The sequence below is a fragment of the Trinickia diaoshuihuensis genome, assembly GCF_003390925.1.
Classification (GTDB): domain Bacteria; phylum Pseudomonadota; class Gammaproteobacteria; order Burkholderiales; family Burkholderiaceae; genus Trinickia; species Trinickia diaoshuihuensis.
Genome location: NZ_QUBS01000083.1, coordinates 57672 through 114949, shown reverse-complemented (window position 1 = coordinate 114949; position 57278 = coordinate 57672). Strand labels below are relative to the sequence as shown.

General features: G+C 61.9%; 55 protein-coding genes and 2 pseudogenes (2 of these 57 cut by a window edge). 22 read left to right on the top strand and 35 right to left on the bottom strand.

The genetic code is table 11. From position 1 onward, the window contains the following. From DXT59_RS21865 to DXT59_RS21850, 4 genes are all read left to right on the top strand, one after another. On the top strand, window positions 1-1435 hold the 3' portion of the coding sequence (locus DXT59_RS21865; protein WP_116139016.1) for a beta-galactosidase. The gene continues 563 nt to the left of window position 1, outside the view; only the last 1435 of its 1998 coding nucleotides appear in the window; the start codon falls outside the window, past its left edge; its stop codon occupies window positions 1433-1435. Window positions 1436-1507: 72 nt separating this feature from the next. Continuing rightward, a complete protein-coding gene (locus DXT59_RS21860) occupies window positions 1508-2764 on the top strand; it encodes an ABC transporter substrate-binding protein (RefSeq protein WP_116139014.1) in 1257 nt (418 codons plus the stop codon). Between the two features lie 130 nt (window positions 2765-2894). Then, window positions 2895-3803: a carbohydrate ABC transporter permease gene (locus DXT59_RS21855; protein WP_420823415.1), complete on the top strand. Its 909-nt coding sequence runs from the start codon at window positions 2895-2897 to the stop codon at window positions 3801-3803. A gap of 12 nt (window positions 3804-3815) precedes the next feature. After that, entirely contained in the window at window positions 3816-4667 is an 852-nt protein-coding gene (locus tag DXT59_RS21850; protein ID WP_116139010.1) for a carbohydrate ABC transporter permease, read from the top strand. Window positions 4668-4692: 25 nt separating this feature from the next. Here DXT59_RS21850 and DXT59_RS21845 read toward each other — a convergent pair whose 3' ends face one another. After that, entirely contained in the window at window positions 4693-5994 is a 1302-nt protein-coding gene (locus tag DXT59_RS21845; protein ID WP_116139008.1) for an aspartate aminotransferase family protein, read from the bottom strand. Window positions 5995-6238: 244 nt separating this feature from the next. Here DXT59_RS21845 and DXT59_RS21840 point away from each other — a divergent pair, with 244 nt between their 5' ends. Together DXT59_RS21840 and DXT59_RS21835 are read left to right on the top strand one after the other, a co-directional pair. Continuing rightward, a complete protein-coding gene (locus DXT59_RS21840) occupies window positions 6239-6712 on the top strand; it encodes a VOC family protein (RefSeq protein WP_116139099.1) in 474 nt (157 codons plus the stop codon). A 75-nt stretch (window positions 6713-6787) separates the two neighbouring features. Continuing rightward, window positions 6788-7093, top strand: a complete 306-nt coding sequence (locus DXT59_RS21835) for an NIPSNAP family protein (RefSeq protein ID WP_116139096.1) — start codon at window positions 6788-6790, stop codon at window positions 7091-7093. Between the two features lie 64 nt (window positions 7094-7157). Here DXT59_RS21835 and ppk2 read toward each other — a convergent pair whose 3' ends face one another. Further along, window positions 7158-8084: a polyphosphate kinase 2 gene (gene ppk2 / locus DXT59_RS21830; protein ID WP_116139006.1), complete on the bottom strand. Its 927-nt coding sequence runs from the start codon at window positions 8082-8084 to the stop codon at window positions 7158-7160. Between the two features lie 165 nt (window positions 8085-8249). Continuing rightward, window positions 8250-9119 (bottom strand): helix-turn-helix domain-containing protein, encoded by an 870-nt coding sequence (locus DXT59_RS21825; protein WP_116139004.1) that lies wholly within the window; start codon window positions 9117-9119, stop codon window positions 8250-8252. 187 nt (window positions 9120-9306) lie between these two features. Here DXT59_RS21825 and DXT59_RS21820 point away from each other — a divergent pair, with 187 nt between their 5' ends. Beyond that, the gene (locus DXT59_RS21820; RefSeq protein WP_116139002.1) at window positions 9307-10206 is read left to right on the top strand and encodes an NmrA family NAD(P)-binding protein; all 900 of its coding nucleotides are present in this window, start codon (window positions 9307-9309) and stop codon (window positions 10204-10206) included. A gap of 261 nt (window positions 10207-10467) precedes the next feature. Further along, complete coding sequence (locus tag DXT59_RS21815; protein ID WP_116138999.1) at window positions 10468-11628, top strand: glycoside hydrolase family 53 protein; 1161 nt, start codon at window positions 10468-10470, stop codon at window positions 11626-11628. Window positions 11629-11633: 5 nt separating this feature from the next. Here the strand turns inward: DXT59_RS21815 and DXT59_RS21810 are convergent, their stop codons facing one another. From DXT59_RS21810 to DXT59_RS21785, 6 genes are all read right to left on the bottom strand, one after another. Beyond that, window positions 11634-12905 (bottom strand): MFS transporter, encoded by a 1272-nt coding sequence (locus DXT59_RS21810; protein ID WP_116138997.1) that lies wholly within the window; start codon window positions 12903-12905, stop codon window positions 11634-11636. A 3-nt stretch (window positions 12906-12908) separates the two neighbouring features. Beyond that, window positions 12909-14876: a beta-galactosidase gene (locus tag DXT59_RS21805; protein WP_116139094.1), complete on the bottom strand. Its 1968-nt coding sequence runs from the start codon at window positions 14874-14876 to the stop codon at window positions 12909-12911. 105 nt (window positions 14877-14981) lie between these two features. Beyond that, the gene (locus DXT59_RS21800) at window positions 14982-15833 is read right to left on the bottom strand and encodes a carbohydrate ABC transporter permease (protein ID WP_116138990.1); all 852 of its coding nucleotides are present in this window, start codon (window positions 15831-15833) and stop codon (window positions 14982-14984) included. Between the two features lie 10 nt (window positions 15834-15843). Beyond that, window positions 15844-16698 (bottom strand): carbohydrate ABC transporter permease, encoded by an 855-nt coding sequence (locus DXT59_RS21795; RefSeq protein WP_420823414.1) that lies wholly within the window; start codon window positions 16696-16698, stop codon window positions 15844-15846. A 120-nt stretch (window positions 16699-16818) separates the two neighbouring features. Beyond that, the gene (locus tag DXT59_RS21790; protein WP_116138986.1) at window positions 16819-18060 is read right to left on the bottom strand and encodes an ABC transporter substrate-binding protein; all 1242 of its coding nucleotides are present in this window, start codon (window positions 18058-18060) and stop codon (window positions 16819-16821) included. A 59-nt stretch (window positions 18061-18119) separates the two neighbouring features. Next, window positions 18120-19286, bottom strand: a complete 1167-nt coding sequence (locus DXT59_RS21785; protein ID WP_116138984.1) for an ABC transporter ATP-binding protein — start codon at window positions 19284-19286, stop codon at window positions 18120-18122. Between the two features lie 252 nt (window positions 19287-19538). Between DXT59_RS21785 and DXT59_RS21775 the strand changes: the two genes are divergently transcribed. From DXT59_RS21775 to DXT59_RS21750, 6 genes are all read left to right on the top strand, one after another. Then, window positions 19539-20552: a LacI family DNA-binding transcriptional regulator gene (locus DXT59_RS21775; protein ID WP_116138980.1), complete on the top strand. Its 1014-nt coding sequence runs from the start codon at window positions 19539-19541 to the stop codon at window positions 20550-20552. Window positions 20553-20905: 353 nt separating this feature from the next. Then, window positions 20906-21877: a protoglobin domain-containing protein gene (locus tag DXT59_RS30990; protein WP_205417464.1), complete on the top strand. Its 972-nt coding sequence runs from the start codon at window positions 20906-20908 to the stop codon at window positions 21875-21877. 4 nt (window positions 21878-21881) lie between these two features. Continuing rightward, window positions 21882-22268 (top strand): STAS domain-containing protein, encoded by a 387-nt coding sequence (locus DXT59_RS21765; RefSeq protein ID WP_116138978.1) that lies wholly within the window; start codon window positions 21882-21884, stop codon window positions 22266-22268. Then, window positions 22258-22659, top strand: coding sequence for an anti-sigma regulatory factor (locus tag DXT59_RS21760; RefSeq protein ID WP_116138976.1), 402 nt, complete (start codon window positions 22258-22260; stop codon window positions 22657-22659). The genes DXT59_RS21765 and DXT59_RS21760 overlap by 11 nt, the downstream gene beginning before the upstream one ends. Then, window positions 22656-23276 carry a SpoIIE family protein phosphatase gene (locus DXT59_RS21755; protein ID WP_116138974.1) on the top strand — a complete coding sequence of 207 codons (621 nt, stop codon included), beginning with the start codon at window positions 22656-22658 and terminating at the stop codon, window positions 23274-23276. The genes DXT59_RS21760 and DXT59_RS21755 overlap by 4 nt, the downstream gene beginning before the upstream one ends. After that, complete coding sequence (locus DXT59_RS21750) at window positions 23273-24634, top strand: PAS domain-containing protein (RefSeq protein WP_116138972.1); 1362 nt, start codon at window positions 23273-23275, stop codon at window positions 24632-24634. Before DXT59_RS21755 ends, DXT59_RS21750 begins: the two co-directional genes overlap by 4 nt. Before the next feature lie 8 nt (window positions 24635-24642). Here the strand turns inward: DXT59_RS21750 and DXT59_RS21745 are convergent, their stop codons facing one another. The 13 genes and pseudogenes from DXT59_RS21745 to DXT59_RS21685 all read right to left on the bottom strand — a co-directional run bounded on the left by DXT59_RS21745 (window position 24643) and on the right by DXT59_RS21685 (window position 35061). Then, window positions 24643-25068, bottom strand: a complete 426-nt coding sequence (locus DXT59_RS21745; protein WP_116138970.1) for an anti-sigma regulatory factor — start codon at window positions 25066-25068, stop codon at window positions 24643-24645. 19 nt (window positions 25069-25087) lie between these two features. Further along, window positions 25088-26041, bottom strand: a complete 954-nt coding sequence (locus DXT59_RS21740) for a DnaJ C-terminal domain-containing protein (RefSeq protein WP_116138968.1) — start codon at window positions 26039-26041, stop codon at window positions 25088-25090. 113 nt (window positions 26042-26154) lie between these two features. Beyond that, window positions 26155-27153 carry an aldo/keto reductase gene (locus DXT59_RS21735; RefSeq protein WP_116139090.1) on the bottom strand — a complete coding sequence of 333 codons (999 nt, stop codon included), beginning with the start codon at window positions 27151-27153 and terminating at the stop codon, window positions 26155-26157. Window positions 27154-27232: 79 nt separating this feature from the next. Further along, complete coding sequence (locus DXT59_RS21730) at window positions 27233-28213, bottom strand: AraC family transcriptional regulator (protein WP_116138966.1); 981 nt, start codon at window positions 28211-28213, stop codon at window positions 27233-27235. 69 nt (window positions 28214-28282) lie between these two features. Then, window positions 28283-28477: pseudogene (locus tag DXT59_RS21725) on the bottom strand (porin); the annotation flags it as partial. Between the two features lie 24 nt (window positions 28478-28501). Next, the gene (locus tag DXT59_RS21720; RefSeq protein WP_240324619.1) at window positions 28502-28858 is read right to left on the bottom strand and encodes a hypothetical protein; all 357 of its coding nucleotides are present in this window, start codon (window positions 28856-28858) and stop codon (window positions 28502-28504) included. A gap of 183 nt (window positions 28859-29041) precedes the next feature. Continuing rightward, window positions 29042-30220, bottom strand: a complete 1179-nt coding sequence (locus DXT59_RS21715) for a chromate transporter (protein WP_116138964.1) — start codon at window positions 30218-30220, stop codon at window positions 29042-29044. Then, entirely contained in the window at window positions 30217-31194 is a 978-nt protein-coding gene (locus DXT59_RS21710) for a chromate resistance protein ChrB domain-containing protein (RefSeq protein ID WP_116138962.1), read from the bottom strand. The genes DXT59_RS21715 and DXT59_RS21710 overlap by 4 nt, the downstream gene beginning before the upstream one ends. Before the next feature lie 87 nt (window positions 31195-31281). Further along, window positions 31282-31749, bottom strand: a complete 468-nt coding sequence (locus DXT59_RS21705) for a YbaB/EbfC family DNA-binding protein (protein WP_116138961.1) — start codon at window positions 31747-31749, stop codon at window positions 31282-31284. A 73-nt stretch (window positions 31750-31822) separates the two neighbouring features. Then, window positions 31823-32392, bottom strand: a pseudogene (locus DXT59_RS21700) (S1C family serine protease); the annotation flags it as partial. Window positions 32393-32530: 138 nt separating this feature from the next. Beyond that, a complete protein-coding gene (locus DXT59_RS21695) occupies window positions 32531-33376 on the bottom strand; it encodes a peptidylprolyl isomerase (protein WP_420823413.1) in 846 nt (281 codons plus the stop codon). Window positions 33377-33688: 312 nt separating this feature from the next. After that, the gene (locus DXT59_RS21690; protein WP_162878187.1) at window positions 33689-34105 is read right to left on the bottom strand and encodes a universal stress protein; all 417 of its coding nucleotides are present in this window, start codon (window positions 34103-34105) and stop codon (window positions 33689-33691) included. Window positions 34106-34734: 629 nt separating this feature from the next. Then, the gene (locus DXT59_RS21685) at window positions 34735-35061 is read right to left on the bottom strand and encodes a carboxymuconolactone decarboxylase family protein (RefSeq protein ID WP_116138957.1); all 327 of its coding nucleotides are present in this window, start codon (window positions 35059-35061) and stop codon (window positions 34735-34737) included. A 108-nt stretch (window positions 35062-35169) separates the two neighbouring features. On the opposite strand from DXT59_RS21685, the gene DXT59_RS21680 reads away from it, so the two are divergent. Then, a complete protein-coding gene (locus DXT59_RS21680) occupies window positions 35170-36063 on the top strand; it encodes a LysR family transcriptional regulator (protein ID WP_116138955.1) in 894 nt (297 codons plus the stop codon). Between the two features lie 11 nt (window positions 36064-36074). On the opposite strand, the gene DXT59_RS21675 is transcribed toward DXT59_RS21680, so the two are convergent. After that, a complete protein-coding gene (locus DXT59_RS21675; protein WP_116138953.1) occupies window positions 36075-37028 on the bottom strand; it encodes an alpha/beta hydrolase family protein in 954 nt (317 codons plus the stop codon). A gap of 36 nt (window positions 37029-37064) precedes the next feature. Beyond that, window positions 37065-38942: a M3 family metallopeptidase gene (locus DXT59_RS21670; RefSeq protein ID WP_116138951.1), complete on the bottom strand. Its 1878-nt coding sequence runs from the start codon at window positions 38940-38942 to the stop codon at window positions 37065-37067. A gap of 239 nt (window positions 38943-39181) precedes the next feature. On the opposite strand from DXT59_RS21670, the gene ppnP reads away from it, so the two are divergent. The 3 genes from ppnP (at window position 39182) to DXT59_RS21655 (ending at window position 41356) form a co-directional block, all read left to right on the top strand. Continuing rightward, entirely contained in the window at window positions 39182-39502 is a 321-nt protein-coding gene (gene ppnP, locus DXT59_RS21665; protein ID WP_116138949.1) for a pyrimidine/purine nucleoside phosphorylase, read from the top strand. Between the two features lie 198 nt (window positions 39503-39700). Beyond that, window positions 39701-40816 (top strand): alanine dehydrogenase, encoded by a 1116-nt coding sequence (ald, locus tag DXT59_RS21660; protein WP_116138947.1) that lies wholly within the window; start codon window positions 39701-39703, stop codon window positions 40814-40816. A gap of 156 nt (window positions 40817-40972) precedes the next feature. Further along, the gene (locus DXT59_RS21655) at window positions 40973-41356 is read left to right on the top strand and encodes a hypothetical protein (RefSeq protein WP_116138945.1); all 384 of its coding nucleotides are present in this window, start codon (window positions 40973-40975) and stop codon (window positions 41354-41356) included. 16 nt (window positions 41357-41372) lie between these two features. On the opposite strand, the gene DXT59_RS21650 is transcribed toward DXT59_RS21655, so the two are convergent. After that, window positions 41373-42257, bottom strand: a complete 885-nt coding sequence (locus DXT59_RS21650; RefSeq protein WP_116138943.1) for an AraC family transcriptional regulator — start codon at window positions 42255-42257, stop codon at window positions 41373-41375. Between the two features lie 89 nt (window positions 42258-42346). Here DXT59_RS21650 and DXT59_RS21645 point away from each other — a divergent pair, with 89 nt between their 5' ends. From DXT59_RS21645 to DXT59_RS21635, 3 genes are all read left to right on the top strand, one after another. Continuing rightward, window positions 42347-42994 (top strand): VC0807 family protein, encoded by a 648-nt coding sequence (locus DXT59_RS21645; RefSeq protein ID WP_116138941.1) that lies wholly within the window; start codon window positions 42347-42349, stop codon window positions 42992-42994. Window positions 42995-43007: 13 nt separating this feature from the next. Continuing rightward, complete coding sequence (locus DXT59_RS21640; RefSeq protein WP_116138939.1) at window positions 43008-43751, top strand: ABC transporter substrate-binding protein; 744 nt, start codon at window positions 43008-43010, stop codon at window positions 43749-43751. 85 nt (window positions 43752-43836) lie between these two features. Beyond that, complete coding sequence (locus DXT59_RS21635) at window positions 43837-44616, top strand: SDR family NAD(P)-dependent oxidoreductase (RefSeq protein ID WP_116138937.1); 780 nt, start codon at window positions 43837-43839, stop codon at window positions 44614-44616. On the opposite strand, the gene DXT59_RS21630 is transcribed toward DXT59_RS21635, so the two are convergent. The 3 genes from DXT59_RS21630 to plcR form a co-directional block, all read right to left on the bottom strand. Further along, complete coding sequence (locus DXT59_RS21630) at window positions 44613-45587, bottom strand: GlxA family transcriptional regulator (RefSeq protein WP_116138935.1); 975 nt, start codon at window positions 45585-45587, stop codon at window positions 44613-44615. The two genes, DXT59_RS21635 and DXT59_RS21630, sit on opposite strands and share 4 nt — an antisense overlap. 79 nt (window positions 45588-45666) lie before the next feature. Then, window positions 45667-47046: a pectin acetylesterase-family hydrolase gene (locus DXT59_RS21625; RefSeq protein WP_116138933.1), complete on the bottom strand. Its 1380-nt coding sequence runs from the start codon at window positions 47044-47046 to the stop codon at window positions 45667-45669. Between the two features lie 63 nt (window positions 47047-47109). After that, window positions 47110-47829, bottom strand: coding sequence for a phospholipase C accessory protein PlcR (gene plcR / locus DXT59_RS21620; protein WP_116138931.1), 720 nt, complete (start codon window positions 47827-47829; stop codon window positions 47110-47112). A 164-nt stretch (window positions 47830-47993) separates the two neighbouring features. On the opposite strand from plcR, the gene DXT59_RS21615 reads away from it, so the two are divergent. Next, window positions 47994-48659 (top strand): thioesterase family protein, encoded by a 666-nt coding sequence (locus DXT59_RS21615; RefSeq protein ID WP_205417462.1) that lies wholly within the window; start codon window positions 47994-47996, stop codon window positions 48657-48659. A gap of 57 nt (window positions 48660-48716) precedes the next feature. On the opposite strand, the gene DXT59_RS21610 is transcribed toward DXT59_RS21615, so the two are convergent. The 7 genes from DXT59_RS21610 to DXT59_RS21580 all read right to left on the bottom strand — a co-directional run. Next, window positions 48717-50156 carry a virulence factor family protein gene (locus tag DXT59_RS21610; protein ID WP_116138929.1) on the bottom strand — a complete coding sequence of 480 codons (1440 nt, stop codon included), beginning with the start codon at window positions 50154-50156 and terminating at the stop codon, window positions 48717-48719. Continuing rightward, window positions 50153-52744, bottom strand: coding sequence for a bifunctional lysylphosphatidylglycerol flippase/synthetase MprF (gene mprF, locus DXT59_RS21605; RefSeq protein WP_116138927.1), 2592 nt, complete (start codon window positions 52742-52744; stop codon window positions 50153-50155). Before mprF ends, DXT59_RS21610 begins: the two co-directional genes overlap by 4 nt. A gap of 243 nt (window positions 52745-52987) precedes the next feature. Beyond that, a complete protein-coding gene (locus DXT59_RS21600) occupies window positions 52988-53173 on the bottom strand; it encodes a hypothetical protein (RefSeq protein ID WP_116139081.1) in 186 nt (61 codons plus the stop codon). A gap of 40 nt (window positions 53174-53213) precedes the next feature. Continuing rightward, window positions 53214-54518 carry an NYN domain-containing protein gene (locus DXT59_RS21595; RefSeq protein WP_116138925.1) on the bottom strand — a complete coding sequence of 435 codons (1305 nt, stop codon included), beginning with the start codon at window positions 54516-54518 and terminating at the stop codon, window positions 53214-53216. A 124-nt stretch (window positions 54519-54642) separates the two neighbouring features. Beyond that, on the bottom strand, window positions 54643-56202 hold the full coding sequence (locus DXT59_RS21590; RefSeq protein WP_116138923.1) for a SulP family inorganic anion transporter: 1560 nt from the start codon (window positions 56200-56202) through the stop codon (window positions 54643-54645). Window positions 56203-56304: 102 nt separating this feature from the next. Further along, the gene (locus DXT59_RS21585; RefSeq protein ID WP_116138921.1) at window positions 56305-56931 is read right to left on the bottom strand and encodes a carbonic anhydrase; all 627 of its coding nucleotides are present in this window, start codon (window positions 56929-56931) and stop codon (window positions 56305-56307) included. Between the two features lie 153 nt (window positions 56932-57084). After that, a protein-coding gene (locus DXT59_RS21580; protein WP_116139079.1) for an AMP nucleosidase crosses the window boundary here: on the bottom strand, window positions 57085-57278 show its 3' end. Its footprint extends 1333 nt past the window's final position; 194 of the gene's 1527 nt are visible here — the last part of the coding sequence; the start codon falls outside the window, past its right edge; it ends in the stop codon at window positions 57085-57087.

Sequence of the window (57278 nt, the reverse complement as noted above, 5' to 3'; positions counted from 1 at the left end):
CAGCTTCGAGGAAATCGACGCGCCGGTCGGCACCGTCACCGAGGCGCACCCATCGCATCGTCTCGACTATCGGCGTTTCGCCTCCGACGAAGTCGCGCGGTACAACCGCATGCAGGTGGAGATCATTCGCCGGCACTCGCCGGGACGCCCGGTTGCGCACAACTTCATGCAACTGTTCACCGAGTTCGATCACTACCAGGTGGCCGACGATCTCGACGTGGCCGCTTGGGACAGCTATCCGCTCGGCGCGCTCGAGGAGCAGTGGTACGAGCCCGAAGTGAAAGCAAAGTATTTACGCACGGGCCATCCCGATTTCGCGTCGTTCAATCACGACCTTTATCGCGGCATGTCCAAGCTGCCTTTCTGGGTCATGGAGCAGCAGCCCGGCCCCGTCAACTGGGCCAAATGGAATCCCGCTCCGTTGCCCGGGATGGTTCGGCTTTGGAGCTGGGAAGCGTTCGCTCACGGCGCGGGCTGTGTGTCGTATTTCCGTTGGCGCCAAGCGCCGTTCGCGCAAGAGCAAATGCACGCGGGATTGAATACGCCCGACAACCGGCTCGATATCGGCGGCAGCGAAGCCGAACGCGTCGCGCAAGAGCTGAGCGCGTTGTCCGGCCATGTCGATGCCGATGTCGAAGGCAAAGTACCCGCGCGCGTGGCACTGATCTTCGACTACGAAGCCAAATGGCTTTTCGAAGTGCATCCGCAAGGCATCGACTTTCACTATCCGCGGTTCGCGGTCGAATATTATTCGGCACTGCGCACGCTCGGATTCGACGTCGATATCGTCTCCCCGCACGCGCCGCTCGACGGCTACAAGCTGATCGTCATTCCGCCGTTGCCGGTCGTATCCGACGAGCTCGCCCAACGCCTGAAGGACACCCTCGCGCACGTGATCATCGGGCCGCGTACCGGATCGAAGACGGCCGAGCTGCAGATCCCGTCCAACTTGCCGCCGGGTCCTCTCGCGTCTGTCATGCCCGTGCGCGTTTGGCGCGTCGAATCGATGCGGCCGAACGTCAATCCGCGCGTCGCGTTCAGCGGCAACCTCCCGCAAGGGCATGCGCGGCATTGGCGCGACTTGATCGACGTCGACCTAGGAAAGGAAAGCCGCGAATCGATCGAAATCCGCGCGGCATTCAACGACGGCCATTCTGCCTACGTGAAATACGGTGCGATGCATTATCTGGCGAGCCTATTCGACGAGGCCTCCACGCAAGCGCTGTTCGCCCGCATCGCGCGCGAAGCCGGGCTCGAACCGGAACCGCTCGGCGATATGGTGCGCGTGAGCAGGCGCGGAGGCGTCACGTGGGTGTTCAACTACGGCGCGCAACCTCATACGCTGCCGAGCGGCATACCGGCCGACGCCTTCCTCGTCGGCTCGCACGAAATCGAGCCGCAAGGCGTGGCCGCTTATCGAACGCGGGCGCGTTGAACGTACGAGGTCGAACGCCCCATACCGGTTCCGATGCAACACCGACAACGACGTAATACATAGGAGACAGGCATGACGTACAAACCCCGCACCACGCTCGCCGCCGTCGCGCTCGCGTCGGCCCTCGCGATCGGCGCGCTTGCAAGCAGCACGGCACGCGCCGCGACGCTCGACATCAACATCGCCTTCAAGGGAGCAAGCCAGCGCGCAGTCTGGACCCAGGTGGTGGATGAATTCAGGAAAACCCACCCCGGCACCGACGTGAAGGTCGCGTTTATCGACGAGGAAGCGTACAAGGTTCAGTTGCCCGGCTGGTTGACCACGGCGCCGCCCGACATCGTGAACTGGCATGACGGAGAACGCATGGCGTATTACGCCAAGCGCGGTTTGTTCGAAGACCTGTCCGCCGATTGGACGAAGAATGGCTGGGACAACACCTATGCGTCCACGAAGGAAGCATCGTCCTATAACGGCAAGCAATACGCCGCGCCCACCGTCTACTACTCGTGGGGCATGTTCTATCGGAAGGATCTGTTTCAGAAAGTCGGGATCGCCGGCGAACCGAAAAGTTGGAACGAGTTCCTCGACGATTGCAAGAAACTGAAGTCCGCGGGCATCACGCCGATCGCCGTAGCCGGACGCGATGCTTGGACGCTGGCGGGCTGGTTCGATTATCTGGACCTGCGTCTGAATGGCAACGCCTTTCATCAGAAGTTGATGGCGGGCGAAGTTCCGTACACCGATGCCCGCGTGAAAAAGGTCTACACGACTTGGAAACAGTTGCTCGATGCGGGCTACTTCATCGAGAACTCGCTTTCGTACGATCTCGATGCCGCCCAGCCTTTCCTCTTCCAAGGCAAGGCCGCGATGATGCTGATGGGCACGTTCATCACCGGCGGTTTTACGCCGGCCGTGAAATCGCAAATGGGTTACTTCCAATTCCCGATCATCGATACCAACGTACCGACGGCCGAAGACGGTCCGGTCGAAACGCTCAACATTCCCGCGAAGGCTAAAAACAAGGCCGATGCGCGCGCGTTCCTCGCGTTCGCCGAGACGCCCAAAATCGGCGCGCAACTCGCGGTGGGACTCGGTTCGTTGTCGGCGAACAGCCAATCGCCCGAGCCCGACGATCCCATTTCGAAAATCGGTTTTCAGATCCTTTCGAACACGAAGGGCGGCATCGCTCAGTTCTACGATCGCGACATGACGAAGGAAATGGCCGATGAAGGGATGAAAGGCATGCAGCAGTTCGTGTCCGATCCGACGCAGCTCGATTCGATACTGGCCCATCTGGAGCAGGCTCGGCAGCGGATCTATAAGAAGTAAGCAATGCGCTCGCGCGCGGCGAAGCCGATCGGGCAACCCGCGCGCGGCGCGCGCGTTCGTTTAGGAGGTTGACGTGTCTCAGTTCATCACTCAGCGAGCCGATGGGTCCGCCCACCCTGGAGAAGACGGCCTGCCTCCGTCGGCGCCGGCAAGCCGGCGGAGGCCCACCACACGCCGCCGCACGTCGCCGACGGCACGGCGCCAGCGTCGCGCGGCGATGTTGTTTCTTGCTCCCGCGTGCGCGATGGTGGCCATCTACGTCATTTGGCCCGTGCTATCGACGCTGCGCCTCAGCCTTTACAACTGGGACGGCATGACCGAAGCAACCTTCGTCGGCCTCGCCAACTACGTCGAACTCTTTCACTCGCAGACGTTCTATACCGCGCTCAAAAACAACGTCATTTGGCTCGCGCTGTTTTTGCTGGCGCCGCCGATGGGGCTCGCCATCGCGCTCTACCTCAATCAAGCGGTAGCGGGCATCCGCATCGTCAAGTCGCTGTTCTTCGCGCCGTTCGTGCTGTCGGGCGTGGTGGTGGGGCTCATCTTTTCCTGGTTCTACGACCCGACGTTCGGCTTGCTGGCGCTGATCGTGGGGCACGGGATTCCGGTGCTGGGCGACCCCCACTATGCGACGCCGGGCATCATTCTCGCGGCGTTGTGGCCGCAAACCGCGTACTGCATGATTTTGTACCTCACCGGACTCACCACGCTGAGCAGCGAGCAAATCGAAGCGGCGCGCATGGAGGGCGCGAAGGGTTGGGCGCTGCTATGGCACGTCATTCTCCCGCAACTGCGGCCGACCACGTTCATGGCCGTCGTCGTCACCGTGATCGGCGCATTGCGCAGCTTCGATTTGATCTCGGTCATGACCGGCGGCGGCCCGTTCGAAAGCTCCACGGTCCTCGCTTATTACATGTACGACCAAGCGATCAAGTATTACCGGCTCGGTTATTCGGCCGCGATCGCGGTGGTGCTGTTCGCGATCATGCTGCTCTTCATCGTTTATCAACTGCGCCGGTTGCTCAGAAACGAGCGATAAGGAGTCCTGACCATGTATCCCATGCCGGTCGAGAAATGGAAACCCGCTGCACGCTGCGTGTACAAACTGTCGCTGCCGGTCGCGCTCATCGTTTGGCTGCTGCCGATGATCGCGGTGCTTGTCACATCGGTGAGATCGTCGGAGGAGCTGAGCGCCGGCAATTATTGGGGATGGCCCAAGCATTTCGCGCTCGTCGACAACTATCGCGAAGCGCTGACGGCCTCACCCATGCTGCATTACTTTTGGAACAGCGTGCAAATCACGCTGCCGGCGGTGGCGGGCGCGATCGCGCTGGCCGCCATGGCCGGATTCGCCCTTGCGATCTATCGATTTCCGGGCAATTCGACGCTATTCGCGGCGTTCGTGGCCGGCAACTTCGTACCGATTCAAGTGCTGATGATTCCGGTGCGGGATTTATCCTTGCAGCTTGGCCTGTATAACTCCGTAAGCGGGCTCATCCTCTTTCATCTCTCGTTCCAGACCGGGTTTTGCGCGCTGTTCCTCAGGAACTTCATCAAGCAACTCCCATTCGAATTGATCGAAGCCGCCCGCATCGAAGGGGCCAACGAGTGGACCGTATTCTTCAAAATCGTCTTGCCGCTCATTCGGCCGGCGCTCGCCGCGCTTTCGATTTTGGTCTTCACGTTCGTGTGGAACGACTATTTCTGGGCCCTATGTTTGACGCAAGGCGACGATGCGGCGCCGATCACCGTCGGCGTCGCGGCGCTGAAAGGTCAATGGACGACTGCCTGGAATCTCGTATCGGCCGGGTCCATCCTCGCGGCGATGCCCTCGGTCGCGATGTTCTTCGCGATGCAAAAACATTTCGTCGCGGGGCTCACGTTTGGGGCGACGAAAGGCTAAGCCGACCTTCAACCGGGGCATCGCGTCATAACGAACGCTCGATGGCCTGCGCGAGCAAGCGCAGGCCCAGGTCGATTTCGTCCTCGCTGACCGTCAACGGCGGCGCGATCCGGAAGACCCCGCCCATGCCGGGCAATTGCACGATGTTCATGCTGAGCCCGAGCTTCATGCATTCGCGCGTAATCTTTGCGCCGAGCGCGTCGGCGGGCTCCTTGGTACGCCGATCTTTGACGATCTCCATTCCCAGCAGCAGGCCCCGGCCGCGAACGTCGCCGATACAATCGAAACGCTCCATCAGATCCAACAGCCCCCGCTTCAGGCGATCGCCCATGACGTTCGCCCGCGCGACGAGGCCATCGCGATCCACCACATCGAGCACGCGCAACCCGACTGCCGCTGGCAGCGGGTCGGATACGTGCGTCGTGTAAAACAGATAGCCCAATTCATGGGCCCGTTCCTCGATTGCCGCAGAAGTAATCATGGCGGCGAGCGGCAGGCCCGCCCCCAAGGTCTTCGACAACGTCAGAATGTCGGGCGTGACACCGTCGCGCTGGCAGGCGAACAGGGTCCCCGTGCGCCCGATTCCCGTTTGCGCTTCGTCGAGGATCAGCAACATGCCCCGTTCCTCGCACTTGCGCTTGAGCGCGGCCATGTAGCCCAGCGGCAATTCGATAATGCCGCCGGAACTTAGAATCGGTTCGGCAATGAAGGCGGCCAGGTTGCCGCTGGATTGGCGATCGATCAGATCGAATGCGTAATCCAATTCCGCAAGGTAGTCGTATTGCCCCGCACGCTCGAAGCGCGGCCGATAGGTGAACGGCGCCGGGATCGCGAAGGAACCTACGGCGGCGGGGCCGACGCCTTTGCGTCCCGCGCTATATGTCGCGGAGGCCGCCGCGCCTGTCATCCCGTGCCACGATTGGGCAAAGCCGACGACCTCGTACTTGCCGGTGACGAGCTTGGCCATGCGAATGGCGGCTTCGTTCGATTCCGCGCCAGTACTCAATAACAAGGCACGGTCGAGGCCGTCGGGCGAGACCTGAGCCAGGCGTGTCGCCAGATCGACAACCGGCCGTGAGAGCATCCCGCTAAACAGGTGATCGAGCTTGCCGGCGTACTCGTTGATCACCGAGACGATATCCGGATGGCTGTGTCCGAGCACGGCGCTCATTTGCCCGGACGTGAAGTCGAGAATCGCCCGCCCGTCCGCGTCATAGACGAAGCTGCCTTGGGCGCGCTCGATGATCATCGGCTCGAAGGTGCCGCCGTATCGAACCAAGTGCTGCCTAGCGTTGTGCCAAAACGTCTCGTCGTCGTTGCGGGACATTGCGCATCTCCTGGCCGATAGCGGTAATGAATGGCAGTCTAGAGAAACGCGTCCATTCGCACAATGACTCACAAATGCGCGAGCGGCCAGAATCAAACGGTTGTTTGAATCGTCTGCCCGGATTGGTCGCGTCGCGCGGCATCGTTGGTCCGCATCAATCATGTCGATTCGAGCGGACTTCGTTCGTCGTATCGATGACGGCTTTCGCCGCGCCTTTCACCTTGTCACCATGAAGGAGTTCGCTATGTCGATTCAGAAGATCACGCCCTTTCTCTGGTATTGCACGCAAGCTGAAGAGGCTGCCGTGTTCTATTCGGGCATCTTTCCCGATTCACGCGTGGTGCGCGTGACACCCGTGCCGGGCACGGCCGCCACTAAAGTGGTCGAATTCCTGCTCTTTGGCCAGCCGTTCATCGCCATGAGCCACGAAACCGGCGAGCGGTTCAATCACTCGATATCGTTCATGGTCGGTTGCGCCGATCAACAGGAGTTAGACCGCTACTGGGATAAGCTCGTCGAAGGCGGCGGCGCTTACGACAACTGCGGTTGGCTGCGGGACCGCTTTGGCGTCTCATGGCAGATCGTGCCTGACGATCTCATTCCGATGATCTCGGATTCCGATCCGGTCAAGGCGGGGCGCGTCGCGAAGGCGATGATGCAAATGAATAAGTTCGATGTGGCCGCGTTGAAGGCGGCATATGCCGGGACTGAGGGGTGAAGGCGTTCGTTTGTGCTTTATCATCGCACGACAACCAAGGCGCAACCCGATAACGTTCACCCCTATCCCGGCACTATGATCACTTGCCACGTCCGCTACATCGTCGATCCCGGTCTCATCCATGAGTTCGAGACTTATGCGAAGATGTGGATCCCACTGGTCGAACGGTTCGGCGGAACGCACCATGGCTACTTCCTACCCGGCGAAGGCGCCAATAACGTCGCGCTAGCGCTGTTCTCGTTCCCGAGCTTGGCCGCTTACGAAAAATACCGGGCCGATTCCCAGCAAGATCCTGGCTGCCGAGCTGCGTTCGATCACGCGGCGAAAACCCGTTGCATCATCAGCTACGAACGTAGCTTCTTCCGCCCGGTACTCGCCTAACGCAGTCATTGGCTCTTGAGCGGCTCATCGGAATGCCCCTGAGCCCGCTTCCGCGCTCGTAAAGTCAATAAATCTCCGGAACAATCATCTCGGCGGGCACCGGCTGGCGAATATAGTCCTCGTTATGCACGCGTTCCGGCAGTTGGATCACCGGATGCTCGACCTCGCGATACGGCACTTGGCTCAACAAATGATGGATACAGTTCAACCGTGCCCGCTTTTTGTCGACCGCTTGCACTACCCACCACGGGGCGTCGGCATGATGCGAGCGCTGCAGCATGACCTCCTTCGCCTGCGTATAAGCCTCCCAGCGGCGCCGGCTTTCGAGGTCCATCGGGCTTAGCTTCCATTGCTTGAGCGGATCGTGGATGCGCGCCTGGAAACGAATCTCCTGCTCTTCGTCGGTAATCGAAAACCAGTATTTAAGGATCTGGATACCGCTTCTAACCAGCATCTTTTCAAACTCGGGCACCGAACGGAAGAACTCCTCATACTCGTCATCCGAGCAGAACCCCATCACGCGCTCCACCCCCGCGCGGTTGTACCAACTGCGATCGAAGAGCACCATTTCGCCGCCGGCCGGCAGATGCGTGACATAGCGCTGGAAATACCATTGAGTGCGCTCGCGGTTGCTGGGCGCCGGCAATGCGGCGACGCGGCAGACGCGCGGGTTGAGCCGCTGCGTAATTCGCTTGATCGCGCCGCCCTTGCCCGCCGCATCGCGCCCCTCGAAAATGACGACGAGCCTGTGCCCCGTTTCCACGATCCAATCCTGCAGCTTCACGAGTTCGCCTTGCAGCCGGAACAACTCTTTGAAGTAATGCCGGCGCAGCCTGCGCGCCTCGGGAGTGAAGGCGTCGGAGCCGTCCAAGATACGGTCGTCCACCTCCATTTCGAGTTCTTCGTCGTAAGCATCGACGAGATCTTCTTCGAAGCGGCGCTGCCGTTCGGCAAAGAACTGCGCATCGGATCTCGAGTCCGGCTTATCCATCGCATACCCCCTGAAGACGAAGTGGCCTGGCGGCTCGCCCGCTCAGCGGCCGCAAACTCGACCATTATCGCCGACGGGCAATGTCAGCCATATTACCGGCGCGTTGCATAGTCCGTTCCCGCCTACGTGGCGCAGGAGATCGCGCCGATAACCGCTCGAATAGGTTCAAGCGCCGCGCGGCCGCGATTTAATCAACTCGCGCGGACTCACTCCTAACAGCCGGTTCATCCAATGCGCCATATGACTTTGATGCGCGAACCCCGTCTCGAACGCGACTTGCGCGACATCGTGCGCGCCGCTCGATAGCAGCGCTTTCGCGCGCTCGACGCGGCGCTGTACGACATATCGATGGGCCGGTACGCCAAAGGTCTCGCGAAACAACGCTTTGAAATGCGGGACGCTCATATCGAGCACCGAGGCTAGATCCGCCAACGTCAAGCGCCGGTCGAGGCTACTTTCGATAAAGTCTGCCACGCGCGCGGCCGCTTTGGGCGCCAGTGCGCGGCGCTTCCCCTCCAGCGAGGGCACGCTCCCCAGCAAGCGGACGACCATCGCCGTGCAAAGACTCTCGGCAAAGAGCGAATCGGAGGCTTCCTCGGCCTGCAATTCCGCTTGCAATCCCCACGCCAGATGCTGAAATCGCGGGTCGCGCATTTGCAAGCGCATTGGAAACGCCGCGCGTGACGGCTTCAGTTCCAATTGATCGTGGATCGATGCGGCGAATGCATGGTCGATCCAGATCCGCAAGACCGTGCAATCGGAGTCATCCGACCATTGCCCATCCATGCCCGCGGGAATGACGTCGGCATCGCCATGCGTCTGAATCCTCGCGTGCCGCCGACCGTCGCAGATACAGTTGGCGCGTATCGGCTTGCCGATATGAACGCCGATTCGGTGTTGTTCCGCGGCGGGGATTCGGTGCGTGCCCGCCGAAATTGAGACGACTTCCGCTCCAAACCCTTTCCACCCGCGCCCTTTGCTCGAGAGCAAGCTGGTACGCGTACCGTCACCTAACGTCGAAGCCCGGGCGTTCATGGCATTCAATCCTTCACAGTTTGCGCAGCGTCGCTTCGATAAGTCTAGGGGATACGGAGCAATCCCTGCAACGAAGCGATCAAGCGATCAACCGTTCATCCGTTTCCGCGCTTTTCATCCTTTCCTGATCGCGCCTTACGCGACCGGACCGTAGCATGCCTTCCTACGCGTCAATGAGGAGCGATTCATGTTCGTGATCTTCGGAGCATCAGGCAAGGTGGGCAGCGCCACGGTTACGGCACTGCGCAAAGCGGGGCATCGCGTTCGCGCCGTGGTACGAAACGAACGTCAGGCCGAGCGCTTCCGAGCGATCGGGTGCGAGACCGCCTCGGCCGATCTCACCGACCTTGCGTCGGTCCGTGCCGCAATCGACGGTGCTCACACCGTCCAAATGCTATGCCCCATACCGGAGGACGACATCGACCCTGAATCGACGATGCGCAAGATGGCGGGCGTCGCTGCCGATGCGTTGCGCGCGGCGCCGGACACCCGAGTCGTGGCATTATCGGACTATGGCGCGGAACTCGATGAGGGGACTGGAATCACCATGCTGTTCCACTACTTCGAAACGCAACTGCGTCCGCTTGGCGGACGTGTGACGCTGTTGCGATCGGCCGAGCATATGCAGAACTGGGCGCGCGTGATTCCTACCGCTCTGCAACATGGCGTTCTCCCCAGCTTGCATCATCCTTTGTCAAAGTCGTTTCCGGCGGTTTCCGCGCACGATGTCGGCCTCGCCGCCACAGAGTTGTTACTGGACGACCGGCGATCGGATCGCCCTCGGATCGTCAGCATCGAAGGCCCCGAGCGAATCAATACGACCGACGTTGCACGGTTGCTGAGCGAAATCGGCAATGCAACGATCACCGCTTTTGCACTGCCTCGAAGCGAATGGACAGCCACGTTGCTGCGGGCGGGATTGACCGCAAAACATGCGCAGCTTATCGCCGATCTCTACGACGCGCATAACGCCGGAAGGATCGATATCGAAGATGCCGCGAAGAGGGAACGGCGTTTCGGCCAAACGACGCTATCCGAGGTCATCTCGTCGCTAGTCGCGGCCCATCGCACCGTTCCCCTCGCCTAGCCCTCGCGCTCTCGCTTGGTTAGGGGGCAGCGATGAAACCACATAGTGGACAAGTCCCAAAGCCTTTGGCATGGCGCGAACGGCTTTGATAGGCTTGGCGCCACTGCCTCGGCAAAGGCCCGCGTTCCACTAGACGTTTAGGATTCCTTCGTTCCAAGGGACGATCCCCGTCGGTGTTTCGCTCGGAAATTTAAGCGCTTAAATTTCTCGTCACCGCCGCTTGCCGATGCAGTCCGAAAACATCGAACAGGAGGCACTCACATGAAGAGACGGTCTGTACTGGCATGGATGGCATCGGCTACCGCGGCAAGCATGACCGCGGGATTTCCGCCATTGGCGCGCGCCGCGGATAGCGCGGCTCAACTTCGACGCGGCATACCATTCGCGATGGGCGCCGACGTATCCACGCTGCTCGAACTCGAGGACCACGGCGCCCGTTACTTCGAACATGGCGTCGCGCAGGACTGCCTGCGTATTCTCCGCGGCCACGGCGTCGATTCGATTCGCCTGAAAGTCTGGAACGATCCCGGCAATCCGAATTTCTTCCCCGCGAACCAAAGCCCCGCCGCCGGGTACAACGATGCGCAGCACGTATGCCTGCTCGCTCGCCGCGTGGCCGCCTTAGGAATGCGTGTGCTCATCGACTTTCACTACAGCGATTGGTGGGCCGATCCCGGCAAGCAGTACCCGCCGCACGCCTGGGCGGGCGCCGGCTTGGACGAGACCTGCCGCCTGCTGTCGGCTTATACCGCCGATGTCTTGCGGATGCTGCGCGCCGAAGGCGTCAGGCCCGAGTGGGTTCAGATCGGCAACGAGATCACGGGCGGCATGCTTTGGCCGCTCGGCAAATACGATCAGTGGGACAACCTGGCCGCCCTGCTCAAGGCCGGACACGACGCGGTCAAATCCGTCGACGAGCGGATCAAGGTCATGCTCCATCTCGACAGCGGCGGCAATAACGCCACGAGCCGCTGGTGGTTCGACAACGCCGTGCAGCGAGGCGTCGCGTTCGACGTCATCGGACTCTCGTACTACCCGCAGTGGCAAGGCGCGCTCGCCGATCTCGGCGCGAACATGAACGATCTGGCAACGCGCTACGGCAAGGACGTCATGGTCGTCGAGACCGCTTACCCATGGACGACGAGCGACGGCGATTCCGAACCCAATGCGATGACGAACACGGGCTCCGTGAATTTCCCGCCGACGCCCGAAGGGCAAGCCCAATTCATCGGCGCATTGGTCGATCTCGTCAAAGCCGTGCCGGACAATCGCGGCAAAGGCGTGTTCTGGTGGGAGCCCGAATGGACGCCCGTACCTGGCGTCGGCTGGAAAACCGGCGCGGGCGATCAGTGGGACAACAACACGCTATTCGACTTCCATGGGAATGCGCTCGCGTCGCTCGACGCGATGCGGCGGCGCTAACCCGCCTAGGCGCGCCGCACCGCGGCGCGCGCGTTTGCCGCTTTGTAGCGCAGGCTATCGAACGCCAGCAATGCGAAAGCGCACAGCGTAAGCACCGCGCACATCAGAAACGCCGCGCGATATCCGAACGCCCCGACGACGGTGCCCGCCAATACGCCCGAAAGAATCGATCCGACGCGCGACGCATTGAAGAACAAGGCCGTCGCGGCGCCGGTCTCGCCGGGCATCAGATCCTGGATATACGTCATGCCCAAGCAAGAGGTGATCGCGACGACGGCGGCGGATAGCACTTGCAACGGCACGATTGCCCACGGGTGCACGATCGCCGCGAGCGCGATGAAGTAGGCCGTATGCACCGCCGCCGATGCGCTGAGCCACTTGGGCTTGCGCAATCTCGACGAAATCGAACCGAGCCAAAGCATCATCGGGATTTCGAGCAACGCGCCTGTGCCGAGCGCAGCCGATACGGTCAACCGCGTACCGTGCAACGCGTGAAGCAAGTAAAGCGGCAACAGGATCATCGTCGCGTTAGCGGCGAGACCGATTAGCCCTAGCGCGATCAGGATGCGCGGGATCGCTTTGCGTGCATTCGCGGCGCGGGCTTCGTTCGATACGGGACAGCCGACCGCAGGCGGCCCGGAAGCAACCGCTCGGCCGGAATCGAGCGAAGCCGCCTTTTCCTGCAAGCCCGGTTTCGTCTCGGCAATTCGCAACGCGATCACCGCGCTTGCCGCGAAGCTTGCCGCGGCAAACGCGAAAAGTCCCTTGAATCCCGCCTGCGCCAGGATCAATGCCCCCACCGCGGGACCGAACACCCATGCGAGGGACAATAGGGTCCGCAGCGCGGCGGAAGCAAATTCATTCTGCGCGGGATCGGCGATTCGCAACGCGGCGCGGCTGAAGGCGAATATCTGCGACAACGATGCGGCGCCGGGGCCGAGCAATACCACGCCGACCGCCACGAGCGCGACATAGCCGCGCACGAACCCCAAGCTCGCATAGCCGAGCATGGCCGCGACGAGGGAAGCAATGAGCAACCCTCGGTGGCGTCCGCTCCGATCGGACCAGCGTCCCAGTACGGTACTCGCACAGACGCCGCTCGCGGAAACGAGGGTCATGAAAACGCCGAGCCGCAACGGCGACATCGCGGCCTGCTCGATCCCGAATAGCGACAGGTAGGGGGCCGTAAAGGACAACGCGACGCCCAACATCAGCGTCGCGATAGCGAGCGGCACGAAGTGTGCCGTTCGAGCGAGGTCGGTAATACGTGTGCGCACCGTTCAGTCTTCTTCGATCCAGGCAGCTACGTCGATGGGCCCAACGACCGAACTTCCCAGCAAGAATCGCGCACCACTCGGCGCAGGCACTCGCTGTTCCCGATCGCCATAATTGATCGCGAATCGCACCGCCCCGCGCCTTCGTAGCCGCAAGCCTTCGGGCAAAGGCGAAACATCGATCCCGGCGTCGCGCAGGCACTTGGCGATGGCGGCGCCGAGCAACGCGCGGTCGAAACAAGCCGCCATATAGGTTACGCGTTCGCGACGGAGCAGCGCGGGCAAACCGTCGTCGAATCGAACCAAGACTTCGGTCCCGGCACCCGGTTGCACATGCTCGCGCCATCTTACCGCCTCGCCGTCGATCCCGTCTAAGCGCAACGAGGGTTTCAGCGACGGCCGCAGCGACTCCACTTCGGCCACGCGCATCGGCAACACCGATCGAAGCTTACCGGGCGGCAAGCCATCGACGATCGCGAACGTCTCCGATTTCGACCCCGTGCGCGGCCCGAAGACCCAGTGATTGCCGCCCTGTGAGATTTGCTCGACGACGCTATCGGGAAGAATCGGCAGGGTCGGCGCCGCCACGAGCCGATACGCGCTGACATCGTCCCGCGCCGAAACGATATCGACGTCGATGCCGAAGCTCCGAAACGCGCTATACCATTCGAATACCAAGTGTTGATAGTCAAAGTCGGCGCCATGCCGCTGCGTTTCGATCACCCAATCGGCTTCGTAGTCGAACAACAGCGCAACGGGCGCACGCTCGCTTGGCATCGCGCCGTACGCCGGTGTGCCGAGGCCGCGCAACTCGGCGCCCACACGCATGACTTCTTCGCCGCCAGGCGAGAGTTCGTCGTCGGGCGCATTCAACCCCGAATGCATTTGCTCCTGCGCGAACGGGCATTGCCGCCAGCGAAAGTAGGACACGAGTTCGGCGCCATGCGCGAACGCTTCCCACGTCCACAGCCGGACCATACCGGGCTGCGGCACCGGATTCCAAGGGGCCCAATTCACGGGCCCGGCCTGTTGTTCCATGACCCACATCCGCCCCTTGCCGACCCCGCGATAGAGATCGTGGCTGAACGCCGACACATCGGGATGCCCTGTGCGCGCCCAGCAATGCTTGTCGGCTTCGGGCAGCGGCAACACTTCGGTGCGCGGCACCGGGTAGCTATCCCAAGCGGCGACATCGAGGCCATGACGGGCGAATGCATAGTGATCGAACGCGCTATAAAAACCCATGAAGTTATGCAGTATGTCCCGGCCCGGCGCATGCTTGCGGATCAAGTCGGCTTGCAATTGGTGGAAGCTCGCCACTTCACCCGATTGGAAACGCCGAAAATCGAGCACATGCGACGGGTTCGCATCGGTCGGCGTGTGCGTCGGCAGTTCGATTTCGTCGAAACCGCGGTATTCCATGCTCCAAAACACATTGCCCCAAGCAGCGTTGAGCGCATCGATCGTCTCATAGCGCGCGACTAGCCAGCGACGAAAACGCGTCAGCGCGGCGGGAGTATAGCTCGGCAACGTATTGTGACAACCGAACTCGTTATCGGTCTGCCACGCGACAACCGCGCGATGTTCGCCATAACGCCGCGTCATCGCTTCGACGATGCGCGCGCACTCCTGCCGATAGCTCGCACTCGAAATATCGTAATGACGGCGCGAGCCGAATTGCATCGCACGGCCGTCGTGCAGGACTGGAAGGATGTCGGGATGCGCATCGACGAGCCATTTCGGCGGCGAGGCCGTCGGCGTGCCCATGACCACTTCGAGCCCGTGGCGCGCGAGCGTATCCACCGCACGATCGAGCCACGCCCATTCGTATCGTCCCGGCTCGGGCTCGATGCGCGACCACGCGAACTCCGCGATCCGCACGCGCGAGATGCCCATCTGCGCCATGCGCCGCGCATCGCTTTCCCATGTGCTTTCGGGCCAGTGCTCCGGGTAATAACAAACGCCAAGCCGCATTGAATATTCCTCGATGATGTCGACGAGGGCGCGCGCATTCACAGGACGCACGCCCGCTAGTGTTTGAATGAATGGAATGGGTTGCCGATGCGCTCGGCGTTTCGATCAACCTTTCGTGGCACCAAAGGTCAGCCCCGCGACAAAATGCTTTTGCATCGCGAAGAACATCAGCACCGACGGCAGCGCGGCGAGGACGGAACCGGCCGAAACCAGATTCCACGCCGTCGTCCACTGTCCCTTGAGCGCGGCGACGCCGACCGTGATCGGTGCGGCATCGTCTCCTTGCGTGAGGCATAGCGCCCAGAAGTAGTCGTTCCAAACGAAGGTAAAGACGAGAATCGCCAACGCGGCCAGCGCCGGACGCACGAGCGGCAGCACCACGCGCAGGTAGATCGCCCACTCGCTCGCCCCCTCGATGCGCGCCGCCTCAATCAACTCATAAGGCAGTTCGCGGATAAAATTGCGCAGGAACAAGGTGCAAAACCCGGTTTGAAATGCCGCGTGAAAGACGATCAGCGCCCAGACGGTGTTGTACAGCCCGAGCGTCGCCATCAACGCGCGCACCGGAATCATCAAGATCTGGATCGGCACGAAGTTTCCCGCGACGAACAAACCCAGCAGCGCGGCGTTTCCGCGAAAGCGGTAATTGGCCAGCGCGTGCCCCGCCATCGAGGCCAGGAAAATCGATATCGCGACCGCCGGCAACGTAATGACACAGCTATTCCAAAAGTAATGCAGCATCGGCGTTTGCGTGAGCGCCGTGCCGTAGTTCGCGATCAGCGCGAAATGCTTCGGCCAGCCCCAATAGTCGCCGGTCAATAGTTCGTCGCTCGAGCGCACGGACGTGACGAGCACGGCGAGCAAGGGCACGAGCCACAACAAAAGCGCAATGGGCAAAGACAGACGGTAGAGCACCCTCGGTAGAGGGCGCCACCGCTGAACGGGCATCGGATACATGGCGTGCTCCTTATGACTCGTTGCGCACGAGGCGCCGCAGTTGCCAGGCGATATAGACGAGCATGATGGCGAAGAGCACGACGGCGATCGCGGCCGAATAGCCCTCACGGTAGTACTTGATCGCTTGGTCGTACATGAAATAGGCGAGCACGGTCGAGCTATCGAACGGGCCGCCTCCGCTCATCACCGAGATCAAATCGAAGCTGCGCAGTGCGCCGATGACGGTCAATACGACCGCCATGAACGTCGCCGGCCGTAGCTGCGGCAAGATCACATGCCACAGCAGCGCCATGCCACGCGCGCCTTCCATCCGCGCCGCCTCGATGATTTCCGGATTGATGCCGGTGAGCCCGGTCAGATAAAGGATCATGCAAAACGGAATCTGCGGCCACAGCGCGGCGAAAATGATCCCGTACGTCACATAACGTGGGTCGCCCAGTACGGGGATACCGTGCCCGACGACGAGCTTCAACAGGCCGAAGGCCGGATCGTAGAACCACGAGAACACGAGCCCGACGACGACGCCCGGCAAGACGAACGGCGCGAAGAACAGCGATTTCACGAGCCGAATGCCGAATACGTTCTGATTCAGGTACAACGCCAGCGCCAAACCGGCAGGCGGCGCCAGCAGGAACAAGACAAGCCAGATCAGATTGTTCTTTAGCGCGACGTAGAACGTATCCGAAGCGAACATCTCGCGATAATTGTCGAGACCGGCAAACGTCTTATCCGTCATGCCGTCCCAATGGTGAAAGCTGAGCCAGATACTACTTACGATCGGGTAAATGACGAAAACGCAGAACAACACCAAGCCGGGCAACAGAAAAAGCAACGCGGCCCGCGTGCGGCGTCCACCGAGGGGCATGGGCTTCTTAGCCGCACGCGCGCCTCGGCGCAACGATCGCTGGGTTACGGAAATCGACATTGATTCGCACTCCAACAAGATTGGACGGGGGCGCTATCACCCCCCGCTTACCCCACGCGCTTACTTCTTGTAGATGCGCTTACGCGTCGCTTCGAGGTGTTGCAAGATCGAATCGAGTTGGTTCGGATCGGAGTAGAACTGCTGCATCGCCTTCATGCCTTCGTCGGCCATTTCCTTTGTCATATCGCGATCGTAGAATTGAGCGATGCCGCCGGTCGTCGACGATAGCGTATGAAAGCCGACCTTCGAGATCGGGTCCTGCGGCTCCGCGGCCTGGTTGTTCGACGGAAGCTGTCCCCAGCCTTTCGCAAGTTCGCCGTTGATTTGCGGCTGCCCCATGAATGCAAGCAGGCGCCGCGCGTCGGCCTTGTTCTTTGCCTTGGCCGGCATGATGAGCACGTTGACCGGCCCGTCCTCGGCGACCGGAATCGATGCGTCGATCACCGGAAAGCGGAAGTAGCCCATTTGATCGCGCGTCGCGGCCGGCAGCCCCGCCGAGAAGAACGTGCCCATGAGCAGCATGGCGGCTTGCCCGTTCACGAGCAGGGGGCTGGTCGAATCGACGTCGTACGAGAGCGCGTTGTCGATGAAGTACTTGTTATCGATCAGCGTTTTCCACATCTCGTACACATGCTTGACGCGCGGGTCCGTATAGGCCACGTCGCCCGCCATGAGCTGTTGATGGAACGCATAGCCGTTTACGCGCAAGTCTAGGTAGTCGAACCATGCCGCCAACGTCCAAGCGTCGCGCGCGGGCACGGCGATCGGCGCAATGCCCGCTGCCTTCAGCTTCTTGCAGTCGTCGAGCAATTGCGCCCATGTCGTCGGCTCGGAGGTGATCCCGGCCTTTTGAAATAGATCCTTTCGGTAGAAAAAGCCGTACGCGTCGGTGCCGAGCGGCACGCTGTACTGCTTGCCCGCGTAAGTCGACGAGCTTTTAACGGAGGCATAGGTTTGATTCCAGCCGTTCTTTTGCCAATCGGGCGAGAGGTCCGCGAGCAAGCCGCGTTTCGCGAAATAGGCCATGCGCTCGCCGTTGTGCCAACTGAGTACGTCGGGCGGATCCGTCGCGAGCCAGCCCGACATCTGCACTTTGTAGGCCTCCTCGCCCACATAGCTGATTTTCAGATCGACGTCCGGGTTCGCCTTCTTGAACTCGTCGAACGCGTTTTGCCACGTGGCCCGCTGATTGCCGCGCGCGGATACGGTGACGTTCAGCGTCGCGGCTTGTGCGGTGGATACGGCGGCGTAGGCCGCACAAGTCATGCAAGCAAGCGCTAGCATGCGAACGGGTAGCTTCATCTCTGTCTCCTTTCGTTGGTCTTTAGGCCGGTCGCCCGACCGTGTACTGCATCGGTTTACTACGCGGGTATCAGTGTGTCTTGCGCTCGGTCGAGTACGATCGCGTTGCCTCGTTCGTCGAACAAGTGCCACGCGCCGTCGGCTAGATGGAACGCTTGACGGTCGCCGGGGCGCAACGCGGACGTGCCCGGTGCTTTAGCCAGCAGTGGCTTGCCCCCGAGCTGATCGAGGTGGACGTACGCCGCCTCGCCCAATTGCTCGACGAGCTGCACCGTGCGCACGATCGACCGCGTGCCGGCGGCCGCCTGTGCCTCCGGGGCCGCCGTCAGATGTTCGGGGCGAATACCCAGCGTGACAGGCTGTCCCGCCGAAAGGGGCAATCGAATCGCGCGGCTCGGCAGGATCAACAGCTCACCGCTATCGACGAGCCGTAATGCGATCGAGTGGCTGCCCGTCGATTCGATCGTGGCGGGCAAAAAGTTCATCCGCGGCGAACCGATGAAACCCGCGACGAACAAGCTTGCGGGCCGGTGATAAAGATCGAGCGGTGCGCCGACCTGCGCGATGCTGCCCGAGCGCGCCACTTCGTCGCCCGAACGCAGCAAGACGATCTTGTCGGCCAGCGTCATCGCCTCGACTTGATCATGCGTGACGTAGACGGAGCTTGCTTCGCGGAAACGGCTATGCAGCCGGGCAATCTCGATGCGCGTTTGACCGCGCAATGCCGCGTCCAAATTCGAGAGCGGTTCGTCGAAGAGAAAGACTTTCGGTTCGCGCACGATCGCGCGCCCAATCGCCACCCGCTGACGCTGCCCGCCCGAGAGTTCTCTCGGTTTGCGTTCGAGCAATGCTTCGAGTTGCAGGACACGCGCCGCCTCCACGACGCGGCGTCGAATCTCGTCCTTCGGCACACGTGCGATACGCAGGCCGAAGCCCATGTTCTCGAACACCGACATATGCGGAAACAACGCATAGCTTTGAAACACCATGGCCACGCCGCGCTCCGCGGGCGGCGTCTCGTTCATCCGCTGACCGCCGATACACAGCTCGCCCGTGGTGAGATCCTCGAGACCGGCGATGATGCGCAACAACGTGGATTTGCCACAGCCCGACGGGCCCAAAAAGACACAGAACTCGTGCTCGGCGATATCGAGGTTCACATCGCGCAGTACCGGTGCGTGCTGCCCGTACTGCTTCGAGACATGGCGCAACGAAATGGACGCCATTACGCCCTCCGCTCGTCAGACACCGTGCCAGTCATGACAAAATTTAAGCGCTTAAATTTCTGTCGCCAAAACGGGGCATAAACTCGTACCATGTCGTCTCCGCTGTTATGCAACGCTGCTGTGATGGAATGGAACGTAGCGCAATCGATTGGGGTTGCGCAACTTTTGGGAAACCGTCCCAGCATTTGAACAATCATCGCGCCAGGCGCCGCCATTCGCGCTTGCGCTTCTCGATGCCGGGGGAATGAGGTTGTGGTGACGCTTGCCGAAGTCGCACGCCGCGCGAAAGTCACGGGCGCGACGGTTTCGAACGTGCTGCGCAATCCGCAGAAGGTAAAGCCGGAAACCGTCGAGCGGGTCATGGCGGCGATCCGGGAACTCGGCTACCGGCCGAACCTGACCGCGCGCGCATTGGCGCGCGGGCGAACGTCCACGCTTGCGCTGATGCTGTCGAACATTACGAATCCGTTTTATCCCGAGTTCGTCCTCGCGGCCGAGCGCGAAGCGCGCAAACGCGGTTACTTCCTGCTCGTCTGCAATACCGACGATGACCCGGCCATTACGCGCGCGTACTTGGAGCAAATCGCCGGTTCGCTCGCATCGGGCGTCATCGTGATGAACACCGATCTCGGCGAAGGCGAGTTAACCGATATCGCGAGAAAGGGTATCGCCGTGGTGCTTTGCATGTGGGAACACGTACAAGCTTCGCGCGCGCTGCCTTGTGTCACGGTCGATTTCGCGGCGGCCGGCTCACTCGCGGCGTCGCATCTATCGGCGCTCGGTCATCGTAAGTTCGGTGCCCTCGTCGGCGCCGGTTCGGGCGGTCCGCAGACGATCCGGCTCAATGGCTTCGCCGCCGCGCTCACGGCACACGGTCATTCCGAAAAATCGCTCGTTCTCGCCCACGCGCACGACTCCATCGAGAGCGGATACGAAGCCGCAATGGAATTGATGCGCGCCAAGCCGGCCGTGACGGCGATTTTCGCGACGAACGACCTCATGGCGATCGGCGCGATGCAGGCCGCGGCCGATCTCGGCAAGCGCGTGCCGGACGATTTATCCGTAATCGGTCTCACCGACATTACGCTTGCCCATCAGTTTCGTCCGGCATTGACGACGATTCGGCTGCCCACTGCCGATATCGCGGCGCGATCGGTCGCATTGGCGCTCGAAATGGTGGAAGGATCGACGCCGGCCCAAGAACGCTATGTCGTGCGCGGGCCGGAGTTGATCGTGCGCCAATCTACCGGGCCGAGAAAACGGTGACCCTTATAAAGCAACATGCGGCAGCTTAAGAAAACATCATGAAGCTAAAGCCGGCCGTTCTGCGTAATCGCTCCATCCGGCATCAACCTTGCCAGTTCGTCAGACGTGACTATACTAAATTTCATCGCCCAATAAGCAGGTTGAAATAGATCGGTTCGATAGGGGATAGCGCCGCTTACAGCAATCTCGCTGTGGCGGAAATGAATTTGTATTGCATACCGGGGCGCCATTGACAGGCACCGCGGTTAACCGTCGGCATGCGCGGCAGTTGCCGGACGGCTATGTCCTATCTCCGAATCCGATGTTCGTTCCGGGGCACGCTCGCTCCGGACAGCAACCGAGGAGGTGCGCGCATGCCAGGCCAGGCCGAATCACGCGAATCGCTCGCGTTGATGCAACAAATGGGGCTCACGAGCGGCACGATCGAACGCCGCAAGCAGATCGTTGGACTCGCGCCCGCCGACCTCGCGCGCATCCAAACCATAAAAGAAGTCGTACTGCGGGAATTAAACGATTTCGCGGCGGCTTTTTTCGATCATCTCGCGGCGCTCGATGAGGCACGCACGCTGACCGCGAATCGCACCCTTGTCGAAAAAGCGCGTCAATTGAAGCTCGAGCATTTGCGCGGGCTAGTTTCCGGCGAGTATGGCGAGCGCTATGTCGAGCAGCGTATAGAACTGGGGCTACTTTATGCGGCAGCCGGACTCGACACTCGGACTTTCCTTGGCGCATTTCTCAGCCTACTGACGCGTATCGGCACTCGGGTCATGCGGCATGCCGAACGCTCGCCGATCGACGCCTTTGAAGCATTTGTTTCGCTTAAAAAGGTGGCGTTTTTCGACCTCGGACTCATTGTCGACGTCCTGGTTTTCGAGCGCGAGCGCGTCATTCGCCAACAACAGGACGCCATTCGCGAGCTTTCCACGCCCGTGCTCCAATTGCGCGAACGCTTATTGCTATTGCCGATCATCGGCGTAATCGATACGCACCGGGCGCGCCTCATTACCGAGAGCTTGTTGGAAGCGATTCGAACGAACCGTGCGAAAGTCGTCGTGATGGATATCACGGGCGTCGCGACGATCGACTCGCGCGTCGCGAACCATATTCTGCAAACGGTGACTGCCGCGCGTCTGATGGGCGCAAAGGTGATCGTGACGGGGATTTCTGCATCGGTCGCACAGTCGCTCGTCGCCCTCGGTATCGAACTCGGCGGGTTGGATACGGTCGCCGATCTGCAAGGCGGCATCGAGCTGGCCGAGCGTAATCTCGGCTACGACGTCAAACAAAGCGAGCAGGCCGACACGCTCGCAAACACGACGAGTTGAAACAGTGTCCGTACCCATCCTCAAGCTTGGCGACGTTCTCATTACGACCATTCAGTCGGCGCTGTCGGATCAAGATCTGATGCAGTTGCGTGACGACTTCGCCGAAAGCGTCGGGCGGTTTAGAAGCCGAGGCGTGGTCATCGATGTTACGGCGCTCGACGTGCTCGACTCGTTCGCCACGCGCACGCTGCGCGGCATCGCCTATGTCGCGAAGCTGCGCGGCGCCTCGACGGTAGTCGTCGGCATTCAGCCCGAGGTCGCGTTCGCGATGGTGCAATTGGGTCTCGACCTGGACGGCGTGGCGACGGCGCTCGATCTCGACGAAGGCCTCGACTACCTGCGCAATGGCAATAGCCCGACTGCGAGCAGGGGCCAAGGTCATGGCGGCTGAGATTCGCGTGCCGATCGAGGGCGAGGCGGACGTCGTCATCGCGCGGCAAAAGGGCCGCGAATTGGCCGCCGAGACGGGATTTTCGAATACGGACCGCACGCTCATCGCACTCGCGATCTCCGAGATCGCTCGCAACATCGTGAGCTATGCGCATCGGGGCGAAGTGACCATCAGCCAAATCAGCGATGGCGCGCGCAAAGGCATTTCGATCGTCGCGCAGGACGAAGGCCCGGGCATTGACGACATCGAACTCGCGATGCGCGACGGATATTCCACCGCCAAAAGCCTCGGCGTCGGACTACCCGGCACTAAACGCATCATGGACGAATTCGAACTCACGTCCGTCGTCGGCGAAGGCACGACCGTGCGCATGAAGAGGTGGCTGCGATGACGCTCGCAGGATCGCCCAGTCATTCCGTGATCGAGTGGGGATGGGCCGGCCGCGCACTCGAGCAAGTCTCCGGAGACATGCATGCCGTCGTTGAACGTGAGGACGGCGCGCTCGTCGCACTACTCGATGGACTCGGGCACGGGCCGGAAGCCGCGGCCGCAGTCAGCGCGGCAGTGCCGGTCATCGAAGCGCATGCCGGGTCCTCGGTGGCCGACCTCGTGCAACGATGCCATGATGCGATGCGCAAAACGCGCGGGGCGGTAATGAGCGTAGCGTGGTTCGATGCGTACGGCGCATCGATGGTATGGACCGGCGTCGGCAACGTCGATAGCCTGCTCATACGCGCCGAGCAGCAAGACTCGTCGCATCCTCAGGCAATCGCGGCGCGCGGTGGCGTGGTGGGCTACCGCCTGCCGCCGCTACGCGTCGAGCGTCACGCCGTGGCGCGCGGCGACACGCTCGTCATGGCGACGGACGGTATTCAGAGCTCGTTCGGCCAGGGCATCATGCTGCAATTCAGCGCGCAGGAAATTGCCGAGTTGATTTTAGCCCGGTATGCAAAGGGAACGGATGACGCCCACATCGTCGTCGCCCGCTACCTCGGGGCGCCGCCATGACCCGCGAGCTCGGCGCGCTGCGCGCCGCGTACCTGTCCGCTCTTCGCGACTACCTCGAACACGAAAGCGAGGCCGGCTTCGCCCAGGCGTATGAACTAGGGCGGCAAGCCATGATCGACGGAATGGGATTGCTCGACATGTCGGCCGTTCATCGAACGGCCTTGGATACGCTCGTGCTGCCGAGCCCGCCCGCCGATCAGCCGCGTTTGCTCGAGGCCTCGTCCGCGTTTTTCAACGAGCTTCTCGCACCGTTCGAGCTATCGATCGAAGGGTACCGCGCCGCGCTCGCGGCGAGCGAGGAACGATTCCAGCTTGCAGTTAGCGGCGCCATGGCGGGACTTTGGGATTGGAATCCGCAAACCGACGAGATCTATTTCTCGCCGCACTTCAAACGAATCATGGGCTACGAGGACAGCGAACTGCCCAATGAGCGCGAGGCCCATTTCGGCGCGATCGATGCCCGCGACGTGGAACACGTCACGCGATCGCTGACGTCGCATCTCGAGCATCGCGGCGTCTACGACGTCGAATACCGCATCCGTACGAAGGTCGGAGAAACGCGATGGGTGCAGTCCCGGGGCCAGGCGCTTTGGAATGACGCGGGCGTCCCCTATCGGATGGTCGGCTGGATCCTCGACATCACCGATCGCAAGCGCAACGACGAGGCACTGCGCACGTCGCGGGAGGAAATGCGGCGCTTGTCCGCACACGTTCAACACGTCAGGGAAGAAGAGAAAGCGCGGATCGCGCGCGAACTCCACGACGATTTGGGCCAACAGCTAACCGCATTAAAGATGGCCGCGTCGATGATGGAATACGGGCCGAGCGCCGGAAAGCCGCGACCGCCGCAGGAGGCGCTGCGCGGCATCTATGAGATGATCGACGAACTCGTGCGTTCCGTGCGGCACATCGCGGCGGACTTGCATCCTGTGATGCTCGACGACTTGGGATTGATTCCCGCGGTCGAAAACCTGGTCGATGAGTTTTCCGCGCGATATCGCATACAAGTCGTTCGACGGATCGAAGCAGACACGATCGCTTTCAAGCGTGAATGCAGAATCGACGTGTTTCGGATGGTGCAAGAGGCGCTGACCAACGTGGCGCGGCATTCGGGAGCAAGCGAGGTCAGGCTGGAGATCGCTCGCGAAGACCCGCATTGCATCGTGCGTGTCGTCGACAACGGACGCGGCGCGGTGCACGACGGCTCGAAGGGCCGTCATTCGTTCGGACTGCTAGGCATGCGCGAGCGCGCGGCGCTGCTCGGCGGCGAGATTCAAATCATTACGCAGCCTGGCGCGGGCTTCGCCTTGACGGCCATCTTGCCGCTCGCGTCCATCGAGGCGAGCAACGTGCGGTGAATCGGCCGTCATTCGTCGCGAGGATCGTTTTTCGCCCATTGCGTCATCGTAATCGTGACGCCGGCGCCGGGAGCCGATTCAATCGCGAATTCATCGACCAGGCGCTTCGCACCGGAGAGCCCTAATCCGAGACTGCCCGCGGTCGAAAATCCGTCCTGCATCGCGCGCGCGATATCGGCAATGCCGGGGCCTTCATCGCGCGCGACAGTGACGATGCCTTCTCGCATACCGTCCGTGACGGGCGCGAACGATAAAGTTCCCCTGCCCGCATGCACGACGATATTGCGCGCGATTTCGGTGACGGCGGTCGCCAATGCCCCCGCGCGTGCGGGGGTAAAGTGTAGGGCCGAGGCTAACTCAAGGGCAGTACGGCGCGCCCAGCCGACGTCGGACGCGTCGCTGACAAACACGTAGCTCTTGTCACCGGTGTTCATCTGGCCCGCCCAGATAGGCTCAGTTCGGGGCCGCGCGACGTTGCGCGGCGGCGAATAAATCGCGCAATGCAGAACGTTCTTGCTCGCTCAAGTAAGCGGCGCCTACCGGCGTGGCAAGCACGACACGCAGCGTCAGATCGCCGCGCGTGCCGTGACGATCCGAGAGTCCCTGCCCACGCAATCGGATGGCCGTGCCAGGGCCCGAATTGGGCTCGATCGTGACCGGCAACGCGCGGCCCAGCAGTTGGGCTTGATAGCTTCCACCTAGCGTTGCCGTGATGAAATCGACATCAATATCGCAAGCGATATTCAAACCGTCGCGCCGAAACGCCGAACTGCAAACGACCACGATCGAGAAAATCGCATCGCCCGCCGCGCCGCCGTTCGTGCCGGGATGGCCCGCGCCGTCGACTACCATACGCTGCCCGTCCCACGCGCCGGGTTCAACCTTGATCGTTTCGCACTTGCGCAAAGAAACCAGGCCTTTGCCGAAACAAATGGGACAGCGCCCGCGTGCGTGACCATGGCACTGACCGCACACGCCTTGGACCACGTAGCTGACCTCCACGTCGCCGCCATGAATCGCAGCTTCGAGCGGCACGAATAGCTCGGTCAGGCAATTCGCGCCGCGCAAAGGCGGCCCGCTGCGATGCCCGCGTGAAGGCGGCTCGGTCTGGCCGTGGCTTGGTTCGGATGTCTGTCCCCATGCCCACGTCCACTGCGGCGTGGGCCTCGGCGTAGGCGCGGACGTCGGCGTACGCGCGGGACTAGCCGGAATCGGCGCCTGGCGTTCGCCGATCAGAATCTCGAATGCCTCTTGGATACGCTTGAATACCGGTTCGACCGACGCTTCGCGCCCTTTATTTCGATCCGGATGATACTTCGCTCGGAGCCGCCGGTACGCGCGCTTGACGTCCGCCGGCGTCGCCGTGCCCGGCAGTTCTAGCCGCTTGTAATACTCGTCGAGGCTCACGCGCTCCTCCCCCTTGGTATTGCTCGAAGCGCAAGTCTACCAAGAAGATTCGACGGTGCCGAAGCGTCGACGTCGCGAGAAGATCGGAACGCACGCGGCAACCGACCGCCCGGCTATTTCTCACTGTCTATCATGCGCAACCAGGCCTCTGGATAGCGCGAGCCCACGACCGCGCTTGCAGGCACAGCCTGCGCCAGCGCTGCGACTTCGGCGGCATCGAGAGACACATCGAGGCTCGCGATCACATCGGCGAGTTGCGCGCGCGTGCGAGCACCCAGCGTCGGCACTGTCGTCACACCCAATGCTGTCCCCCGGGCGCGGACCCAGGCGATGGCCAACTGTGCCGGCGTGACGTTCTTCTGCAAGGCCACGTGGACCAGCGCGCTCACGAGCGGTTCGTTCTCTTTTGCCGACTCGAAGCGCGGGAGGTGCGCGCGGGCATCTCCTTCATCCTTTGGTCTCGCACCAGTTAGCAGGCCGCGCGAAAGCACACCAAAGGCGGTAACAGCGATTCCCAACTCCGCAAGCGTGGGAACGACCTTCGATTCGATGCCACGGCTAACGAGGCTGTGCTCGAGTTGTACGTCGCAAACGGGATGGACGCTGGCAGCGCGGCGAATCGTATCGGCGCCAATTTCGGAAAGCGCGATATAGCGGACGTACCCTGCCTTCACCAAGTCGCTCATCGCTCCCACCGTGTCTTCGATGGGCACGTTAGGGTCCAGCCCCGTCCGATAGATGTCGATATAGTCGACGCCTAATCGTGACAGGCTGTGGGCCAAGGCGTTCTTCACCGCCTGCGGGCGCGCGTCACGACCGAGGATCACGCCGTCCGGGCCACGTAGCGTGCCGAACTTAACGCTCAGCAGCGCCTTGTCGCGCCGCCCTTGGAGTGCCTTGCCAACCAGCAGTTCATTGCGCCCCATGCCGTAGAAGTCACCGGTATCGAGCAGGTTCACGCCACGTTCGAGCGCCTCGTGAATCGTGGCGATGTTCTCGGATTCATCGCTCTTGCCGTACCAGCTCGTCGCGCCCATGCCCATACAGCCCAGTGCAACCGGGAACACAGCGGGGCCGTTTGCGCCAAGCTTCACTTCAGGTTTCGTCGTCATAGGTTCGTCGTTTCGTGAGAGGGATGTCGACAAGATATCGATCGGAATGCAGACGCTCAAATCCGATCGCGTCGATCACTCATCGCATCGCGCCACGAACCTCGCGCCACTGTTTCGGCGTCTTGCCCTCCCAGACACGGAAAGCACGCGTGAAGGAATTCAGTTCCTCGAACCCCAGCAGAAACGCAATCTCGGCGATCTCGATGCGCGTCGTGCCGAGCAGGCGCCGCGCGGTGTGATGGCGCGTTTCGTCGAGCACCGCCTGGTAGGTTGTCCCGTGTGCCTGGAGGCGCCGCTGCAGCGTGCGCGCGCTGGTCGCAAGCTCATGAGCGACCTTATCGGCGGTGGGCCGCTCGCCTGACATGCATTTGGCAACGACTTCGCGAACTTCGTCGACGAAACCATTGCCGCGCTGTCTCGCTACCCGCGCGTCGAGGCTGGGGAGCAGCGTGCGGAGCAGGTCGGCGTTATGCGTGACAAAAGGCGTTTGCAGAATTGTTGCGTCGAAGACCAGCGCGTCCCTGCTCGCGCGAAACTTCAGCGGGCAGCCGAAGAAGCGCGCGAGCGTCGCTTCATCCGAACGCTCGCGTGTCAGCTCGAGGCGCTTGGGCACGAGCGCCTGGCCCGAGCCCCGCCGGAGCAGCACGAGCAGCGTTGCGGTCATGGCGTCGACGAGGCGCGGTGGCGGCGGCGTCGCAGCGTTCAACCAGACCGTCGAGACAACAACTTCCTTCGCAGAAAACGACAGGTCTAAGTCCTGCGGTCCACACAGACGCTTGTAGCGCGCGAGCTTTTCGAACACGGTTCGCACGTCGGGCGAGTGCAGCGCCGCGAGCAACGACAGATCGTACTCGTGCACTGTCGCCTCCGCGGCAAGTCGAATCCCGATGTCCGGCGGCGACGCCGCACCCAGCGCCTCCCAGAATGCGAAGTAGCGAGCGGTGTCCACTCCACCCGATGCAGGCACATGTGCTCTCGCCATCGCCTGGTCGACATTTGCCCCCAGGCGCAAGAGGCGCGACAGGACGGCGGGCCGCACATGAATGAGGTCGGGATTCATGCCCCGAGTGTACGGAAAAACGCTCCCCGCGCGCCAATCCGATTACGCCATTCGAAGCGGTGGTGAAGCTCAGAACCGATGTCGAATGCCCAACGTAGCCGCCACTTGGTTCTGATTGGACGATGCGGCCAATCCGTTGATATCGGCCACGGACAGCGCCGAGCCGGCCGCCGCGCCGTAAGCGTGGTGATAGACGCTCTCGAGATAGACGTCGGTGCGCTTGCTCAACGAGTAATCGGCCATCAACGTGAGTTGGTGCCACTTCCCTTGACTTTCATGGCTTCGCATTTAATGCGATGCGGTCGTGGAGGAAGATGAAAAACGAAAGAGGCCGAATTCGGCTTCGGGAAGCGCGCTCATGATAAGCGTCATGGCTTCATGCACGCGCCGCGCATGCAAAACGACCTGAAGACTGGCGCAGTCGCGCCGCTTGTCGATGACCGCGGTATAGACGTCCAAGCGCGGGCCCAACGCCTGGTGCAGCATGCGCCGCACCGTCGAAAGCTCGCTGCTCGCGATGCGAATCGTCATCGACACCGTGCGCGTTTCGGTCGCTTCATCGCCGACAACCGTGTTTCGCTGCGCCCGCTTCGCACGACCTGTCAATACGGTACCGGCAATTCCCGACGCAGCATTTTCATTCAATGATCTCATCGTACCGACGTCCGCCGTCGATCTCGCTTGGAGCCGTGGACGTTATCTGTCGAACACGCGATCAGTCTATGGTAAAGATTAAAAACGCCGAGCAAAAATACAAGCTAAGCGCGTTAAAAATCCATAAAACACCAACAAGAAGATTCGACGGCGATCAGCCGTGCATTCACGGCCTCATCGATGAAGCAACGGGTACGCCACGAGCCCGAAGAGCGCGGCCGCAGTGACGATAACCGGCTCCTGCAGCTTCTTGAAGCGCCACAACAGCAAGACCGTTGCGACGGCAAGAACAACGGTCGGAATGTCGACGATGGAGCGTTTCGCGATAACGAGCACGGAACCGGTGATCGCCCCGACCGCCGCCGCGGTGATGCCGTCCACGAACGCCTTCACGCTCGGCAGATGGCCGTATTTCTTTACATACGGTGCGGGGATGACGGTGAATAGATAACACGGCAGAAACGTGCCGAGCGCCGCGACGATCGCTCCGGGAAGCCCCGCCACGAGATAGCCGATAAAACCGACGGTGATAACGACGGGCCCCGGCGTAATCATCGCGACCGCGACGGCATCGACGAACTGCTTGTCGTTGAGCCAGTGATGCTCGGTGACGACGCCGCCATAAAGAAACGGCACGATCGCAAGTCCCGAACCGAACACGAAGGCACCGGCTTTCATGAAGAAAGCGCCGATCTGCACGAGTTGCGGCAGATCGATGCCGCTCAGCAGACCACTGGCGGCCGGCAGATTCGCGCCGGCCAGCACGTTCAATCCGTCCTTGTGCAGCCACTTGGGTGGCGCGCGCCAGAGCCAGCCGATGATCCCACCTGCGATGAACAGCCACGCGATTTCAGATTCCGTGACGAACGTGACGATCGCGAGCGCCAGGAAGATCGCCCAAAGCAGCTTATCGCGGCCGACCGTTTTCGTCGTCAGCTTGTAGGCGCTCATGGCGATGATGCCGACCACCGCGGCACCGACGCCATAAAAGACCGCCTGCATCCACGACAACCCGCCGAAGTGCGCGTATGCGAACCCCAGCGCGAGCACCATTAAGAACGACGGCAGGACGAATGCCAAGCCGACCAGCGTCGCGCCTAAAACGCGATAGTGAACGAAGCCCAGATAGATCGCGAGTTGGGCCGCCATCGGCCCCGGCGCGAGCTGGGCCAGCGTCAGACCTTCCTTGTAGTCGGCCTCGGTGATCCAGCCTCGGCGCTCGACCAGATCACGACGCATGTAACCCGCGAGCGCGACCGGGCCGCCGAAGCCGAGCGTGCCGAGGCGCAGCATATAGGCGACCAGTTGGCCCAGCGAATAGGTCGGCGCTTCTGCGGCAATGGCGGTAGTCATGACACTGCTCCGGTCTCGCCCTTTGCGGACGACGAAAAATGCGAGTACAAGGCGTCGAGCACGGCGCTCATCTGTTCGAGCAGTTGATCGTCGCTGTCCACGCGCTGACGCGTGCCCGCCATCACGGCTTCGAAACCGGCCGCTTCCGGTGCGGCGGCGCCGCCTATGTCGAGCGCGTGCACGATCTCGCCGAGCCGCATCAGCGCGGGGTCGCTCTCCAGTCCGAAGCTGGCCAGCAGCACCTCGAAGGTCACGCGTTCGCCGACGTGCGTGAAGGCTGCGCCATCGAAATCGAAGCCAAGCGCGTCGAGCGGACAATCCGACGGAGACGCGAGCCAGACGAAGTTCGCTCGCACGTCGATGAAACGGCGGATCAGCCACGCGCTGGCGACGCGATCGATCCACATCCGCCGGCGCGTCGCCCAGGTGCGGCCTTGGTATTCATCGATCGCCAACGGGCGGATCGCCCGCTCCGCGGCGTGCGGCTCGCCTGGCGACAGCACCGTATCGATCAGCGCCGTGAAGTCTTGCAGTTCGGCTTCAGCCCTCGTGGCGGAATCGCAGGGGAAATAGTCGATCGCGCGAATGGCGTCGAATTCCTTGCGCAGCCGGCGCAGTAGCCGGGCGAGTTCCGTGGCGTTCAGCCCCGCAAGCGTCTTGCGCGCGTCGGCTAGCGATCTCGTGAAGGCCGCGTAGTCGTCGGCCCGATCGAACAGTGCGCGAAATTCCTGTTCCTGCGATGGGTTCAAGCTCGGCGCGCGCAACAAATGGGCGGTGCCGCCGCTTTCGGTAATCGCGCCCGCGAACTCGCGCAGTGCCTCCTCGTGCGCCTCGGTGTAGGGGAGCAGGTAGACGCCGTCGCGCAAGACGGCGCAGCCCTTCGCCTTCAACGCGCGCCAGAACCGCATTCGGGCCGTCGCGTTTTCCGTAGGCAAGGTTAGGACGAGGATGGTCCAAGAGAGCTTTGAATCCATGTAGTGAATCCTACTTCATCGTAGCGATTACTACAAGGAAGCATGAACACGGTCTGCGAACTAATGCCGCCCGGGGCATGCGTGGATCTAAGGGCTCCGCTTTTCCGCGTCGTTGCCGGCATTGCGGTTCGGCAGAAGCGTCAATCGCAGGCGCAACGGCTGCAGCATGTCGCGCGGCGGCGCCGTCAGCGGACCGGAACCGGTCAAAAGGTGCCGCAATGCAGCGTCGGCGACCGGTTGGCCCAGCGTGTCGAATTCAACGTGCGTGACTGCACCGGTCGGATCGATCCATGCACGGACCACGATCTCCGGCCGCGGCGTATCGGCCGTCGCATTCTCCGCCCGATCCTCGAGATATGCGTGCAGCACGTTGGCCGCACGACTGTTGCCGTCGAGCCACCCCTGAAACTGACCGCCGGCCAATTGCGCGTAGCTCAGCCATGCCTCCGGTACCTCGTCCAATTGCGCGCTGGCGGGCGCCCCCGTCATGAACGCCCATGCGGCGAGAAGCGCCGTGACGGGCCCTGTTGCGCGATACCGCCGCTTTGTTTGCATCACCCTCTCCGTTCGTTGACCGTCCTCGCGGCCCGCCGTGCGCCGCCGAGTCCGATTCCGTATGGATATGTCATCGCGCGAGTGCGTGAGGATTGCCGCTCGACGCGCTGCCACTGTCGAATGCTCCGACCGTCACCGCCACATGCATCGCCCGTCCCGCTCGCCATACGAGCAGGTCCGCCGTGCGTCCCGGGCGGATGCCCGCCACGATGCCGAGCAGGTCGGCGGAATCGGCCACCGCATTGCCGTCGATCGCGCGCACGACGTCGCCGGGCTGCAAGCCGGCCGCCACGCCCGGGCCGCCGGGCTCGACCTGTGTGATCACCGCGCCATCCGCGTCGGGCAAGCCGAACGAACGCGCCAGCGCCTGATTCACTTCCTGCACGGCCACGCCGAGCCGGCCGCGCGTGACCTTGCCGGTACGCAGTAGCTGCTGCGTCACGTCGAGTGCGATGTCGATCGGAATAGCGAACGCGAGCCCTTGGTACCCGCCGGTCTTCGAGTAGATCATCGAATTGATCGCGATCACGCGGCCGTCCAGGTCGAATAGCGGCCCGCCCGAATTGCCGGGATTGATCGGCACGTCGGTCTGAATGAATGGGATATAGCTCTCGCCGGGCAACGAACGTGCTTTCGCGCTGACGTCGCGGTCATCGTCATCGCGGTAAGCGCGAAAAGCATCGCGAGCGCGGCGGCCATGCGTCTACCGTTCTCCGAGTTCGTCATCGGGTTCCCCGTTCGTGCGCGCAGTCGCCTCTACACACGCAGGTCGAGACGCACGCTATTGCGCTGCCGCCAATACCTTCCTGAGCGCGTCTTCGTTGATCGGCGCGTTGCCCCCGAGTTTGGCGAGGTACGCCTGGATGCCCTGCTGAGTACGCTGTGTGCGCAGCATCTCGCGTATCCGATCCTTCACCTCGGCCAGCGGGCGCGGCGCGGCGGCGCGCACGTCGATCAGCCTCACCACGTGGAAGCCGGCCGGCGTCTGGACCGGCTCCGACACCTGGCCGGGCTTCAGCGCATCGGCCACCTCGCGCACGGCCGGCAACAGCATCGCCTCGGGTACGAAGCCCATGTCGCCGCCGTTGGCCGCGCTGGCCTTGTCGTCGGAATTTGCCTTCGCGAGCGCGGCGAAGTCGCCGTTGCGTGCGCGGCTCGCGAGATCGGCGGCCTGCTTGCGTGCCTTCTCGATGGTCGCCGCATCCGCGTTCGGCGCGACGGCAACATAGATTTGTGCGATGTGCAGCGCGCGCGGCGCCGTGAATGCGGCGCGGTTTTGGTCGTAGGTTTCCTGAATTTGCGCATCCGAGGGGTAGTCTGCCGGCGGCGCATTGACCGCCGCGAGATAGCTGCGCACGATGATCTCGCGCCGCGCCTGTTCGATGGCCGTTTGAACGGCAGCCTGCTTGTCCCAACCCTTCGCGTTGGCTTCCGCGTATACGGCCTTCTGCGCCAAAGCCGCCCGTACGATCCGTTCCAACGCGGCGGGATCGGCCACGAGGCGCGTCCGTCCTTCATCGCCGATCGACTTCAACAGCGTCGCGATATCGGATCGCGTGACCGACGCCTGCCCGGCGTTTGCAATCACATCATCCTGCGCTGCCGCGGCGAGCGGCATACCGAGCATCAGGCTGCTTACGATCACTGCAAGGTTCTTCACGTTCTTTCCCGTTTGTGTCCGACTGTTGCCATCGATGACGGGCGCCGGCGGCGCGCCGGCCATCCATCCCTTATGGGCTAAGTCGGATCGAGGTCGCATAACCCGCACGAAGGTCCGTCATTTCGGATCGTCATACGAATTTGGGGCCCTGGCGGGTCAGGAAGTTTGCAGTTCGGAACGGGAGTTTTTCGGCGCTCGGGCCACCGCCATAGCACCGCGGAATGACGGCGATATGACTCGGCGCGAAGTCGCCATGCGCGCCCGCGGCTTCGTTCGATTTCAATGAATCATCGTGACCGGCGTCGAGCACAATCGCCACAATCGCGCGAAGATGGCCCAGCGTCGAAAGAATCCGAGACGCCCGGCGTCGAGCACCACGATATCCGCGCGATCCTGAGCCGCATGCTGGGCAATCGTACGTTCGGGCGGGCCGAACACACGCTTGAGCGTATACGGCACTCCGGCATCGTCCAAGATCGTTCGGGTGACCGTCAAGGCGTCGTGCATCGACGATGCTTCTCGGCGCCGCAAACTCCCCGGCGAGTGGAATGCCGCGGCACGCCCTTGATCGGCATCCGCTAGTACCTCGATCAGTTCGATTTGCGAGACACACCGCTCGGCAAACAGAAAGGCGGCGTGACGCGCAGCTTCGGGCGCACCGCCGCCGTTCAGTATCGGGATCATGAGCTTGAGCACTTGGCTGTCTCGCGGGTCGTTGTCGATAGTGACATTGCAGCAAATCAAGCGCAAAGATGCCGAAAAACTATTGAGTGACGGTATAAAAATCTCGTCAATATTTGGTGGCGGTGTCGCTTGCAGCGACTGGCTTCACCCGGAAGGCGACTCTAATCTCATTCAATCGATCGGTCACGCGGGCCGGGTAGCCTCTCGCCCCACCGCTATAGCGCATAAGCGCTCCGTTCAAGTCACCGTCCGCCGCCGTCAGATATTCGCGAAGGATTGAAGACCCGATACTCACGTTCGTATCCGTCTCCCAAAGCGCTGCCGGCTGCCGAATCTTCGACCGCCGCGGCCGTTGTGCTCTCGCCGAACGCAGGCACCGTCATAACAGCGCAAAGCGCCAACGCTTCACAAGAAAACATGCGACGGGCGCTATGCCGCTGCGGGCCCGATTGATCCGTCATAGTTATCACCGCCTTGCCGATGCGAGAGCTATCAACGGTATCCGAAGGCGGTAAAACTATGCTGCAAAATCGAGCGGCTAACTCATATAGATTCCGTAACGAAGTCGCCTTGGACGACTCAACCTCGCGACGGCGAGCCAGCGAAGTGTTGCTCGACCCTTCAATTGCATGGCGGGTTTCTCACTTGGTGGGAACGGGAAATAGCTCCCTGAATTTGGACAAGGCAGACATCGCGCTAGGCCAGCCGGCGTAGAAAGCAAGGTGGGTAATCGTCTCGATCAGTTCTTCGTGTGTAACGCCGTTCTCGATCGCGCGCGGGAAGTGGAAATTCATTTGCTCGGTCTTGCCCAGCGCGATGAGTGCAGCGCAAGTAATCAAACTACGGTCGCGCTTGGACAATTCGGGGCGCTCCCAAACGTCACCAAACAGCACTTCATCGCTGAGCTCGGCCAGCTTGGGTGCGACCGTGCCGAACGACTCCCGTGCGGCGGTTGGTTTTGTTGGCATCTCTTCGTCCTCATTGCGTAGGTTAGGTGAATAGCTTCCTAGTTTGCACAACGCGCTCGCGTCCGGCTAGCCGTAAAATTCGCAAAGACCTATGAATGGGGCTCATCAATGCTGCGTGAAAACGTCACAGACTTGCTTGCCTTCATCGCCGTGGCGCGCGAAGGCAGTTTCACCCGCGCCAGCGCCAAGCTCGGCGTAACGCAAAGTGCACTAAGCCATACGTTGCGCGCGCTCGAAGCGCGCATGGGTGTGCGGCTATTGAGCCGGACCACGCGTAGCGTGGCGCCGACCGCCGCCGGCGAGCGCCTTTTGAAAACCGTCGCACCGCGCTTCGAAGAGATCGAAAGCGAGTTGGCCGCGATCGTCGAGACGCGCGACAAACCGGCCGGAACGATACGAATCACGGCGACCGACTATGCCGCCGATACCGTGCTGTTGCCGCGTTTATCGAAAGTCTTGCCGGACTACCCCGACCTCAAGGTAGAGCTGGTCGTCGACTATGGACTGACCGACATCGTCGCCGATCGCTTCGATATCGGCGTGCGCTGGGGGGATCAAGTAGCGAAAGACACGATCGCCGTTCGGGTCGGGCCCGATGCGCGCCTTGCTGTCGTCGGCTCTCCCGCGTATCTCGAGCGGCATCCGGCACCGAAGCAGCCGAAAGACCTGATCGAGCACAATTGCATCAACCTACGCCTTCCCACACGCGGCGGCCTCTACGCGTGGGAGCTCAGGAAGGGAAAGAGGCAAATGCAAGTGCGCGTGGACGGGCAATTGACGTTCAACGGCACATACCAAATGCTGAACGCCGCGCTCGGCGGAATGGGCCTTGCGTTCATCCCCGAGGAGCTTGCCCGCCCTCATGTTGAGGCTGGCCGTCTTCGATGGGTCCTGGAAGATTGGTATCCGACTTTCCCAGGTCTACACATCTTCTACGCTAGCCGTCGCGAATACTCGAAAGCGTTATCGGTCGTCGTCGAGGCATTGCGCGACGGAGCGTGACGGCACATCGTTCAGTTCAAGTGGCTTTGAAAAAACTCCAGCACCTCTTCGTCGAACGCCTTGTGAAACGTGGCGCGGTCGAACGCTTTCGCATCGGCGCACAGATCGGGCGAAGCTTTCGCTAGTTGCTGCGAACACGGAGGCAGAAATGAGAAATGTCCCGCGTTGGACACGACGTGGAAATCGGGCTCGGTGGGAAGCACGTGCGCAAGAGCGGGCATCGTTTCGGGCAGCACGCCATCGCCGCCGTACTGAGAGGCCCACAGTTGAATCGGCGCTTTCACGTCTTTCAAGCTTTTCGCGGTCGGAAACTCATCCAGCGGGTCAGCAAGCACATACGCCTTGATTCGCGAATCATGCACGAATGGTTCGCGCACCGGCTGCTTGTTATGCCGTTGACGGCAAACCGGCAGGGTCAGGTCTGGACAAGGGACCGGCGCGTGCAGGTAGTCGGGATTGCCGCCCGCCAACACGAGGCCCGTATAGCCGCCGCGTGAGAAACCGAAAAAGCCGATCCTCTGCGGGTCGATTTTGCGTGCGTCCGGCGCGGCGTGGAGCATGTAATCGATAAGCCGCTTGATGTCCGCTGGCCGCTCGATGAAAACCGATATGTCCGCCGTGCGGCTCATATCCGAATAGTTATCGCCCGGATGATTGGTGGCCGCGACGATAAATCCCGCGTCGGCCAACTTTTCCGCCAGGTCGTAATGATTGAGCAACGATCCGCCATGACCATGCGAGATCACGACCAACGGGAGATGGTCTCCAACGGTTGGACAATCGGGCCGTGCTTTCAAGACGTAAGGCCCCAACGTTAGCGATTCCGGCGCTTCGGCGCACGGTGTCCATACCGCGACTTTCAATTCGGGGCCGTCGGCTCCGGCCGCAATTCGGGCGAACTTCAGTCCCGCCGCCTGTGCGATCGCAGTGCAAGCGCAAAGCAATACCGTCAAGACGAATTTCATGCCGCCTCCTCAGTGAACTCCACCATCGGTTTAAATTCATTCGACGCGCGCATGAGGTGACCGCGCGGGGTAATGCTCGATCCAATGTTCGAATGCAGCATACATGGCGGACAAGGAAGTGCCGCTATCGGCAATCCGTTCGCCGCCATGCACCAGCGAAATGAATGCATCGAGTTCGGTCGAAGGCTCGTCGTTGTTCCCTCGGCTGCTTTCGTCGAATGCGTGCATCGCTTGCTCCCAGGCCGCTTGTGGCGAGCGATTGCATTGTGCCGCTAGATAGGACGCGTTGAGCGGTTCGCCGGTCAACGCGATCAAGGTCTCGTCCAACGTGGCGCCATTACCCGGCGCCCAGCAGTGCTGGGCGAGCAACGGGCCCACTTTAGGGTTATCGACGATATAGCCGAACGCGTTCATAAAGTGTGCACGAACTTGCGCCGCGGCCATCTTCGCCATCAAGTAGCCTTGGTAGTAGACAGCCATGTCGTGATAAATCGGGTGCGGCGTTGCGAGCACATAATCGGTATGGCCGGGGATGCCGAGAATCCGGTGGGTCACCGATTTCGCCAACGATAGTAGCGAATCCGCCGTTCGCTCTCTGTCGTCCATGCCGTACATCGCCCACTCGAAGTATGTGGGGATAAGATCGCGGCGTTCGCTATACGCCAAGTACGCTTGGCGAGCCTCCATGAGTCGTCGGATCGCCTCATCGGGCATCGCGTTTCCGCCTGCGTCTTTCGCGTAGCGTTTCAACCAGCAAGGGTCTGTAGGGAAGGCATCGAAGAATTTTGCTTGCGTCTCTAGGAGAGCGGGGGAACTCGGTGGAAATTCTTGCGAAAAGCAAGGCGAGTTCATCTTCACATTGGCGAAGTGCGCGGCATGGCCGGCTTCGTGGAACAGCACTGTCAGCGCGCGCAAGCCCGCTCCGCTTTGGCCCAAGCCCGCGGTCGACGTGAACCTCACGTCCGCGGGTATCGGCCCCAGTAAGTCGTCGTCATAGCCGGGCGTCGGCGCGATACAAAAGCCCGTGGGGAATTTTCCCCGCCGTTCCATGAGATCGATCTCGATCCGCGCGCCCCGGTATGAGACCCCCATACGCCGGAACGACTCGGCCCAGCGCTCCGGTGCTTTACCGAGTGGGAAATAGACGTCCATCTCGCCCGCCGTCTCGCCCTGCATTGCGAACGCGAGGTTATGCGGCAACAACGCATCGCGGCCCTGTTCTTCTACTAAACGCGCCAGCGCGTTGTGATGAGCCTCGCGCGTGCTTCGCTCGAACTCGTCGAAAATTGAAAACAATTGCTCGGGCGTCAAGCCGCTGTTCGTCTTCAGTCGATACTCGAAGAAGTTGCGATATCCAAGCTCACGCGCGAGTGCATTACGTTTGCCGACGATCTCGACGAAGCCGTTCGATAAAACCCATTGTTCGAGGCCATGAAGCGCCTCGTGCGAACTCTTGCGCGCCGATTCGTCGGCGTTCGAGGCCAGGTTGTTACGCAACGCAGATGGGGATGCTTCTTCGCGCCGTCCCGCTGCGTTCACATGGCTCATTTTGTACGCTTGCCTTTTGGCGAAGAGCTCTGCGTCCAGCGTGGTCAGCTCGCTCAGTATCTGCGCGGCGCGGCCGTTACCGATCGCGCTTGCCTCGAGAACGCGAATCCACCCTCGAAGACCCGTTGCCAACGCGTCCCTCTCGCGCGACGGCTCGGCCGCCAAAACATACGCAAGATGCTCGCGCACGCCGGCGAGACGCGACGCGTCACCGGCAAATTTTTTCCGTTTTAGCGTTGCATGTGCCAGCGCATCATGTTCCGTGCTCAGACCGGTATAGACGGACCAGTACAACTCGCCCTCGGCCTTTAGAAGCTGCAAATACGTGTGATTGAGTCCATCGAAAAACGAGCGGGTGGATTCCATGAAGCGCGATCGAGAAAGGGAACGGGACGAGGGAAATTTTCGGTAGGTCGGTCCTGCGCTACGCCGGAGAGCAGAGGCATCATACCCGCCGGACGTAAACGCGGTGCGGCTACCGAGCAAAGCCCCCGAGATCCACGCCGGCGGCAGCCGGTATGATGATGTATTTTCGCCGGCCGGGGTTTCCGGCGCCCGAACCGCGCGCAACCGATCCACTCGCGACTAACAGGAGAAAGTCCGCCATGACGGCAGCAACGCAATTCGATCAAGTTTCCGTAGTCAAACGGGCCAATGTCTACTTCGACGGCAAATGCGTCTCGCACACCGTTCTGTTCGCGGACGGCAGCCGCAAGACGCTCGGCGTGATCCTGCCCGGCACGCTGAACTTCGGCACCGACGCGCCCGAACTCATGGAAGTGCAAGCCGGTCAGTGCCGCATCCGTCTCGAAGGAAGCGATCAATGGACGACGTACGGCGCGGGCCAGTCGTTCTCGATACCCGGCAAGAGCCGCTTCGACATCGACGTCATCGAAACGCTCGACTACGTTTGCAGCTACTTGTAAAGCACGCCACGCACAGGCAACGCGCGCAGCTTGCGCGCGTTCGCCCGCCTCCGGGATAAGACAGCAAGGACGCCCTTTTTTATCGGAAGAAGAACTGCACGCTGTGAAGCCCTGTCGGCGTAGTATGTCGTCATCCCAGGTCACGAGCCTGCGATCGAGCATACGATCAATCGATTCCGTACACGGAGGAGGTGCATCATGCTGGTGGGCGTTCCCAAAGAGATCAAAAATCAGGAATACCGCGTAGGCTTAACCCCCGCGGGCACCCGCGAGCTTGTCGGTCGCGGTCATCAAGTCCTCGTTCAAAAAGATGCCGGCGCCGCCGTCGGTCTTCCCGACGAAGCTTACGTGGCCGCGGGCGCCACGGTATGCGGCGACGCACAAGAAATCTTCGCGCGCGCCGACATGATCATCAAGGTCAAGGAGCCGCAAGCCGTCGAGCGGGCCATGTTGCGGCGCGGCCAGATTCTCTATACCTATCTGCACCTCGCTCCCGACCGCGAACAAGCAACCGATCTCATCGCCTCGGGCGCCGTCTGTATCGCCTACGAGACGATCACCGGGCCCGGCGGCGGGCTTCCGCTGCTCGCGCCGATGAGCGAAGTGGCGGGCCGCATGTCGATTCAAGTCGCGGCAGCGCATCTGGAAAAGCCCGCCGGTGGCATGGGATTGCTGCTGGCGGGGGTGCCCGGCGTCGCGCCGGGGCACGTCGTCGTGATCGGCGGCGGCACGGTCGGAACCAATGCGCTGCAAATGGCCGTCGGCATGGGCGCCCGCGTCACGATTCTCGATACCAACGTCGAACGCCTGCGACACCTCGATCTGATTTTCGGCAACCGCATCACAACGATGTTTTCGAGCGCGCATTCGCTCGAGCGATGCGTGGCGAGCGCCGATGCCGTGATCGGCGCCGTGCTGATACCGGGTGCCACGGCGCCTAAGCTCGTCACGCGCAACATGATCTCGACGATGAAAAAAGGCGCGGTCGTCGTCGACGTCGCGATCGATCAAGGCGGTTGCTTCGAAACATCCCACCCCACCACGCATGCGGAGCCCACGTTCGTGGTGGACGGCGTCGTTCACTATTGCGTCGCGAACATGCCGGGTGCTGTGGCGCGCACGTCCACCTTCGCTTTGACGAATGCCACGCTCGCACACGCGATCGCACTGGCGGGCAAGGGATGGAAGCGCGCGATGAGCGATGATCCGCATCTGCGCGCGGGCTTGAACGTATGCGAGGGACAGGTGACGCACGAGGCGGTCGCGAAAGCGTTGGGACATAAGTACGTGCACGCCGAGGAGTTGTTGGCGTAGCGGCCAAGCCTCGATAGAGAACGGCGTTGCGCGCGGGCAGCCGGCAACGGTGCGCAGCGCCTGCTCTTTCGACGAAAACGTAGTATGCGTGGGAGGCATCTATACTTACGGCTCGAACTCAGTCAATGAGCGCCCTGCCGAAGGTTTCCCTCCCCGATGCCCGCTACTATCCGCAACTCGTTATCCTGGATCCTCGACGCATTCGAACGCGATCCGACCTACGTCCGCAAGCGGATGTTCAGCATGGACGCCGCCTATATCGACGCTCGATTGTGCATCACCGCGGGCGATCGCCAAGAGCCTTGGAACGGCATGCTCGTATGCACCTCCCAGGAACACCACGCGACGCTTATCGAAGAGATGCCTGCCCTGCAAGTGCATCCGATAATCGGCAAGTGGCTCTACGTATCGCAGACTCACCCGGAGTTCGAGACGGTCGTCGCACGGATCGTCTCGATCGTGCTTGCACGCGATCCGCGGATAGGTGTCGAGCCTACATCGAAGCGCAGCCGCAAAGCCGCCTTACCGAAGGACTGGTGACACATCGCTACGCAACTCAGGCGGCGCTCAACGCGGCGATATCGCGACGCGGCGGCGCGCCGAACATTCGTGCGTACTCGCGGCTGAATTGCGAAGGACTTTCATAGCCCACCCGATACGCGGCCGCCTCGGCGTTCGCGGCGCCCGTCAGCATCAAATGACGCGCCTCGAGCAAGCGAAGCTGCTTTTGATATTGAAGCGGCGTCATCGAAGTCAATGCTTTGAACTGGCGATGAAATGCCGACAAACTCATTTGCGCGACCGATGCGAGTTCTTCGATCCGGACCGTCTCCGCGTATCGCGCCCGCAAGTCATGAATCGCGCTGACGACACGCTCCACGTGGCCATTGGCAAGAACGAGTTTGGCCACTTCGCCACCGTGCGGCCCGGCCAACAGCCAGTAGCAGATTTCCCGCATGATCATCGGCGCGATCACGGGTATCGCGTGCGGCGTATCGAGCAATCGCATCGTGCGCAATACGCAATCGGCCAGTGGACCGTCGAAGTCGGTGACGAACACACCATGCCCGAGTTCCCCTTCGGGCGTGGGAGGGCGATCGAGTTGCTCCATCACCTCGCGCATCACGCCGAGGTTGAACTCGATGACGACACACAGATAAGGTTCGTCGGGGCTCGCTTGGACAATCCGGCTCATCGCCGGCAATTCAACGCTGACCACCAGCGCTTGTCCCGCTCGATAGTCGTATCGTTTGTCGCCGAATGTCGTCCACTTCTCGCCTTGGACAACGACGCACAGCGCCGGCTTCATGACGAGGTGAGACGGATGCTTTTCATGATCGGAGCGCAGAATCGTCACACCGTCGATCGGTGTGACGAATGGGCTTTGCCCTCCTTGGCCCTCGGTATAGCGTTTGACGCTTTCCACTAACGTACGCGTCATGTGACCCCCATACTGACCCGAACCGCTATGTTACTGCGTATACTTCTTAATCGCCGTACAGTCGTCGTCCAAACGGAGACCCACTGAATATGAAAATAAAGGCCGGCGTTGTCCTCGAGCTTGTAGTCAACCTATTCTTGCCCTGGCTCGTCTATCGCCTGGCGCTGCCTTCGCTTGGGTCTCTAGGCGCGCTTTACGCCTCGGCGGTCCCGCCGTTGGCATGGAGCGCTGTCGAGTTCGCCAAGGTGCGCCGCGTCGACGCGCTCAGCGTCATCGTATTGGCCGGCATCGGCCTATCGATCGCGCTGATGGCGATCGGCGGCAGCCCGCGGATCTTGCTCGTGCGCGAATCGCTCGCCTCGGGTTTGATCGGCGTCGCGTTTCTTCTGTCGCTGCTACGCGAGCGGCCGCTCGTTTACTACCTTGGGAGAGCAACGGTCGCGCGTCAGCAAGCGGACGGCGCTAGCCGCTTCGACGCGCTCTGGAAGGAGCGGCCGAGCCTTCGTGCGAATCTGCGTATGATGACCGCCGCGTGGGGCGCCGCGCTGACCGGCGAGATGCTCGTGCGCTGTTGGCTCGCATGGCACTGGCCGGTCGAGCGATCGCTGGCGGTATTGCCGATCATCAGCTACGCCATTTACGGCGCGATGATGTTGTGGACGATCTGGATGCGCAAGCGCATGCGTGCGCGAGAAAGCACCGTATCGGCCGCGGGATCGACTCATATACCCACCTAAGCCCGGAACGCTCATGACCATCGACCCGTCCATCGTCAGCGCCTTTGCACCCACCGGCAAGCTGCGCGCCTCGATCAACCTCGGCAATCCGATCCTCGCCAACAAGGATCCGGCAACCGGCGAGCCCGGCGGCGTCTCCATCGAGCTCGCCCGAGGGTTCGCGAAGCGGCTCGGCGTCGAGTTGGAATTGGTCGTCTTCGACACGGCCGGCAAGTCCGTCGAAGCCGTGAGCGACGAACGCGCCGATATCGGCTTTTTTGCGATCGATCCGCTACGCGGTGAAAAAATCGAATTCACCGCGCCCTATGTATTGATCGAGGGCTTTTATCTCGTGAGAGACGATGCACCGATCCGCACCAACGGCGACGTCGATCAAGCCCACAACCGCGTCGTCGTCGGCAAAGGCAGCGCCTACGATCTGTATCTCTCGCGCGAACTGAAGGCGGCGCGGATCGTCCGCGCGCCGTCGTCACCGGCAGTCGTCTCCATGTTCCTCGAACAAAATCTCGAAGTCGCCGCAGGGGTCAAGCAGCAATTGGAAGCCGATGCGCGAATAACGCCTGGGCTCAGATTGCTCGACGAGCGATTCATGGTCATCCGGCAGGCCATGGGCACGCCCAAGCGCCGTGGCAGCGCGGCGGCCGGTGTCTTGCAGGCCTTCGTCGAAGAGATGAAGGCGTCGGGCTTCGTCGCCGAGGCGCTGCGCAGGCATGCAATCGCCGGCGCATCGGTAGCGCCGGCCGCCGAGCACGATTAGGCAAGAACGCGCCTGAATCCGGCATTCAGTTCGCTCCTGCGCGCCCCTAAGCTAGCTCACATCGAGCCTAACTTGGAGCGCAAACATGACTGTGGGATCCGTAGCAAGCAAGGCGAATAAAATCGCTATCGTGACGGGAGGCAGCCGCGGGCTGGGACGCAATACCGTCCTTCATCTCGCGGCCCGCGGCGTCGATTCGATCTTGACCTATCGTGTGAATCGAGCCGAAGCGCAGGCCGTGGTACGGCAAGTCGAGCAAGCCGGCCAACGCGCCCTCGCCATTGCACTCGATACCGGCAAGAACGCCACGTTCGATGCGTTCGTTGAACAAGTGCGCCGTTCGCTGTCGCAGTGGGGTGTCGAGCGCTTCGACTATCTCGTCAACAACGCGGGCATTTCGCATCATGCTCCGATCGAGGAAACGACCGAACAGGACTTCGACGATCTATACAACGTCCACTTCAAAGGCGTCTTCTTTCTCACGCAAAAGCTGCTGCCGCTCATCAACGACGGCGGCCGTATCGTCAACATCTCCTCCGGGCTCACACGCGTCGCGTTCCCTGGCAGCGCATCCTATGCATCGATGAAAGGCGCCGTCGAAGTGCTCACGCGCTACCTTGCGAAAGAACTCGGTCCGCGTCGCATAGCCGTCAACACCGTTGCACCCGGCGCGGTCGAAACCGACTTCAGCGGCGGCATGGTGCGCGACAATCCCGAGGTCAACCGCATGGTCGCCGGCGCGACCGCGCTGGGCCGCGCAGGCGTACCCGATGATATTGGTCCCATGATCGCCGCGCTGCTGGCCGAAGACAATCGATGGGTCAACGCGCAACGTATCGAGGTATCGGGCGGGATGGCCCTCTAAACCGCCGCTGTTTTTCCGGCTTGGAATTTCTTGCGATAGGCGGCGGGCGGCACTCCGACCCGCTGCTGAAACAATCTCCGAAACGAGTTGCTGTCTTCGTAGCCGACTTGCTGCGTGATGGCGTCGAAACTCATGCGCGTCGATTCGAGCAAGTGCTTCGCCTTTTCCAAGCGCAGCGTCTGCAAGTAGGCCAACGGCCCATAACCCGTCGAATCCTTAAAGCGCCGCTTGAAGTTGCGCACGCCGAACCCGAACCGTTGCGCGACATCGTCGATCAGCATCGGTTCTCCGTAATGGACGTCGAACCAGTCTTGTACGCGCAGCACCCGAGCATCGCCATGGCTCTTCGGCATCGACCACATTACGTAGGGACTTTGGTCGCTCCGCACGCTATCGATCAACATATACCGGCTGCATAGCTGCGCGAGCTCGAGCGAGGCGAAGCGCCGCACCAGATACAGCATCAAGTCCATCGCGGCGCTCGCGCCGCCGCTCGTGATGACGCCATCGTCTTCGCAAAGAATTTGCTTGGCATCCAGCCGGACGTCGGGATATCGCCGTTCGAAGAAATCCGCGAACGCCCAATGCGTGGTCGCGCGTAGGCCGCCGAGCAGGCCCGATTCCGCCAGCAGGAAGCTGCCCGTACACATCGACGCCATCACTGCGCCGCGCGCATGTTGGCGTCGCAGCCACTTGCCGTGGCGAGCGAAACCGGGCAATGCGTCACACAGCGTGAACATGAAGCCCGGAATCAAAACGAGGTCGGTGCGGGGGATATCGGCGAGCGCGGCATCGGGCTGCAAGCGTTGCCCGCCGAACGTCGGCACTTCAGCGCCATCGAGCGAGGCCGTGTTCACGTCGAACAACGGCCTGTCTCCGGCGGCAAAAATATTCGCGGCATGAAGCAACTCGAGCCCCATAGTGGCGCTCGTTGCCGAGCAATGGTCGGCAAGCAGTAACGTAACGTGCATGGTTCGGCCGTTTGCGGTTTTCGCATGTAGCGGGTGTCTTCCGCAATCAGCTTACCAGTTTCGCTTAGCGGCTACAGCCTCAGGCCCGATGCCCCGAAATCGGCCCTGCCTCGCCGGTCAGATTGAGTATGCTGTCCACCCAAGCAAGAAAGCTCGACAACGTGAAATCCGACCATTGCTGAGTGCGAAACGCCTTCATGACGGGCACGACGGCCGGGTCTTGCTGATTGAGCAAATCGGCGACGAAGTTGCCGACATCGGCATCGACGCCGTTCTCATGAATGCCGGACCCGGTGAAACTGACGGCTGTGACTTGGTGGTTATGCATGAAATCGCCTCTCGCCCACGGCATGTAGTAGCCGAAATTCGGCAGCGGATTGATCGTTTGCCTCAGAAGATTCAATTCGTCGCCGAACAGGGCGAGTGACAGCGCGTCCTTGCTCGCATCGTCCGGCGCCGCGATCACCGCTGGAACGAAATTTCGATAGTGATAAGCGGCGATGACCGCGTCGCGTTGATAGGTCGTGTAGCCGAATCGATCGTGAGGAAAGGTCTTCGCCAACGCGGCATAAGCACTGCCCATGTTGCCCCGGTCGAAGTAAGGCGAAAGCCGGCTGTTGATCGTGATCATGCCGTCGGGTCCATCCATGTCCCATTCCGTGCGCACTTTGTCGTATAGCCCTACGGACGGGTGCGCGGAAGCGTCGGCGCCGAACGGCGTGTTGAACACGGTGCCCGCGTCGTCGAGCATCGAGCTATGCGCCTGGGGCTGCAACGTGTTACGCAGCGTCGCGTAGTTGGCCAGCGCACCGTATCCTCCCGCGCTCGTCCCGTATACGAGCAATCGATTCGGCTGGGCGAAACCATGAACGACGAGCCATTGCGCGACGGCCTGCACGTTTTTCAGGCCGTTGTAGTGCTGGATACGCGCATCGCCCGCCGGCGAGGCGTAGCTGCGCACCGCGCTGCCCATGTGAATATCGCCCGTGCAATACGGCACGAAAACTTGCGTCCAATCCTGCGTCTCGACGCGAGGCTCGCCGATCAGAATATGCGCAAGATCCATCCGGACCATCAGCGGCGAGAGCAACGACGACATCAAGGTCTCGCTTGCCGTGCCGTTCATGTAGTTCTGCGGAATGCCATCGGGATTGAAGGCGCCGAGGCCCGCCTCGGGGCCGCTCGTCGCCGTCTCAGTGCAGGTCGCATAGTCCCAACATGCACCGCCGGGCTGCATCATGTAAAGCATGTCGTTCGATTGCGCACGGTTGATATAGAACCGCATCGGCGTACCGTTGCCGCACGACGCGCCGCTGCTTTCCGGCAGCACCACTTCGTACCACGAATAAAACGGAATCGACGGGTCCGGCAACACTGTATCGGACGCTTGCGCGTTCAACGTGGCGCACGTCAGCACGCCGCCCAAGCACAGGCCTTTGAGCCATTTCGATGCGAACATCTTCCCTCCCATTTCGATTGCACGAGGCAATATCGGCGCGCGCGGGTTGCGTGCGCCGTCACTTCAATGCTTCTCGGGTGAAGGTGCGCCGTCGAACAACCGCACGCGCAGGGCTTGCAAACGCTGGGCGATAACGGCTTGTCGTTGCCGAGGGTCGGGCACGGTAGATTGAACCTCGCGGAAGATCGCTTGGCTTTGCTGCGCGTAGGCTAAATACCGCGGGTCCTGCGCGGGCGATGGCCCGACGGCCTGACGCGCATAGGCGTCCCACTGGCGCCGCGAGGCTTCCAGCTCGGCGCTGCGCGTAACCGGGTCGGGGTCGGCGTCGATGAGCAACGCCGCGGTCATGGCCTGCGCTTGTACCGGCAACACCTCGTTGCGGGCAACGTGCTCGGGCAATTCGGCGATGATTTGCCGCGCCAGTCGCGCCCGCTCGGCGGCATTCATGCTTTGTTTGCCAGTGCCGTAGGCGGTGACTAAATCGCGAAAGCGCGCAAACGCGACGATGCGTTGCAGTTGTGCTTGCGCATCGGGGCGCTCCGCTAACGCCCGACGCAAGGCCGCAAGGTCGAGGGCTCGTTCGGCCGGCCCCATCGCGGGCGCATCGCTAGGCGACGCCTTTGCCTGCGCCGGCGCGGAGGACGGCGCGATCGGCGTCTCTCGTACTCGAGCGGACGGATCCGCCTCGGCCAGCGACAGCCGTTCGTAACGCCACACTGCCACGGCGATGGCAACCACCGCGAGCAGCACCGCTCGCCGCCAAAGCGCTTTCGTTGTTTTCACGCCGAGTCCTTGTGAGCCGCCGCGGATGAGGACTACGTTTTAGGTCGAAAGTCGCGCGTCGTCAAAATCGGCATTAAGTTTTGCCCTCTAATTTTTCTTGGAACGGCACACGCCTATGCGCGTCAAGCGATGGCCGCGCGGGAACAGGCGCACGGCGAATCGTTTTGCATATTTCGCATGAAATATGTCAGTTCCGCATCTACCGGATCATCGCGGCGTTCGATAGAGTCTTCGTCATCGACACCCGCCCCGATCTCATGAATCTCTGGTTTCGTCTCTTCTTTACGCTGCTGCGCCGCCCTTGGCGCAAGCGCGCACATCCATTCGAGACCACTCGTATTCGGATGCGCGTATGGCCGCTCGATCTCGACATGAACCGCCATGTGACGAACGGGCGCTACTTCACGCTCGCCGATGTCGGCCGCATGCATTACGTCCTACGTACCGGCGCGTTCCGCATCGCATGGCGTCATCGCGCCGTTCCGGTCGTCGGCGACACATGGGGCAAATTTCGGCGCGAGCTCAAGTTGTTCGAATCGTTCGAGATTCATACACGGATGCTGGGCTGGGACGCCAAATGGACATTCGTCGAGCATCGCTTCGTGCGCAAGGGCCGTGTCGTCGGGGTCGTCGTGATGCGGGGGTTGTTTAGGTCGCCGACGGGCACCGTGCCGCCCCATGAACTCGCCCGAGAGTTGGGGATCGAGCAGGCATCGCCTGAGATGCCATCGTGGTTGACGGCCTGGTCCGCAAGCTGCGACGAGATGAGCCGTCAGTTGCGCGAGGAGGAAGGACGCTCTACCGAGACGGCGGCGCACGTCTCGGCATAAGCGCGAAGGAACGGATTGCGGCTCCGTTCGATGTGGCGGCTTTTCAGCCTATCGGACTTATTGCGCGGCGTGCGCGCCGCCCTGGGCGTGCAGGCGCTTCTCCCAACCTGACAAGATACGTCGCTCCAACACGTCGTAACCGTGGTCGAAATGGTGTCCGCCCGCCGTGCGAATCACTTCCTGCGTCGCCGTCAATGCGGGACACAAGGTATCGGTTTCGTTCTCGCCGTAGAAGCACTGCACCAGTCCCGCGGGCAGGCGATCCACCGCCGGCTTCGCCTGCAAGGCTTTATCGCTCGGCGGCATGCCGAGCCAGCCGGTGACGCGCACTTGGAAATCCGCGGCGGGCGCAAACCCGAGCAGCGAGACGATCGACACTTGGTCGCGCAACGCGACAGGCAGCAAGTTGTAGGCGAACGGCATCACGTCCGCGCCGAACGAGTAACCGATCAGCGCGAACGACGTGGCATGCCAGCGTGCGCCGTAGGCGCGCAGAACGCGGGCCAAATCGCGGCTGACCTGCTCGGGGCTCTTCTCGCTCCAGAAGTAACGCAAGCTATCCCAACCCACGACCGACACGCCGTCCTTTTGCAATTGTTCGCCGATCGTCTTGTCGAGATCGCGCCAGCCGCCGTCGCCCGACATGACGATCGCCAGCATCGCGCGCGGATGCGCCGCGGGCAATTCGACGAGCGGCAAGTCGGAGACGTCTTGCTCGCCTCCCGTGTCGGCTTGCAGATGCGGTTTGATCAAGGCGACGAATCGATCCACGCTCGTCGTCCCGGCCGCGAACATGCGCGGCGATTTGGCCAGCAGGGGAGCGGCCAACCGGTCCGCATCCTTACCGAAATTGAATCCCGGCGAATCGGCGCCTTCCTTGACGGCCGAGCGCTCGGCCGATTGCATTGCCGCCACCGCGCCTTGCTTGGTCACCCCTACCTCGACGAACCCCGGCAATGCGCTGCCGCGGCTAATCGTCGGGTCGGGCGGACATTGCGCGAAATCCTGATCGAGCGTCGCGTCGGCATCGATGGCCGCCGCCCCCGCGATCGTATTCGCCGGCGCCTGTGCGAGCACGTGCAACGCAAGGGTCGCGCCTTGCCCCGTCCCGGCCATGATCGGAGCGAAGTACCGGTTCGACTTCAACTGACGTTCGAGTTGATGACTGACTGCTTCGGCATCGCCGTCCAAATGCCGGCAAGCCTTCCCGCTTGCCGCGAGATTGGCCGCATACCGTCCCGTATCCACGCCTACCGTCAACGCGCCTTGCTCGGCCAGTGCGTGCGCCGCTTGCGCATCGGCCGCGGTCCAGCCCTTGCCCGCCGAGAACAACACGACGAAACCTCGCATCTCGCCCTGCGGCCAATCGACGGTGACATCGCCGTAACGCCCGCCCGAAATATGCGATGTAGCCGCTTGCGCACCGGTGCAAACGCAGGCGGCGCTCGCCAGCAACGCAAGCGATATCAGTCTGTTCCGTACTGCGTGAAGTGTCATGAACGGCGGCCCCCCGCCAAAATCGAAAGATCGAGCAGCGTCAGCACCGCGCCCGCCCAGCCCGATACCGCGAGATAACGCGGTTCCCAGCGCGGCTGGAACTTGCCCTTGAATGCGCGCAGGCCTTGGAAGTTATAGAAGCGGCCGCCGAAACGCCACACGAGCGAGCCGAGCTGGTGAAGCGGCGAGCCCAAAGGCATCGGCCGCACGCCGGAGAACGGCGCCACCCCGAGACTCAAATGGCGATAGCCCTCGCGCTTCAAATGCATCGCGAGTTGCACGAACAAGTAATCCATCACGAACGGCGAGGCATCGGCCACATGGCGCATGACGCCCACAGTCGCCTCGACATTCAGGTCGGTCGTCATATACGTCGTGAACGCGACGGGCTCGCCGTTTTGCCGAACGAGCATGACCGATTGGGCCGCGAGATAGGCGTCGCTGAAAGCGGCCACCGAGAAGCTCTTTTCGCGCGCCGACCGGCTGTCGAGCCAACTGTCCGAGATGCGGCGCAAGATCTCGATGTGCTCGGGCATGGCTGCCGCGTCGATGACCTCCACCGTGCAGCCGTCGCGCTCGGCGCGGCGCATGGAGTAACGCAGCGCGGCGCGCTTGGGTCCGTTTAGATCGAATTGATCGAGCGCGAGCCGCGCCTCCTCGCCGAGTTTCATCAACGTCAGTCCCGAATCCAGATACAACGGCAGCGAGTCGGCCCGCACCTGATAAAACGCGGCGCGTCCCCCATGCTTATGCGCGAGCATGACGAACTTGCGAATCAACTCGGCCCATTCCTCCCGCGGGCCGACGGGATCGTGCAATGCGGCCCACGTGCGGCCGTGCTTCGCGAACATGAGGAACGCTTCGCGCGAATCGGAGAACAGGAAGCTCTTGTCGCCCATCATGGCCAGCCCGGCATCGCTACGCTCTTGCGAGCGAATGATCCTGATCGCGTCCGTCAAATCTTCGGCGCTAGGATGGACGAAGCGTCCGGCCGCCGGACGCAAGAGCTGCCATACGGCGAAGGCTGCCGCGAAGAGGCTGGAGGCGAGCATCGCGCGCAGCGAGCGCGAGGCGCGCGCATGAAACTCGAAGTCCCACCAAAGATCGGCCCGGTACGGGATGTTGCGATACGCGAAAAACATCACCCATGCCGAGCAGATCAGCACGATGGCCACGGAGATCAGCCAGCCCGGCGTGAACGGTTCAGCGAACAACGCCGCGCGCCGGTTGAAGCTGCCGTGCGTGCACAGCAGCAGAAGCAGCAACGTGGCGAGCACGCCGGCTTCCACGAACGCCAATCCCTTGATGACCGACAACACGAGGCTAACGGCGGTCAGCACGACGCTCAGCCACCACGCGGCATCGAGCCTGCGCAGCAGCCCGCGCGAGACGAACAGCAACAGCACGCCGAATACGCCGCTGACCAATTGCGAACCTTCGAGCGCCCAAAGCGGCACGAGTTCGCGCAGGACGGCGAGGCGATGGGCCAATGCCGGCGTGGCGCTCGACATGACCAGCATCGAGCCGACGACGAACGTGATCAAGCAAAGAAACAGCGGCGCGATGCGCCCCATGCTGCGCAGGGGCAAATGCTTGCGCAACGCCCTCGCTTCGTAGCCGATCAGCACGGCCGCCGACAACACGAGCGGCAAGCCGAAATAGACCGCGCGATAAGCCAGCAGCGCGGCTAACAGCGCCGGCGTGGCGATATCGCCGCGCAGCGCGAACACCATGACGGATTCGAATACGCCGACGCCGCCCGGCGTATGGCCGACGATACCGAGCAGCAAGGATGCAGAGTAGACGGCGATAAAGCTCACGAAACCGGCGGCGTGCATGCCGGGCAGAAACACCCACAAAGCCGCGCCCGCGCCGACGACGTCGACGACACCGAAGATGATCTGAGAAACGAGGCTCGCGCGCGACGGGATATCGAGCGTGATACCCGACCAGCGGGTAGGGATCCGTTTCGTCTTCGCCCCGCAGCACACGACGGCCAAGGCGAGGAGCGCGAGCACGATCACGCTGACGACGGTCAAGGCGCGCGGCGCAAGATGGGTCATCGCCGAAAGCGGGCCCGTATCCAATAGCGCGCCTAGCGCGCTGATCAACAGCGTGGCCAGCACGAGCGAGCCGCTCGTCAGCAACGTCAAGCGGCCGACTTGCGACGACGTGACACCGGCGGCGCCATAGACGCGGCAGCGCACGGCACCGCCCGTCAGCGCGCCGAAGCCGGCGATATTGCCGAGCGCGGAGGCCGCCGTCGCCCCGATCCATAGCAGCGAACGCGGCACCTTCGCATCGACGTGACGCAAGCCGATCTCGTCGCGCGCGACGAGGGCGACGAAGCTCAATGCGGTGGCGGCGAGTGCGGCGGCCCATTTGCCGGCGGGCATGTGGAACAGTTGCCGGCTGACCGAGTGGTAGTCGATGCTCTGCGAGATTTTCTGCAGCGCGAGCAACAGCAAAATGCAAATGACGAGCGCAACCGCGGGCGAAACGAGACGCCGATGGTTGATGCCGCGCGCTTTCGCGTAAAACGCGGCGACGACTCTCGAGGTACGGTCTCCGTTAGGGAGGTCTTGCATTTTCTGTAAATCGATCGTTCTCGGCGGCAACGGGGCGTTCGTGGCGGCGGCGTCGACGCGCCGATTATTTGTCAGGCCAGAATCGTGGGACCGCGCCGGGCGATCGATATCGCAACTTGTGGTCTCTTACAACGCGGGATGTGCCGATTCGGTTGACGCGAAAACCGCAAAAGAAGGCTGCGGCGCGCGGTCACACAATTACGCCAAGCACGCGCCAAGCCGGTATTTGCAGGATGGATGCCGTCAGATAAAGGGTTTTCCCTCAATTTGTTCGTAGACGACGGTCCCGTCATCGGCCTCGAATTTCTCGACGTAGTTGCGCGCGCCGCACATGGGGCAGCGGAACAGCAACCCCTGGCCTTCGTTTTTGATGACGACGTCGGCCAGGTCCCACTGCGCCTGACAGCTTTGATTCCTACAAGTCAACACTTTCATTCTCCTGGTGAGTCATGACCCCGGGTCAATCGACTCATTGTTCGTCGTTGCTTTCGATCGGCGCCTTGCGCGTGCGACTCGTCCGCGACGCGGACTTTCGCGGCGCCTTCGCCGGTTTGGTTTGATCGGAGGGCGCGGGCGCGGACTCTCCGGCCTGAGTTTCCGCTTGCACCGCGCGCGCGCCGTTGGTCCGGGTCTTCTTCGCAGCGGGCTTTCTCGCGCGGCGCGGCTTCTGCGCGGGCTCCGCCGCAGCCTCGCTCGGCATTGCCTCGTTCGCCGGTGCGGGCACCGGCGCTTCAGCCGTCACGATAGGTTCAAATTGAGCTTCCGGTGCGGCGTCAAGCGCCGCCTCCGGCTCGGCCGCGGCGGCGACTGCCGCCGGACCCGGTTCGCGCGTTTGTTTGCGCTCGCCCTTGCCCTTCTTCCGGCCCTTATGGCCGTTTGCTTCCGGCGTCGCGCCGTTTTCGGGCACGGCTTGCTGCTCACCCGGGTGCCTCGGCATGTCGGTCGCGGACGTTTGACTCGGCCGATACACGAACGCCCCGGACTTATCGTCGCGGCCGACTTCCAGCAAGCCGCGTGCTTGTGCTTCGTCGAGCAGATTGCCGAATGCGCGGAAGCCGTAATAGGACTCGCTGAAATCGGGCTTGCGCCGCTTGATGGCGCTTTTGAGCACCGACGCCCAGATCTTGCCGCTCTCGCCGCGCTCGGAGACGAGTGCGTCGAAGGTTTCGACGGCGATCGCGATCGCTTTCGCCTTGCGCGACTCCATTTCCGCCTTCGGCTGTTTGTCTTCGTCGGCCGCGCGCTTGGCCGCGATGCTTGCCTCGCGCGCTTCGCGCTTGGCGCTCGCACGCTGCTGCTCCCGCACGAGGTCGTCGTAAAAGATGAATTCGTCGCAGTTGGCGACCAATAGATCCGACGTCGAATTCTTCACGCCGACGCCGATCACTTTTTTCGCGTTTTCGCGCAGCTTCGACACGAGCGGCGAGAAATCCGAATCGCCGCTGATGATCACGAACGTATCGACGTGCGACTTCGTATAGCAAAGATCGAGCGCATCGACGACGAGCCGGATATCGGCCGAGTTCTTGCCCGATTGCCGCACGTGCGGGATTTCGATGAGCTCGAAACTGGCCTCGTGCATCGACGCCTTGAAGCCCTTGTAGCGATCCCAGTCGCAATAGGCTTTTTTAACGACGATGCTTCCTTTGAGCAGCAGCCGTTCGAGCACGGGCTTGATGTCGAATTTCTCGAACTTCGCATCGCGCACGCCGAGCGCGACGTTCTCGAAGTCGCAGAACAGCGCCATGCTGACGCTATCTTGTGGGGAAGCCATAGAGTTCTCCAGCCGACCAGGCGCATTGGCTCATGAGTTTGAATTGCGCACATGATAGCTGGTTGCGGGCGACGGGCGGACGCAAGCGACCGGGCGAGCGCCCGCCCCTCGATAAAACCGGCCTTTACTTCGCGGCAAACGGCATCGGCAATGCCGGATGGTGCAGCCCCGGCCAGCGCAATCGCTCCACGGTCACTTGCCGATGAGGTGCGTCGCGCACGAACGCATCGATCGCGTCACGAATGTCCGTGTCGATGAAATCGGCGCGCTCGGCGTCGATCAGCACCGTCGCTCGCTCGGGGATTTGCGCGAGACAGCGGGCGAGCATCGGCTTGGCGAAGAACGTCGCATCCTTGCGCACGGACAGCAAATAGTAATCGTCATGGCGCGTCAGCACGAACGTGCGCGAAAGGCTCGCCTGCATGGCAAACAAAGCGCTCGTGACGATACCGATGCCAATGCCGATCAGTAGATCGGTGGCCAGCACGCCGATGATCGTCGCGGCAAACGGCACGCATCGCCCAGCCCCTTCGCGGGCCATGTCGATAAACAACCGCGGTTTGGCGAGCTTGTAGCCCGTCTGAATCAAAATGGCCGCGAGGCTCGCGAGCGGAATCAGATTGAGCACCGAGGTCAGCACGAACACGCTCGCGAGCAGTAATACGCCATGAACGACGGCCGACAGGCGAGTCTGCGCGCCGGCATGGACGTTCGCCGAACTGCGCACGATGACGGCGGTCAACGGCAACCCGCCGAACAACGCGGCGACCATGTTGCCCACGCCTTGCGCCTTCAATTCGCGATCGGGCGATACGCGCCGGCGCTTCGGATCGATTCGCTCGAGCGCCTCCAAGCTCAGCAGCGTTTCGAGACTCGCGACGATCGCGAGCGTCATCGCCACACGCCAGACATCGGGACTGACCAACTGCGACAGATCGGGCATCGAGATCGAATTGAGCAGCGCCGCGGGCGATTCGAGCGCGGCGAGCGAGACGCGATGCTCGACGGGCACCGCGAGCGACGGCGCGAAACGCTCGAGCAACACTGTGACGCCGATGCCGAGCGCAACGACAGCGAGCGGACCCGGCACCGCGCGCACGAACGCATAGCGTTTCGCTTGCGGCGTTTCCCATGCGAACAACATCGCAACGGAAACCACGCACAACACGAGCGCGGCCGGAAGCAGGTCGCCAAGCGGCGTGGAAACCGCCGCGCGATGTGCGATGCCCGACTCGGCCTCGCCGATCAAGCCGGCGCCGAGCGGTATTTGCTTGAGGATCAATATGATGCCGATCGATGCGAGCATCCCCTTGATCACGGCCGCCGGCACGTAGCTCGCGATGCGCCCGGCACGCAACAAGCCGAAGCCGATTTGCAGCGCGCCGGCGATCAGTACCGCGGCCAGAAACGCGGAAAAGCTGCCGAGCGACGCGATCGCCGAGACGACGATGACGACGAGCCCCGCGGCGGGCCCGCTCACGCTCAAATGAGAGCCGCTCAACAAGGCGACGATCAAACCGCCGACGATGCCGGACACGAGACCGGCAAACGGCGGTACGCCCGATGCCGTGGCGATACCGAGGCACAGCGGCAATGCAACGAGAAATACGACGATGCCGGCGAAGACGTCGCTGCGCAAAGTGGAAAGCGGAGAAGCGGAATTCGATGCGGAAGAGAGTGCCATGGCTTTTCGAAAAACGAATAGTCGAGTGGCGTTGCGCCGCGCGGCTTACGCGGCGAACGAATCGAGAATCTTCAATAACGGCTGCGGCGGCGAGAAGGCGCGTCAAGCCTCCGCGATGGCTGCCGGTGCGGGATCCGGCATATCTTCGGGATCGGTGAGCGACGTCAGCAATCCCTCGCGCAATCCGAACACCCAGCCGTGCACCATCGGCTTGAGCGCAGCGCTCCGCACGATCGGCGATTCGCGCAACAGCCTGACTTGTTCGATGACGTTCAATTCCACCAAACGATCGACGCGCGCGTCGAAATCGCCGATGGCGCTCAGCGTGTCGCCGTGACGGTGCGCGAGTTGGCGCAAGCCCGCGATGCGCCGATTGACGGCGGGCAGCGCGCCGGACGGGGCGGAGAGCGCCGCGCGGACGCCGCCGCAGTGGTGATGTCCGCAAATGACGATGTGCTGGACGCCGAGCGCATGCACGGCGTATTCGACCACGCTCGATGTGTTGCCGTCATCGGACGTATAGAGATTGGCGATGTTGCGATGAACGAACAGTTCGCCGGGCTGAGCGTTCGTAATCCGTTCGGCGGGTACACGGCTATCCGAACAACCGATCCAGAGCACGCGCGGCTGTTGGCCTTGCGCGAGTCGTTCGAAAAAGCCTGGGTCTCGCGCGGTCACCTCTTGCGACCAGGCGCGATTCGCGAGCAGCAGCCGCTTCGCGTGATTCATCGATGTCCTCCTGCTGTAGTTCCGGATAAATCAGGAAACGAATCTTTCGATTCATTTCCAAATTCATTACCATAAGCTTACAGACAAGAGGTTCCAAAAAAAATTCAAAAAAATTGGCTGGATCATGCGCCGGGCATGAGCCGGTGGAATAACTTACTGGAATGCCACTTCCGCAAAACTGCGCAGTTTGCGACTGTGCAGACGGTCGAGGCCGTTCATCCTCAGCAACTCCATCGCCTTCACGCCGATCTGCAAGTGCTGATCGACTTGCGCGCGATAGAACTGATCGGCCATGCCCGGCAATTTGAGCTCGCCGTGCAACGGCTTATCCGAGACGCACAGCAACG

Excerpts from the sequence above, each read along its gene's own strand:
- DXT59_RS21860 (WP_116139014.1), top strand. The coding sequence starts at position 1,508 with ATGACGTACAAACCCCGCACCACGCTCGCCGCCGTCGCGCTCGCGTCG.
- DXT59_RS21850 (WP_116139010.1), top strand. The coding sequence starts at position 3,816 with ATGTATCCCATGCCGGTCGAGAAATGGAAACCCGCTGCACGCTGCGTG.
- DXT59_RS21845 (WP_116139008.1), bottom strand. The coding sequence starts at position 5,994 with ATGTCCCGCAACGACGACGAGACGTTTTGGCACAACGCTAGGCAGCAC.
- DXT59_RS21840 (WP_116139099.1), top strand. The coding sequence starts at position 6,239 with ATGTCGATTCAGAAGATCACGCCCTTTCTCTGGTATTGCACGCAAGCT.
- DXT59_RS21835 (WP_116139096.1), top strand. The coding sequence starts at position 6,788 with ATGATCACTTGCCACGTCCGCTACATCGTCGATCCCGGTCTCATCCAT.
- ppk2 (WP_116139006.1), bottom strand. The coding sequence starts at position 8,084 with ATGGATAAGCCGGACTCGAGATCCGATGCGCAGTTCTTTGCCGAACGG.
- DXT59_RS21825 (WP_116139004.1), bottom strand. The coding sequence starts at position 9,119 with ATGAACGCCCGGGCTTCGACGTTAGGTGACGGTACGCGTACCAGCTTG.
- DXT59_RS21820 (WP_116139002.1), top strand. The coding sequence starts at position 9,307 with ATGTTCGTGATCTTCGGAGCATCAGGCAAGGTGGGCAGCGCCACGGTT.
- DXT59_RS21815 (WP_116138999.1), top strand. The coding sequence starts at position 10,468 with ATGAAGAGACGGTCTGTACTGGCATGGATGGCATCGGCTACCGCGGCA.
- DXT59_RS21805 (WP_116139094.1), bottom strand. The coding sequence starts at position 14,876 with ATGCGGCTTGGCGTTTGTTATTACCCGGAGCACTGGCCCGAAAGCACA.
- DXT59_RS21800 (WP_116138990.1), bottom strand. The coding sequence starts at position 15,833 with ATGTATCCGATGCCCGTTCAGCGGTGGCGCCCTCTACCGAGGGTGCTC.
- DXT59_RS21795 (WP_420823414.1), bottom strand. The coding sequence starts at position 16,698 with ATGCCCCTCGGTGGACGCCGCACGCGGGCCGCGTTGCTTTTTCTGTTG.
- DXT59_RS21790 (WP_116138986.1), bottom strand. The coding sequence starts at position 18,060 with ATGAAGCTACCCGTTCGCATGCTAGCGCTTGCTTGCATGACTTGTGCG.
- DXT59_RS21785 (WP_116138984.1), bottom strand. The coding sequence starts at position 19,286 with ATGGCGTCCATTTCGTTGCGCCATGTCTCGAAGCAGTACGGGCAGCAC.
- DXT59_RS30990 (WP_205417464.1), top strand. The coding sequence starts at position 20,906 with ATGCCAGGCCAGGCCGAATCACGCGAATCGCTCGCGTTGATGCAACAA.
- DXT59_RS21760 (WP_116138976.1), top strand. The coding sequence starts at position 22,258 with ATGGCGGCTGAGATTCGCGTGCCGATCGAGGGCGAGGCGGACGTCGTC.
- DXT59_RS21755 (WP_116138974.1), top strand. The coding sequence starts at position 22,656 with ATGACGCTCGCAGGATCGCCCAGTCATTCCGTGATCGAGTGGGGATGG.
- DXT59_RS21750 (WP_116138972.1), top strand. The coding sequence starts at position 23,273 with ATGACCCGCGAGCTCGGCGCGCTGCGCGCCGCGTACCTGTCCGCTCTT.
- DXT59_RS21745 (WP_116138970.1), bottom strand. The coding sequence starts at position 25,068 with ATGAACACCGGTGACAAGAGCTACGTGTTTGTCAGCGACGCGTCCGAC.
- DXT59_RS21735 (WP_116139090.1), bottom strand. The coding sequence starts at position 27,153 with ATGACGACGAAACCTGAAGTGAAGCTTGGCGCAAACGGCCCCGCTGTG.
- DXT59_RS21730 (WP_116138966.1), bottom strand. The coding sequence starts at position 28,213 with ATGAATCCCGACCTCATTCATGTGCGGCCCGCCGTCCTGTCGCGCCTC.
- DXT59_RS21715 (WP_116138964.1), bottom strand. The coding sequence starts at position 30,220 with ATGACTACCGCCATTGCCGCAGAAGCGCCGACCTATTCGCTGGGCCAA.
- DXT59_RS21710 (WP_116138962.1), bottom strand. The coding sequence starts at position 31,194 with ATGGATTCAAAGCTCTCTTGGACCATCCTCGTCCTAACCTTGCCTACG.
- DXT59_RS21705 (WP_116138961.1), bottom strand. The coding sequence starts at position 31,749 with ATGCAAACAAAGCGGCGGTATCGCGCAACAGGGCCCGTCACGGCGCTT.
- DXT59_RS21695 (WP_420823413.1), bottom strand. The coding sequence starts at position 33,376 with ATGCTCGGTATGCCGCTCGCCGCGGCAGCGCAGGATGATGTGATTGCA.
- DXT59_RS21685 (WP_116138957.1), bottom strand. The coding sequence starts at position 35,061 with ATGCCAACAAAACCAACCGCCGCACGGGAGTCGTTCGGCACGGTCGCA.
- DXT59_RS21680 (WP_116138955.1), top strand. The coding sequence starts at position 35,170 with ATGCTGCGTGAAAACGTCACAGACTTGCTTGCCTTCATCGCCGTGGCG.
- DXT59_RS21675 (WP_116138953.1), bottom strand. The coding sequence starts at position 37,028 with ATGAAATTCGTCTTGACGGTATTGCTTTGCGCTTGCACTGCGATCGCA.
- DXT59_RS21670 (WP_116138951.1), bottom strand. The coding sequence starts at position 38,942 with ATGGAATCCACCCGCTCGTTTTTCGATGGACTCAATCACACGTATTTG.
- ppnP (WP_116138949.1), top strand. The coding sequence starts at position 39,182 with ATGACGGCAGCAACGCAATTCGATCAAGTTTCCGTAGTCAAACGGGCC.
- ald (WP_116138947.1), top strand. The coding sequence starts at position 39,701 with ATGCTGGTGGGCGTTCCCAAAGAGATCAAAAATCAGGAATACCGCGTA.
- DXT59_RS21655 (WP_116138945.1), top strand. The coding sequence starts at position 40,973 with ATGCCCGCTACTATCCGCAACTCGTTATCCTGGATCCTCGACGCATTC.
- DXT59_RS21650 (WP_116138943.1), bottom strand. The coding sequence starts at position 42,257 with ATGACGCGTACGTTAGTGGAAAGCGTCAAACGCTATACCGAGGGCCAA.
- DXT59_RS21645 (WP_116138941.1), top strand. The coding sequence starts at position 42,347 with ATGAAAATAAAGGCCGGCGTTGTCCTCGAGCTTGTAGTCAACCTATTC.
- DXT59_RS21640 (WP_116138939.1), top strand. The coding sequence starts at position 43,008 with ATGACCATCGACCCGTCCATCGTCAGCGCCTTTGCACCCACCGGCAAG.
- DXT59_RS21635 (WP_116138937.1), top strand. The coding sequence starts at position 43,837 with ATGACTGTGGGATCCGTAGCAAGCAAGGCGAATAAAATCGCTATCGTG.
- DXT59_RS21630 (WP_116138935.1), bottom strand. The coding sequence starts at position 45,587 with ATGCACGTTACGTTACTGCTTGCCGACCATTGCTCGGCAACGAGCGCC.
- DXT59_RS21625 (WP_116138933.1), bottom strand. The coding sequence starts at position 47,046 with ATGTTCGCATCGAAATGGCTCAAAGGCCTGTGCTTGGGCGGCGTGCTG.
- DXT59_RS21610 (WP_116138929.1), bottom strand. The coding sequence starts at position 50,156 with ATGACACTTCACGCAGTACGGAACAGACTGATATCGCTTGCGTTGCTG.
- mprF (WP_116138927.1), bottom strand. The coding sequence starts at position 52,744 with ATGCAAGACCTCCCTAACGGAGACCGTACCTCGAGAGTCGTCGCCGCG.
- DXT59_RS21595 (WP_116138925.1), bottom strand. The coding sequence starts at position 54,518 with ATGGCTTCCCCACAAGATAGCGTCAGCATGGCGCTGTTCTGCGACTTC.
- DXT59_RS21590 (WP_116138923.1), bottom strand. The coding sequence starts at position 56,202 with ATGGCACTCTCTTCCGCATCGAATTCCGCTTCTCCGCTTTCCACTTTG.
- DXT59_RS21585 (WP_116138921.1), bottom strand. The coding sequence starts at position 56,931 with ATGAATCACGCGAAGCGGCTGCTGCTCGCGAATCGCGCCTGGTCGCAA.